Source organism: Prosthecomicrobium sp. N25 (assembly GCF_037203705.1).
Classification (GTDB): domain Bacteria; phylum Pseudomonadota; class Alphaproteobacteria; order Rhizobiales; family Ancalomicrobiaceae; genus Prosthecodimorpha.
The window spans coordinates 495,395-551,067 of sequence record NZ_JBBCAT010000003.1 but is presented as its reverse complement, the minus strand read 5'-3'; the positions used below and the strand labels follow the sequence as shown (position 1 = coordinate 551,067).

At 69.9% G+C, this 55,673-nt stretch carries 53 protein-coding genes (2 of these 53 running past the window's edge); 24 read left to right on the top strand and 29 right to left on the bottom strand.

The features are described from left to right. The 3 genes in view from kduI to WBG79_RS21795 are tightly spaced (at most 14 nt apart) and all read left to right on the top strand, a layout consistent with a single transcriptional unit that may run on beyond the window. On the top strand, positions 1-128 hold the 3' portion of the coding sequence (gene kduI, locus WBG79_RS21805) for a 5-dehydro-4-deoxy-D-glucuronate isomerase (RefSeq protein ID WP_337359328.1). The gene continues 703 nt to the left of window position 1, outside the view; the window shows 128 of its 831 coding nt (coding positions 704-831); the start codon falls outside the window, past its left edge; its stop codon occupies positions 126-128. Between the two features lie 14 nt (positions 129-142). Next, on the top strand, positions 143-898 hold the full coding sequence (gene kduD / locus WBG79_RS21800) for a 2-dehydro-3-deoxy-D-gluconate 5-dehydrogenase KduD (protein WP_337359395.1): 756 nt from the start codon (positions 143-145) through the stop codon (positions 896-898). An 11-nt stretch (positions 899-909) separates the two neighbouring features. Next, positions 910-1,251 (top strand): cupin domain-containing protein, encoded by a 342-nt coding sequence (locus WBG79_RS21795; RefSeq protein WP_337359327.1) that lies wholly within the window; start codon positions 910-912, stop codon positions 1,249-1,251. Between the two features lie 19 nt (positions 1,252-1,270). On the opposite strand, the gene otnK is transcribed toward WBG79_RS21795, so the two are convergent. The 7 genes from otnK to WBG79_RS21760 all read right to left on the bottom strand — a co-directional run bounded on the left by otnK (position 1,271) and on the right by WBG79_RS21760 (position 8,865). Then, complete coding sequence (otnK, locus tag WBG79_RS21790; RefSeq protein ID WP_337359326.1) at positions 1,271-2,542, bottom strand: 3-oxo-tetronate kinase; 1,272 nt, start codon at positions 2,540-2,542, stop codon at positions 1,271-1,273. Further along, the gene (otnI, locus tag WBG79_RS21785) at positions 2,539-3,321 is read right to left on the bottom strand and encodes a 2-oxo-tetronate isomerase (RefSeq protein WP_337359325.1); all 783 of its coding nucleotides are present in this window, start codon (positions 3,319-3,321) and stop codon (positions 2,539-2,541) included. Before otnI ends, otnK begins: the two co-directional genes overlap by 4 nt. 58 nt (positions 3,322-3,379) lie before the next feature. Next, positions 3,380-4,306: an L-threonate dehydrogenase gene (ltnD, locus tag WBG79_RS21780; protein WP_337359324.1), complete on the bottom strand. Its 927-nt coding sequence runs from the start codon at positions 4,304-4,306 to the stop codon at positions 3,380-3,382. A gap of 49 nt (positions 4,307-4,355) precedes the next feature. After that, positions 4,356-5,249 carry a carbohydrate ABC transporter permease gene (locus WBG79_RS21775; RefSeq protein WP_337359323.1) on the bottom strand — a complete coding sequence of 298 codons (894 nt, stop codon included), beginning with the start codon at positions 5,247-5,249 and terminating at the stop codon, positions 4,356-4,358. A gap of 11 nt (positions 5,250-5,260) precedes the next feature. After that, complete coding sequence (locus WBG79_RS21770; RefSeq protein ID WP_443147501.1) at positions 5,261-6,112, bottom strand: carbohydrate ABC transporter permease; 852 nt, start codon at positions 6,110-6,112, stop codon at positions 5,261-5,263. A 323-nt stretch (positions 6,113-6,435) separates the two neighbouring features. Continuing rightward, positions 6,436-7,743, bottom strand: a complete 1,308-nt coding sequence (locus tag WBG79_RS21765; RefSeq protein ID WP_337359321.1) for an ABC transporter substrate-binding protein — start codon at positions 7,741-7,743, stop codon at positions 6,436-6,438. 60 nt (positions 7,744-7,803) lie between these two features. Next, a complete protein-coding gene (locus WBG79_RS21760) occupies positions 7,804-8,865 on the bottom strand; it encodes an ABC transporter ATP-binding protein (RefSeq protein ID WP_337359320.1) in 1,062 nt (353 codons plus the stop codon). A 215-nt stretch (positions 8,866-9,080) separates the two neighbouring features. On the opposite strand from WBG79_RS21760, the gene WBG79_RS21755 reads away from it, so the two are divergent. The 5 genes from WBG79_RS21755 to WBG79_RS21735 all read left to right on the top strand — a co-directional run bounded on the left by WBG79_RS21755 (position 9,081) and on the right by WBG79_RS21735 (position 16,006). Continuing rightward, positions 9,081-10,091: a LacI family DNA-binding transcriptional regulator gene (locus WBG79_RS21755; protein WP_337359319.1), complete on the top strand. Its 1,011-nt coding sequence runs from the start codon at positions 9,081-9,083 to the stop codon at positions 10,089-10,091. A gap of 375 nt (positions 10,092-10,466) precedes the next feature. Beyond that, entirely contained in the window at positions 10,467-12,410 is a 1,944-nt protein-coding gene (locus WBG79_RS21750) for a PrkA family serine protein kinase (RefSeq protein ID WP_337359318.1), read from the top strand. Between the two features lie 22 nt (positions 12,411-12,432). Further along, entirely contained in the window at positions 12,433-13,749 is a 1,317-nt protein-coding gene (locus WBG79_RS21745) for a YeaH/YhbH family protein (protein ID WP_337359317.1), read from the top strand. Next, positions 13,746-15,299, top strand: coding sequence for a SpoVR family protein (locus WBG79_RS21740; RefSeq protein WP_337359316.1), 1,554 nt, complete (start codon positions 13,746-13,748; stop codon positions 15,297-15,299). The genes WBG79_RS21745 and WBG79_RS21740 overlap by 4 nt, the downstream gene beginning before the upstream one ends. A 479-nt stretch (positions 15,300-15,778) precedes the next feature. Beyond that, the gene (locus WBG79_RS21735) at positions 15,779-16,006 is read left to right on the top strand and encodes a hypothetical protein (protein ID WP_337359315.1); all 228 of its coding nucleotides are present in this window, start codon (positions 15,779-15,781) and stop codon (positions 16,004-16,006) included. A gap of 253 nt (positions 16,007-16,259) precedes the next feature. Here WBG79_RS21735 and WBG79_RS21730 read toward each other — a convergent pair whose 3' ends face one another. From WBG79_RS21730 to WBG79_RS21670, 13 genes are all read right to left on the bottom strand, one after another. After that, complete coding sequence (locus WBG79_RS21730) at positions 16,260-16,718, bottom strand: hypothetical protein (RefSeq protein ID WP_337359314.1); 459 nt, start codon at positions 16,716-16,718, stop codon at positions 16,260-16,262. 399 nt (positions 16,719-17,117) lie between these two features. Next, positions 17,118-18,560, bottom strand: coding sequence for a pyridoxal phosphate-dependent decarboxylase family protein (locus WBG79_RS21725; RefSeq protein ID WP_337359313.1), 1,443 nt, complete (start codon positions 18,558-18,560; stop codon positions 17,118-17,120). A gap of 84 nt (positions 18,561-18,644) precedes the next feature. Continuing rightward, positions 18,645-19,625 carry an ABC transporter ATP-binding protein gene (locus WBG79_RS21720; RefSeq protein ID WP_337359312.1) on the bottom strand — a complete coding sequence of 327 codons (981 nt, stop codon included), beginning with the start codon at positions 19,623-19,625 and terminating at the stop codon, positions 18,645-18,647. Beyond that, positions 19,622-20,647 (bottom strand): ABC transporter ATP-binding protein, encoded by a 1,026-nt coding sequence (locus WBG79_RS21715; protein WP_337359311.1) that lies wholly within the window; start codon positions 20,645-20,647, stop codon positions 19,622-19,624. Before WBG79_RS21715 ends, WBG79_RS21720 begins: the two co-directional genes overlap by 4 nt. Positions 20,648-20,654: 7 nt before the next feature. After that, positions 20,655-21,569, bottom strand: a complete 915-nt coding sequence (locus tag WBG79_RS21710; protein WP_337359310.1) for an ABC transporter permease subunit — start codon at positions 21,567-21,569, stop codon at positions 20,655-20,657. Next, positions 21,559-22,572, bottom strand: coding sequence for an ABC transporter permease subunit (locus tag WBG79_RS21705; protein ID WP_337359309.1), 1,014 nt, complete (start codon positions 22,570-22,572; stop codon positions 21,559-21,561). The genes WBG79_RS21710 and WBG79_RS21705 overlap by 11 nt, the downstream gene beginning before the upstream one ends. A gap of 78 nt (positions 22,573-22,650) precedes the next feature. Continuing rightward, positions 22,651-24,249: an ABC transporter substrate-binding protein gene (locus WBG79_RS21700; protein ID WP_337359308.1), complete on the bottom strand. Its 1,599-nt coding sequence runs from the start codon at positions 24,247-24,249 to the stop codon at positions 22,651-22,653. A gap of 305 nt (positions 24,250-24,554) precedes the next feature. Further along, positions 24,555-27,002 (bottom strand): GcvT family protein, encoded by a 2,448-nt coding sequence (locus tag WBG79_RS21695; RefSeq protein WP_337359307.1) that lies wholly within the window; start codon positions 27,000-27,002, stop codon positions 24,555-24,557. Position 27,003: 1 nt separating this feature from the next. Continuing rightward, positions 27,004-27,900 carry a phosphotransferase gene (locus WBG79_RS21690; protein WP_337359306.1) on the bottom strand — a complete coding sequence of 299 codons (897 nt, stop codon included), beginning with the start codon at positions 27,898-27,900 and terminating at the stop codon, positions 27,004-27,006. Positions 27,901-27,961: 61 nt separating this feature from the next. Continuing rightward, positions 27,962-29,122, bottom strand: coding sequence for an iron-containing alcohol dehydrogenase (locus WBG79_RS21685; RefSeq protein ID WP_337359305.1), 1,161 nt, complete (start codon positions 29,120-29,122; stop codon positions 27,962-27,964). A gap of 79 nt (positions 29,123-29,201) precedes the next feature. After that, positions 29,202-30,599: an aldehyde dehydrogenase family protein gene (locus tag WBG79_RS21680; protein ID WP_337359304.1), complete on the bottom strand. Its 1,398-nt coding sequence runs from the start codon at positions 30,597-30,599 to the stop codon at positions 29,202-29,204. A gap of 133 nt (positions 30,600-30,732) precedes the next feature. Then, a complete protein-coding gene (locus tag WBG79_RS21675) occupies positions 30,733-32,100 on the bottom strand; it encodes a glutamine synthetase family protein (protein WP_337359303.1) in 1,368 nt (455 codons plus the stop codon). A 308-nt stretch (positions 32,101-32,408) separates the two neighbouring features. Further along, a complete protein-coding gene (locus tag WBG79_RS21670) occupies positions 32,409-33,185 on the bottom strand; it encodes an N-formylglutamate amidohydrolase (RefSeq protein WP_337359302.1) in 777 nt (258 codons plus the stop codon). A gap of 157 nt (positions 33,186-33,342) precedes the next feature. On the opposite strand from WBG79_RS21670, the gene WBG79_RS21665 reads away from it, so the two are divergent. Next, on the top strand, positions 33,343-34,215 hold the full coding sequence (locus WBG79_RS21665) for a MurR/RpiR family transcriptional regulator (RefSeq protein WP_337359301.1): 873 nt from the start codon (positions 33,343-33,345) through the stop codon (positions 34,213-34,215). A 34-nt stretch (positions 34,216-34,249) separates the two neighbouring features. Here the strand turns inward: WBG79_RS21665 and WBG79_RS21660 are convergent, their stop codons facing one another. Further along, on the bottom strand, positions 34,250-35,449 hold the full coding sequence (locus tag WBG79_RS21660; protein ID WP_337359300.1) for a hypothetical protein: 1,200 nt from the start codon (positions 35,447-35,449) through the stop codon (positions 34,250-34,252). A gap of 151 nt (positions 35,450-35,600) precedes the next feature. After that, the gene (locus WBG79_RS21655; RefSeq protein ID WP_443147494.1) at positions 35,601-36,170 is read right to left on the bottom strand and encodes a DUF1134 domain-containing protein; all 570 of its coding nucleotides are present in this window, start codon (positions 36,168-36,170) and stop codon (positions 35,601-35,603) included. A gap of 113 nt (positions 36,171-36,283) precedes the next feature. Between WBG79_RS21655 and WBG79_RS21650 the strand changes: the two genes are divergently transcribed. The 8 genes from WBG79_RS21650 to WBG79_RS21615 all read left to right on the top strand — a co-directional run bounded on the left by WBG79_RS21650 (position 36,284) and on the right by WBG79_RS21615 (position 44,259). Continuing rightward, entirely contained in the window at positions 36,284-36,922 is a 639-nt protein-coding gene (locus tag WBG79_RS21650; RefSeq protein ID WP_337359299.1) for a YHS domain-containing (seleno)protein, read from the top strand. Between the two features lie 132 nt (positions 36,923-37,054). Beyond that, the gene (gene chpT, locus WBG79_RS21645; protein WP_337359298.1) at positions 37,055-37,717 is read left to right on the top strand and encodes a histidine phosphotransferase ChpT; all 663 of its coding nucleotides are present in this window, start codon (positions 37,055-37,057) and stop codon (positions 37,715-37,717) included. A gap of 129 nt (positions 37,718-37,846) precedes the next feature. After that, positions 37,847-40,597 carry a hybrid sensor histidine kinase/response regulator gene (locus tag WBG79_RS21640; protein ID WP_337359297.1) on the top strand — a complete coding sequence of 917 codons (2,751 nt, stop codon included), beginning with the start codon at positions 37,847-37,849 and terminating at the stop codon, positions 40,595-40,597. Continuing rightward, the gene (locus tag WBG79_RS21635) at positions 40,594-41,061 is read left to right on the top strand and encodes a chemotaxis protein CheW (RefSeq protein ID WP_337359296.1); all 468 of its coding nucleotides are present in this window, start codon (positions 40,594-40,596) and stop codon (positions 41,059-41,061) included. The genes WBG79_RS21640 and WBG79_RS21635 overlap by 4 nt, the downstream gene beginning before the upstream one ends. A 35-nt stretch (positions 41,062-41,096) precedes the next feature. Beyond that, complete coding sequence (locus WBG79_RS21630) at positions 41,097-41,462, top strand: response regulator (protein WP_337359393.1); 366 nt, start codon at positions 41,097-41,099, stop codon at positions 41,460-41,462. 10 nt (positions 41,463-41,472) lie between these two features. After that, entirely contained in the window at positions 41,473-42,702 is a 1,230-nt protein-coding gene (locus WBG79_RS21625; protein ID WP_337359295.1) for a protein-glutamate methylesterase/protein-glutamine glutaminase, read from the top strand. Continuing rightward, a complete protein-coding gene (locus WBG79_RS21620; protein ID WP_337359294.1) occupies positions 42,699-43,613 on the top strand; it encodes a CheR family methyltransferase in 915 nt (304 codons plus the stop codon). Before WBG79_RS21625 ends, WBG79_RS21620 begins: the two co-directional genes overlap by 4 nt. 22 nt (positions 43,614-43,635) lie before the next feature. Further along, a complete protein-coding gene (locus WBG79_RS21615) occupies positions 43,636-44,259 on the top strand; it encodes an AraC family transcriptional regulator (RefSeq protein WP_337359293.1) in 624 nt (207 codons plus the stop codon). A gap of 33 nt (positions 44,260-44,292) precedes the next feature. Here the strand turns inward: WBG79_RS21615 and WBG79_RS21610 are convergent, their stop codons facing one another. The 3 genes from WBG79_RS21610 to ctrA form a co-directional block, all read right to left on the bottom strand. Further along, positions 44,293-45,303, bottom strand: coding sequence for a hypothetical protein (locus WBG79_RS21610; RefSeq protein ID WP_337359292.1), 1,011 nt, complete (start codon positions 45,301-45,303; stop codon positions 44,293-44,295). A gap of 197 nt (positions 45,304-45,500) precedes the next feature. Next, positions 45,501-45,794, bottom strand: a complete 294-nt coding sequence (locus WBG79_RS21605) for a hypothetical protein (protein ID WP_337359291.1) — start codon at positions 45,792-45,794, stop codon at positions 45,501-45,503. A 157-nt stretch (positions 45,795-45,951) separates the two neighbouring features. Further along, positions 45,952-46,659 (bottom strand): response regulator transcription factor CtrA, encoded by a 708-nt coding sequence (gene ctrA, locus WBG79_RS21600; RefSeq protein ID WP_337359290.1) that lies wholly within the window; start codon positions 46,657-46,659, stop codon positions 45,952-45,954. Between the two features lie 383 nt (positions 46,660-47,042). Between ctrA and fliI the strand changes: the two genes are divergently transcribed. Both fliI and WBG79_RS21590 read left to right on the top strand, forming a co-directional pair. Beyond that, positions 47,043-48,356 carry a flagellar protein export ATPase FliI gene (gene fliI, locus WBG79_RS21595; RefSeq protein ID WP_337359289.1) on the top strand — a complete coding sequence of 438 codons (1,314 nt, stop codon included), beginning with the start codon at positions 47,043-47,045 and terminating at the stop codon, positions 48,354-48,356. Between the two features lie 105 nt (positions 48,357-48,461). Continuing rightward, positions 48,462-48,875 carry a flagellar FliJ family protein gene (locus tag WBG79_RS21590; protein ID WP_337359288.1) on the top strand — a complete coding sequence of 138 codons (414 nt, stop codon included), beginning with the start codon at positions 48,462-48,464 and terminating at the stop codon, positions 48,873-48,875. A 93-nt stretch (positions 48,876-48,968) separates the two neighbouring features. On the opposite strand, the gene WBG79_RS21585 is transcribed toward WBG79_RS21590, so the two are convergent. Beyond that, positions 48,969-49,370 (bottom strand): VOC family protein, encoded by a 402-nt coding sequence (locus WBG79_RS21585; RefSeq protein ID WP_337359287.1) that lies wholly within the window; start codon positions 49,368-49,370, stop codon positions 48,969-48,971. 208 nt (positions 49,371-49,578) lie between these two features. Here WBG79_RS21585 and WBG79_RS21580 point away from each other — a divergent pair, with 208 nt between their 5' ends. Next, the gene (locus WBG79_RS21580) at positions 49,579-50,412 is read left to right on the top strand and encodes a DMT family transporter (protein WP_337359392.1); all 834 of its coding nucleotides are present in this window, start codon (positions 49,579-49,581) and stop codon (positions 50,410-50,412) included. Between the two features lie 150 nt (positions 50,413-50,562). Then, entirely contained in the window at positions 50,563-51,801 is a 1,239-nt protein-coding gene (locus WBG79_RS21575; RefSeq protein ID WP_337359391.1) for an MFS transporter, read from the top strand. A gap of 7 nt (positions 51,802-51,808) precedes the next feature. On the opposite strand, the gene WBG79_RS21570 is transcribed toward WBG79_RS21575, so the two are convergent. Continuing rightward, positions 51,809-52,630, bottom strand: coding sequence for a hypothetical protein (locus tag WBG79_RS21570; RefSeq protein ID WP_337359286.1), 822 nt, complete (start codon positions 52,628-52,630; stop codon positions 51,809-51,811). Between the two features lie 66 nt (positions 52,631-52,696). Here WBG79_RS21570 and WBG79_RS21565 point away from each other — a divergent pair, with 66 nt between their 5' ends. The 3 genes from WBG79_RS21565 to WBG79_RS21555 are packed head-to-tail and all read left to right on the top strand — an operon-like array spanning position 52,697 to position 54,350. Continuing rightward, entirely contained in the window at positions 52,697-53,704 is a 1,008-nt protein-coding gene (locus WBG79_RS21565) for a proline racemase family protein (RefSeq protein WP_337359285.1), read from the top strand. Positions 53,705-53,754: 50 nt separating this feature from the next. Then, positions 53,755-53,985, top strand: coding sequence for a DUF433 domain-containing protein (locus tag WBG79_RS21560; RefSeq protein WP_337359284.1), 231 nt, complete (start codon positions 53,755-53,757; stop codon positions 53,983-53,985). A 2-nt stretch (positions 53,986-53,987) separates the two neighbouring features. Continuing rightward, on the top strand, positions 53,988-54,350 hold the full coding sequence (locus WBG79_RS21555) for a DUF5615 family PIN-like protein (RefSeq protein WP_337359390.1): 363 nt from the start codon (positions 53,988-53,990) through the stop codon (positions 54,348-54,350). Positions 54,351-54,377: 27 nt separating this feature from the next. On the opposite strand, the gene WBG79_RS21550 is transcribed toward WBG79_RS21555, so the two are convergent. Further along, positions 54,378-55,013, bottom strand: coding sequence for a GNAT family N-acetyltransferase (locus WBG79_RS21550; RefSeq protein ID WP_337359283.1), 636 nt, complete (start codon positions 55,011-55,013; stop codon positions 54,378-54,380). Next, positions 55,010-55,673: the 3' portion of a MipA/OmpV family protein gene (locus tag WBG79_RS21545; protein ID WP_337359282.1), read on the bottom strand. 107 nt of this gene lie beyond the right edge of the window; 664 of the gene's 771 nt are visible here — the last part of the coding sequence; its start codon lies off the right edge, out of view; it ends in the stop codon at positions 55,010-55,012. Before WBG79_RS21545 ends, WBG79_RS21550 begins: the two co-directional genes overlap by 4 nt.

Genomic DNA, 55,673 nt, shown 5'->3' with positions numbered 1-55,673 from the left:
TGATCTCGCCGTCTTGGTCGGTCCACATGGGGGCCGGGACCCGCAACTATGCCTTCATCTGGGCCATGGCCGGCGAGAACCAGGAGTTCACCGACATGGACATGGTCGCCCCGCAGGATCTCCGGTGAAACAGGGCAGCGCCATGTGGCATCTCTTCGACCTGACCGGGCGCGTCGCGATCGTGACCGGCGCCTCCACCGGGCTCGGGCGCGCGATGGCGGTCGCCCTCGCCGAGGCCGGGGCCGACGTGGCGGGCGTGGCCCGCTCCGACCAGTCCGAGACCGCCGCCGCGGTGGAGGCCGCCGGCTCGGGCTACCATGCGATCACGGCCGATCTCGCCGGCGCCGACAAGGCCGCCGTCCTGGCGGAGGCGGTCGAGGTGTTCGGGCGGGTGGACATCCTCGTCAACAACGCGGGCACGATCCGCCGCGCCGACGCGGTCGACTTCACCGAGGCCGACTGGGACGCCGTCATGGACCTCAACCTGAAGGCGGCCTTCTTCCTCTCGCAGGCCTTCGCGCGCAACCGCATCGCGGCGGGCGAGCCGGGCAAGATCGTCAACATCGCTTCCATGCTGTCCTTCCAGGGCGGCATCCGCGTGCCCTCCTACACGGCGTCCAAGCACGGCATCCTCGGGCTGACGCGGCTGATGGCCAACGAGTGGGCGAAGCACCGGATCGGCGTCAACGCCATCGCGCCGGGCTACATGGTGACGGACAACACCGCGGCGATCCGAGCCGACCCGGGCCGGCATGCCGAGATCACGGCGCGCATCCCCGCCGGGCGCTGGGGCGAGGCGGCCGACCTCGCCGGCGCCGTGGTGTTCCTGGCCTCCGGCGCATCCGATTATGTGCAAGGCGCGGTGCTGCCGGTCGACGGCGGCTGGCTCGCGCGCTGAGGAGAACGACGATGACGGTCGAGAGCGGACAGGCTTTCGCGCATGCCGGAGACATACCCTGGCAGGACCTCGGCGGCGGCGTGCGGCGGCGCATCCTCTGCTGGGACGACGCGCTGATGATGGTCGAGGTCGCCTTCGAGGCGGGGGCGGTCGGGGCGCTGCACAGCCACCCGCACCGGCAGGCGAGCCTGGTCCGCTCGGGCCGGTTCCGCTTGGTGATCGACGGGGCGACCCGGGATCTCGGGCCGGGGGACGTCTACTTCGTGCGGCCCGACCTGCCCCACGAGGCGCTGGCGCTGGAGGCGGGGGTGCTCCTCGACGTGTTCACGCCGGCCCGCCAGGACTTCCTCTGACGGCGGGCGTCTTGGCGGCTCACTGCACCAGCGCCAGGGCGTCGGCGAAGAAGGTCGGGGCGCCGAAGTTGCCGGACTTCAGCGCCAGCGTCATCGGGCCGCCCGGGATGCCGAGCGCCTGCAGGACCGGGACGCCCGGGGCGATCTCGGGGCCGATGCGGAAGGCCGGGATGCCGAGCCGTTCGACTACGGCCCCGGAGGTCTCGCCCCCGGCGACCACCAGCCGGCGGACCCCGCCCGCCACGAGGGCCTCGGCGATGCGCGCCATGGTGGCCTCGATGGCGCGCCCGGCCTCCTCGCGCCCGTAGCGGGCCTGGACGGCGGCGACCGCCTCCGGGCTCGCGCTGGAGGCGATGAGGACCGGCCCCGATCCGATCCGCGCGGCGGCCCAGGCGATGGCGGCGTCCGCCGCCTGGCCCGAGACGGCGGCCTCGGCATCGAGGCGCAGGACCGGCATGCGGGTCTCGGCCTCGGCGATCTGGCCGAGGGTCGCCTGCGAGCAACTGCCGGCGAGACAGAGCGCCGGCCCGCCCGCCGGCGATAGGGTGAGCGCGCCGGCTCCGCCGGCGACGCGGCCGGCGGCGACGAGAGCGCGCGCGATGCCGAGACCGAGCCCGGAGGCGCCGACGGAGAGCCGCTGGCGGATCGCCACGGCGCCGAGCGTGTCGAGGTCGGCGAGGTCGATGGAATCGGCGATCGCGGCGCCGACCCCCTGCGAGGCGAGTTCGGCGAGCCGGTCCGCGACGGCGTCCGGCCCGGCCGCAACCGTCTCGTGGTCGACGAGGCCGACGGGTGCGCGGCTCTGGCGGGCGAGGACGCGGACGAGGTTGGAATCCCGCATCGGGTTGAGCGGATGGTCCTTCAGCGGGCTCTCGTGGAGCGGCACGGCGCCGACGAAGAGGTGCCCGCGGTAGAGGGTTCGCCGCGTTTCCGGGAAGGCGGGCGTGACGATCACCACGGGTTCGCCGCAGTCGGCGCGGAGCGCGTCCGTGATCGGCCCGATGTTGCCGGCGTCGGTGGAATCGAAGGTGGAGCAGACCTTGTAGAGCACGTGGCCGGCGCCCTGGCCGCGCAGCCAGGCGTCCGCCGCCCGGGCCTGGGCGACCGCGTCGGCGGCCGCGACGGAGCGGATCTTCAGCGCCACCACGACGGCGTCGACCTCGGGCAGGGCCAGGCCGGCGTCCGGGACGCCGATGGTCTGGATGGTGCGGAGCCCCGCCTTGGCGAAGCTGTTGGCGAGATCCGAGGCGCCCGTATAGTCGTCGGCGACCGACCCGAGGACGAGGCTCATGGGCGGCTCCTCCGATAGGGGGCGAACCAGCCGAGGCCCGCGAGGGTGCCGGCGCGCGGACGGTACTCGCAGCCGACGTAGCCGCCGTAGCCGAGCCGGTCCAACTCCTCGAACAGGAACGGATAGTTCAGCTCCTCGCCGGCCGGCTCGTTGCGGGACGGCACGCTGGCGATCTGGACGTGCCCGACGATCGGCATCAGCCGGCGAAGCGCCATGGTGACGTCGCCGTGGATGATCTGGCGATGGTAGAGGTCGAACTGCAGCTTGAGGGTCGGCAGGGCGAGCCTGGCGATCAACGCCTCGGCGGCCGGGAAGCCGTCGAGGAAGTAGCCCGGCATGTCGCGGCCGTTGATCGGCTCCAGCACCAGGTCGAGGCCGCGCCCGGCCAGGGCCTCGGCGGCGTAGCGGACGGAGCGCTCGTAGGCGGCGGCCGCGGCGGGATCGCCGGCGGGCGCGAGGCCGGCCATGAGGTGGATGCGGCGGACGCCGGTCGCGGCGGCGTAGTCGAGCGCCCGGGCGACGCCGGCCTTGAGGTCGTCGAAGCGGTCGGGGAGGGCGGCGAGGCCGCGCTCGCCCGCCGCCCAGTCGCCGGGGGGCATGTTGAAGAGGGCGGGGGTCAGGCGATTGCGGGCGAGGCGGTCGGCGATCACCTCGGGCGGGTGGTCGTAGGGGAACAGGAACTCGACGGCCGCGAAGCCCGCCTCGGCGGCGGCGTCGAAGCGGTCGAGGAAGTCCCATTCGGTAAACATCATCGTCAGGTTGGCGGCGAAGTTCGGCATGGTGGTGCCCGTCCCCCTTGTCTCGACAGCCCGTCCGGCTGCGCATCCCCGCCCGGGATCACGTCCCCTTCGGCTCCGGCAGCGTCGCCCCGGACAGGAGCGCGTAGGTGCGCGCCACCGAGGCGTCGTCGTCGCGGCCGAAGCCCAGGCCGGCGCTGGCGAGGTACATCTGCAGGGCCGCGGCGGCGAGGGGGGCCGGAAAGCGCTCCGCCCGCGCCATGTCCTGGATGATGCCCAGGTCCTTGACGAAGATCTCGATGGCGGACAGCGGCCGATAGTCGCCCTCCAGGACGTGCGGCACGCGGTTCTCGAACATCCAGCTGTTGCCCGCCGAACCCGTGATCACCTCGTAGACCCGGCGCAGGTCGAGCCCGAGCTTGGCGGCGAGGGCGATCGCCTCTCCGGCGGCGGCGATGTGCACGCCGGCGAGGAGCTGGTTGATCATCTTGAAGGAGGCCCCGATGCCGGGCTCGTCGCCGAGCTCGTGCACCTTGACCGCCATGGCGTCGAGGGCCGCGTGGGCCTTCGCGAAGGCGGCCGGCGAACCGGAGGCCATGACGGTCAGCTCGCCCTTCATGGCGCGCGCCGCGCCGCCGCTGATCGGGGCGTCGAGGTAGAGCCGGCCCGTCGCCTCCAGCCGGGCGGCGAGACGGCGCGCGACCGCGGGGTCCATGGTCGCCGAGGAGACGAAGACCGAGCCCTCCGGCATGGCCTCGGCGACGCCGCCGGGGCCGAACAGCACGGCCTCGGTCTGGGCGGCGTTGACCACCACGGAAACGACCACGTCGGCCCCCGCGGCGGCCTCCGCGGGCAGCGCGGCGCCGCGGCCGCCCCCGGCGGCGAAGCGCTCGACCGCGGCCGGCACCACGTCGTAGCCCGCCACCGTGAAGCCGGCGCGGCGCAAGGAGAGCGCCATGCCTAGCCCCATCGAGCCGAGGCCTATGACGCCCGCCCGCGGCGGCCGCGTCTCTTCCGTGCTGTCCATCGTCAGAAGCCTCCCCGTGGCTCCCGCGCCGCCCGGCCGGGCTGGCGCGTCATTCCTTCACGGCGCCGGTCATCGAGGCGACGTAGTAGTCGACGAAGAAGGAGTAGAGGATCACGACCGGCAGCGAGCCGATCAGCGCGCCGGCCATCAGCGAGCCCCACTCGAAAACGTCGCCGCGCACCAGTTCGGTCAGGACGCCGACCGGCACGGTCTTGTTCTCCGAGGACTGGATGAAGGTCAGCGCGTAGATGAACTCGTTCCAGGAGAGCGTGAAGGCGAAGATGCCGGCCGAGATGAGGCCCGGCACCGCCAGAGGGAGCAGGACCTTGATCAGGATCTGCCAGCGCGAGGCGCCGTCGATCAGCGCGCATTCCTCGAGCTCGTAGGGGATCGACCGGAAGTAGCCCATCAGCAGCCAGGTGCAGAAGGGGATCAGGAAGGTCGGGTAGGTGAAGATCAGCGCCAGCTTGGTGTCGTAGATGCCGAAGCCGAAGATCAGCAGGGCGAGCGGAATGAAGAGGATCGAGGGCGGCACCAGGTAGGCGAGGAAGATGCAGAGACCGACGAAGCGGGAGCCGGCGAAGCGCAGGCGCTCGATCGCGTAGGCGGCGAACACGGAGGCGACCAGCGCCAACACGGTCGACGCGAAGGAGACCACGACCGTGTTCCAGAGCCAGCCCGGATAGGAGGTCTCGAACAGCAGGTACTTGATGTGCTCCAGGGTCGGCTCCACCACCCAGAAGGGCGAATAGTGCTCGTAGTCGGTCAACTGGTGGTTCGGCTTGATGGCCGTGATGGTCATCCAGTAGAACGGAAAGAGAAGCACGAAGACGAACAGGGCGAGCGGCAGGTAGACCACGAGGATCCGCCGCGGAAGGCTGTCGAGATACTCCATGCCGACGGAATCGTCGACAGGGGGAGCGGCTTGGGTCACGCTGGCCATGGGTCGTCTCCTCAGTCGGTTCCGCCCTGCTGCCACTTCCGGCGCTGCAGCCCGAAGTAGCTGAACATGATCGCCGCGAGCAGGAAGGGGATCATGGAAACCGCGATCGCCGCACCCTCGCCGAGCTGCCCGCCCGGGATCGCGCGCTGGAACGACAGGGTCGCCATCAGGTGGGTGGCGTTCACGGGGCCGCCCTTGGTGAGCACGTAGATCAGCTGGAAGTCCGTGAAGGTGAAGAGGACCGAGAAGGTCATCACCACCGAGATGATCGGCGACAGCATCGGCAGGGTGATGTGCCGGAAGCGCTGCCAGGGGGTCGCGCCGTCGAGCGTCGCGGCCTCGTGCAGGGAGGGTGAGATGGTCTGCAGGCCGGCGAGCAGCGAGATCGCCACGAACGGGATGCCGCGCCAGACGTTGGCGGCGATCACCGAGGCGCGCGCCAGGTTCGCCTCGCCGAGGAAATTGATCGGGTGGTCGATCACGCCGAGCTTGATGAGCGACCAGGAGATGATCGAGAACTGGCTGTCGTAGATCCACCAGAAGGCGATGCCCGAGAGCACGGTCGGCACCACCCAGGGCAGGAGCACGATCGCCCGGAAGAAGGCCTTGAAGGGCATGTGGTTGTTGAGGATCAGCGCGAGCCAGAGGCCGAGGGCGAATTTCAGGATCGACGCCGAGATCGTGTAGAGGAGCGTGTTGAAGACCGAGAGCCAGAAGACCGCGTCGATCCACAGGAACTGGTAGTTCTCGATGCCGATGAACTGGCCTGCCCGGCCGATCCTCGCGTCCGTGAAGCCGAGCCAGACGCCGAGGCCGAGCGGGTAGGTCAGGAAGCAGAGCAGGAAGACGGCCGCCGGCAGCATGAAGAGCAGGCCGAGGAAGTTCCGGCTCTGCCCGAGACGCGACAGGACGGTCGATTCCGGCGGGGCGCGACGGGCCGCGGCGATGTCGGTCATGGGGGCTCGCTCCGGGTATGCGCGGACGCGCAGGCGCGACGCCCGCGAGGCCGGACAGGATCAGTTCGACAGGCGGGCGGCATCGGGCCGAACGCAGGGCCGCGACGTCCGTCGGGATCGGATCGGCGGCCACCGGCCGGTATGCCGCAGGCGCAGGGCCGCGCGTTAGGGCGGCGCGAGCCGCCGGAGAGCCGCCCCGGCCTTCGACCGCGGCGGCTCGTGGCGTCGGGTCAGACCCGATAGTAGCGGTTGATGCGCGCCTCGGCCCGCTTCATGGCGTCCTCGGGCTTCTGGGCGCCCGTGACGGCTTCGGCGAACATGTCGACCAGCACGTAGTCGGCCATCACGCCCGCCGAGGCGTAGCCGAGCGGACCGGCGTAGCCGTTCGGGCGCAGCGTCGCGGAGGCCTTGGAGTAGGCCACGTGGTTCGGGTCCGAGCTCCAGATCGGATGCTTCTCGTAGGCCTTGAGCGGGGCGCAGCAGTAGGCCGAGGAGCCCGCGATCCAGGCGTTCATCTGGTCCGGCTCGTACATGAACTGCAGGTAGGCCTGGGCGGCCTGCGGGAACTTCGTGTGCTTAAAGATCACCGCCGTGGTGGTCTGGTGCAGTTCCACGGACTGGCCGACCGGGCCGATCGGCAGGTTCGTGGTGCGGATGTCGGCCGCCATGTCGGCGAGCTTCGGGTCGTTCTTGGCGGCGTAGTAGAGGGACACGCCGTTCGCCGTCAGCGACACCTGGCCGGCCAGGAAGGCGCGGTTGTTGTTGATGTCGAGCCAGCTCTCCGTGCCGGGGATGAAGGTATCGTACAGCGCCTTGGCGTAGTTCAGGGCTGCGAGTGTCTCGGGGCTGCTGATCGCAACCTTGCCGCTCTCGTCGACGGTCTTGCCGCCATGGCTCCAGAGCAGCCAGTGAACGTAGTTGTTGCCGTCGCCGACCGCCTTGCCGTGCGCGAAGCCGGCCGGGGTGCCCTTCGCCTTGAGGGCCTTGCAGAGCTCCAGGAAGCCCTTGGTGTCCTTCGGGAACTCGCTGAAGCCGGCCGCCTTCATGTGGGTGTCGCGGTAGCAGATGGCGTTGCCGATGGTGGCGAGCGGCAGGCCGATGAACTTGCCGTCGCGCGTGGCGTAGCCCTGGTTGCCGGCGTACCAGCCGCCGCCGGCCGCGCCGATGGCGTTGGCGAGGCCGGTCATGTCCATCAGCTTGTCCGGATACTGGTGGGCGTCGTCGAACCACACCCACATGATGTCCGGGCCGGCGCCCATGTTGGCGGCGACCGCCGCCTTCGGACGGATGTCCTCCCAGGACTCCTTGTCGATCTTCACCTCGACGCCGGTCTTGTCGGTGAACTTCTTGGTGTTGGCGATCCAGGCGTCCTCGTCGCCCTTCACGAACGGCGACCAGCGCAGCAGGCGCAGGCTCGCGCCCTTTTCGGGTGTGAAGGTCGGCGCGGCCTGGCCGAGGGCCGGCAAGCTGCCGAGGAGCGGCAGACCGGCGGCACCGGCGGCGGCGCCGGCGAGAAGGTCACGACGGGTAACGGACATGCATTCCTCCCGAGTTTGTTTTTCCAGGAAAAGCAGGCGGCCGTGCTGCCGCCCCGGATTTCAGATGCGGACGCCGGTCTCGGCGTCGAACATGTGCACGACACGGGGGTCGGCGGAGATCTTCAGCGTCTCCCCGTGGCGGGCCGAGACGCGCTCGCGGAACACGCAGGTGACCTCCTGGCCGGCGAACTCGACGACCACGTGGGTCTCCGCGCCGGTCGGCTCGACGACCACGACCCTGGCCTCGGTGCCGTCGGGATCGAGCCGGAAATGCTCCGGCCGGATGCCGTACACCACGGGCCGGCCGTCGCTACCCGCGGGGGCCGTCGCGGCGGGGAGCACCGTGCCGTTAGCGGAGACGAAGGTCGCCGGGGCGCCGCCCTTGATGCGGCCCTTCAGCATGTTCATCGCGGGCGAGCCGATGAAGCCGGCGACGAACAGGTTGGCGGGCCGGTCGTAGAGGTCGAGCGGGGCGCCGATCTGCTCGACGATGCCGTCGTGCATGACGACGATCTTGTCGGCCATGGTCATGGCCTCGATCTGGTCGTGCGTCACGTAGATCGTGGTCGTCTTGAGCCGCTGGTGCAGCTCCTTGATCTCGGTGCGCATCTGGACGCGCAGCTTGGCGTCGAGGTTCGACAAGGGCTCGTCGAACAGGAACACCTGCGGGTCGCGGACGATGGCGCGGCCCATGGCGACGCGCTGGCGCTGGCCGCCCGAGAGCTGGCGCGGGTAGCGATCGAGGAGGGGCGTGAGCGACAGGATCTCGGCGGCGCGGCCGACGCGCTTGTCGATCTCGTCCTTGGAGGCGCCCTTCAGCTTGAGCGAGAAGGCCATGTTGTCGGCGACCTTCATGTGCGGGTAGAGCGCGTAGTTCTGGAACACCATCGCGATGTCGCGTTCCTTCGGCGGAACGTTGTTGACGACGCGGTTGCCGATGGCGATCTCGCCCGAAGTGATGTGCTCGAGGCCGGCGATCATGCGGAGAAGCGTCGACTTTCCGCAGCCGGACGGCCCGACCAGGATGACGAACTCGCCCTCGCGGATGTCGACGTCCACGCCCTTGATGATGGAGACGGCGCCGAACGACTTTCGGACGTCGCGGATCTCGACGGAAGCCATGAGCGGTGATCCTCCCAGTCGCCTTCTCGTGAGGCGTTTCATCACACGGAACAGGTCGCGGCAGACCTTGGCAGCGCTGCCAAACCTGTTAACATGCCATGGCAGCGCTGCCAAGAGGGGTCTTCGACCTTTGTCGGAGGGCGGCGCTCGCACAAAAATTTCAGGGAGGGGCGCACCGGGCGACTGCTCTGTCCGGTTGCGCGGAAAGGCTAGCCTTGTCGGTCAACGAACGCGGCAGACCGATCGCGGCCGTTACGCTTTCCGACGTGGCCCGCGCGGCCGGCGTCGGGGAGAGCACGGTCTCGCGCGTCTTGCGCAACCACGGATCGTTCACCCCGGGGACGCGCGACCGCGTGCTGGCGGCGGTGGCGCGCCTCGGCTACGTGCCGAACCGGATCGCCGGTGCGCTCGCTTCGACGGACTCCAACCTGATCGCCCTCGTCATCCCGTCCCTCGCCAACATCGTGTTCCCGGACGTCCTGCGCGGGGCGAACGCCGCCCTGGCGGGGACCGGCTGCCAGACCGTCGTGGGCGTGACGGACTACGATCCCGGCGAGGAGGAGGCGATCGTCCGGGCGCTGCTCGCCTGGCGGCCGCGGGCGGTGCTGATCGCCGGCCTCGAGCACACGCCGGGGGCGCGTGCCATGCTGGAGGGCGCGGGCATCCGCGTGGCCGAGGTGCTCGACATCGACGGGGAGGGCATCGACATCGTGGTCGGCTTCTCGAACCGGGCCGCCGGGGCCGCCGCGGCCCGGCACCTGATCGGCCGCGGCTATCGGCGCCTCGGCTATGTCGGCCACGACCTCGAGCGCGACACCCGCGCCGCCAAGCGGCTCGCCGGCTTCCGGGAGGCCATCGGGGCCGCCGGGGTCGACTTCGCGGACCTGGAAATCACGCCGGTGTCGTCGGCCATGGAGGCGGGCCGGCGCGGGCTGGAGCGGCTGCTGGCGCGACGGCCCGACCTGGACGCCGTCTACTTCTCCAACGACGACATGGCGATCGGCGGCTATTTCCACTGCCTGGCGGCGGGCATCGACGTGCCGGGACGCCTCGCGCTGTTCGGGCACAACGGGCTCGACGCGGCGCGGGCGGCGCCGAAGCCGCTGACCACCATCCTGACGCCCCGTTTCGCGGCGGGCGAGACGGCGGTCCGCCTCGTCCTCGGCGACGGTCCGTCGACGGTGGTGGACCTGGGCTTCGAGCTCATCGAAGGGGCGACGGCCTGAGGCGGGTCGAGCCGCCGCGCACAGCGCAAAATTCACCACGCCCGAGAAATCTGCCTCGTAAACCGACAATTGATCGGTCTTTTGCCGAGTCCGGGTCGTCCGTTGTGCAGGTTTTCTCCTCGACTTGTCGTATAATGATCTCGACTCATCGGTTACGGCGCCCCTCGCCGAACGGCGCAGCGGCGCTATCTCTCCAGATCGGCGTGAGCGAGGACGCTTGAAGCCTCCGACGCCGGTTCGGACGAATGCGAGGCAGAGGGTACGGCAGCACACCATGACGTGATTGGGCTGCCCGAAGCGCAACAAAATCTGCCTCTAGTCAGTTCCTTACCCAAGCGCAGGCTTGGCCCGGCAACGACGCAGGCAGGATGAGCCATGACAGAAGGTGGTCTTTTCACCGACTTCGCCAATTCCTACCAGCATCGACGTATCGTCGAGATGTCGCTGGTCGAGTATCTCGAACAGTGCCGCGACGACCCGAAACTCTACGCGAGCGCGCCCGAGCGGATTCTCGACGCGATCGGCGAGCCGGACCTGATCGACACCTCCCGCGACAGCCGTCTCGGCCGCATCTTCATGAACCGGACCATCCGGATCTACCCGGCCTTCGCGGAATTCTACGGGATGGAGGAGACGATCGAGCGGATCGTCAGCTTCTTCCGGCATGCCGCGCAGGGGTTGGAGGAACGCAAGCAGGTGCTCTACCTGCTCGGCCCGGTGGGCGGCGGCAAGTCGTCGCTGGCGGAGCGCCTCAAGGCACTGATGGAGGTCAACCCGATCTACGTGCTGAAGGCCGGCGACCAGCTGAGCCCGGTCTTCGACAGCCCGCTCGGCCTGTTCGATCCGGAGCGCATGGGCCCCGTCCTGGAGGACAAATACGGCATCCCGCGCCGGCGGCTGACCGGCCTCATGAGCCCCTGGGTGCTGAAGCGCCTCGACGAGTTCGACGGCGACATCTCGCGCTTCAAGGTCGTCCGGGTGACGCCCTCGCGGCTGCGCCAGGTCGCCATCGCCAAGACCGAGCCGGGCGACGAGAACAACCAGGACATCTCCTCGCTGGTCGGCAAGGTCGACATCCGCAAGCTGGAGACGCTCTCGCAGAACGACCCGGACGCCTACAGCTACTCCGGCGGCCTCAACCGCGCCAACCAGGGCATGCTCGAGTTCGTCGAGATGTTCAAGGCGCCGATCAAGATGCTGCATCCGCTCCTGACCGCCACCCAGGAGGGGAACTACATGGGCACCGAGAATATCGGGGCGATCCCGTTCTCGGGCATCATCATGGCGCACTCGAACGAGGCCGAGTGGCAGTCGTTCCGGTCGAACCGCAACAACGAGGCGTTCCTCGACCGCATCTACGTGATCAAGGTGCCTTATTGCCTGCGGGTCACCGAGGAGCAGCGCATCTACGAGAAGCTGATCCGCACCTCCGAACTGGCCGAGGCGCCCTGCGCGCCGTCGACGCTCGAGATGCTCGCCCGTTTCTCGGTGCTGTCGCGCCTGAAGCCGCACGAGAATTCCAACGTCTTCTCCAAGATGCGGGTCTATGACGGCGAGAGCCTGCGGGAGGTCGACCCGCGCGCCCGCTCGCTGCAGGAGTACAAGGACGCGGCCGGCGTCGACGAGGGCATGGACGGGGTCTCGACCCGCTTCGCCTTCAAGGTGCTGGCGGCCACCTTCAACCACGACACCGTCGAAGTCGCCGCCGATCCGGTCCACCTGATGTACGTGCTCGAGCAGTCGATCCGCCGGGAGCAGCTGCCGGACGAGACGGAAAAGCGCTACGTCGAGTTCATCAAGGCGGAGCTTGCGCCGCGCTACGCCGAGTTCATCGGCAACGAGATCCAGAAGGCCTATCTGGAGTCCTACCACGACTACGGCCAGAACCTGTTCGACCGCTACATCGACCACGCGGACGCCTGGATCGAGGACCAGGATTTCAAGGACCCCGACACCGGGCAGCTCCTCAACCGCGAGCTCCTCAACCAGGAACTCACCAAGATCGAGAAGCCGGCCGGCATCGCCAACCCGAAGGACTTCCGCAACGAGGTCGTGAAGTTCGCCTTGCGCTGGCGCGCCGCCAACGGCGGCCGCAACCCGTCCTGGTCGAGCTATGAGAAGATCCGGGACGTGATCGAGCGGCGCATGTTCAGCCAGGTGGAGGAACTGCTGCCCGTGATAAGCTTCGGCTCGAAGAAGGATAGCGACACGGAGCGCAAGCACGCGGACTTCGTCCAGCGGATGCTGAGCCGGGGCTACACCGAGCGGCAGGTGCGGCGCCTCGTCGAGTGGTACATGCGCGTTAAACAGGCCGGTTGATCCGGCCGGGCTGGGAAGAAGGATGCACATCGTCGACCGACGCCTCAATCCTGGCGGAAAGAGCTTCGCCAACCGCCAGCGTTTTCTGCGCCGCGCCAAGGAAGTCGTCCAGCGGGCCGTCCGGGAGTCGTCCCGGGACCGCACCATCAAGGACCTGGAGCAGTCCGGCGAGGTCACCATCCCGGCGGACGACATCCGGGAGCCGAGCTTCCGCAGGGGATCCACCGGCGGGCACCGCGACTTCGTGCTGCCCGGCAACCGCGAATATGTGGAGGGGGACGAGATCGAGCGCCCCCAGGGCGGCGGTGGCGGCCGCGGCGGCGGCCAGGCCGGGCAGGGCGGGGAGGACTCCGAGGACGAGTTTCGATTCGTCCTGTCGCGCGAGGAGTTCCTCGACCTCTTCCTCGAAGACCTGGAACTGCCCGACCTCGCCAAGCGCAAGCTGGCCGTGACCGAGGTCAAGACCATGCGGCGGGCCGGCTACACCACGACCGGCTCGCCCGCCAACCTCGCTCTCGGGCGCACCCTCAAGGTGTCGCTCTCCCGGCGCATCGCGCTGAAGCGGCCGAGCACGGAGGCGGTCGGCGACCTGGCGGCCGCCATCGAGGCGCTGGAACGGGAGGGCGGCGACCCGGAGCGGCTCGCCGCGCTCAGGGCCGAACTGGAGACGGTCGAGCGCCGGCGCGCCCGCATCCCCTACCTCGACCCGCTCGACCTGCGGTACCGCCGCTACGAGCCGCATCCGAAGCCGATCGCCCAGGCGGTGATGTTCTGCCTGATGGACGTCTCCGGCTCGATGACCGAGCACATGAAGGATCTCGCCAAGCGCTTCTACATGCTGCTGCACATCTTCCTGGTGCGGCGCTACAAGCATGTCGAGATCGTCTTCATCCGCCATACCGACAAGGCCAAGGAGGTCGACGAGGAGACCTTCTTCCGCGGCCGGGAGACCGGCGGAACGCTCGTCTCCTCGGCGCTCGAGGAGATGATCCGCATCGTGCGCGACCGCTACAGCCCGAGCGAGTGGAACATCTATGCCGCCCAGGCTTCCGACGGCGACAATATGGCCACGGACTCGGAACTGACCGCGACGCTGCTGGCGCGGGGGATCCTGCCGGTCTGCCAGTACTTCGCCTATGTGGAGGTGAGCGAGCCGGAGGGCCATCCGCTCGGCTTCACGGCGCACGGGGTGACGAGCCTCTGGCGCACCTACGACATGGTCCGCAAGTCCGGCGGCCAGTTCGCCATGCGCAAGGTGGCGCGGCGGGAGGAGATCTACACGGTCTTCCGCCAGCTCTTCCAGAAGCGCGACGCCACCGTCGGGAGTTCGTCGCCATGAGCATCACCGACAAGGCGGCAGACGAGCGGCTTCTGTTCGCGGGGAGCGACTGGGACTTCTGGACGATCCGGCGGATCCACGACGCGGTCGCGGAGATCGCCGACAAGGATCTGAAGCTCTCCACCTTTCCCAACCAGATCGAGATCATCACGGCCGAGCAGATGCTCGACGCCTACGCGTCGACCGGCATGCCGCTCTTCTACAAGCATTGGAGCTTCGGCAAGCACTTCGCCCAGCACGAGATGGTGTACCGCAAGGGGCTGATGGGTCTCGCCTACGAGATCGTCATCAACTCGAACCCCTGCATCAGCTACATCATGGAAGAGAACAGCGCGACCATGCAGACGCTGGTGATCGCGCACGCGGCCTTCGGGCACAACCACTTCTTCAAGAACAACCACCTGTTCCGTCAGTGGACCGATCCGGACGGGATCCTCGACTATCTCTCCTTCGCCAAGACCTACATCGCCAACTGCGAGGAGCGGCACGGGCACCAGGCCGTGGAGCGCGTGCTCGACGCCGCCCACGCCCTGATGGACCAAGGGGTCCATCGCTCGCCGCGCAAGAAGACCCTCAACCTCCAGGACGAGGAGCGGCGGGAGCGCGATCGGCAGGCCCACCAGGAGCGGATCTACGACGACATCTGGCGGACCCTGCCGCGCAAGGGCGGGCCGAAGAAGGCCGGCCTCGGCGAGCGCCGCCAGGCGCTGCTCGGGCTGCCGGAGGAGAACGTCCTCTACTTCCTGGAGAAGACCGCGCCGCGCCTGAAGCCATGGCAGCGGGAGATCCTGCGCATCGTCCGGCACATCGCCCAGTACTTCTACCCGCAGCGCCAGACCAAGGTGATGAACGAGGGCTGCGCCTGCTGGGTCCACTACGAGATCATGACGCGGCTGCACGACCGCGGACGCATCTCGGACGGCAGCTTCCTGGAGTTCCTGACTTCGCACACCAACGTGGTGCGCCAGCCGATGTACACCGATCCCGGCTACAACGGCATCAACCCCTACGCGCTCGGCTTCGACATGATGCGCGACATCGCCCGCATCGCCACGGAGCCGACCGCGGAGGACCGCGCCTTCTTCCCCGACATCGCCGGCCGCGGCGACGCGGGCGAGCTCCTCAAGGACGTCTGGGCGAACTACCGGGACGAGAGCTTCATCGCCCAGTTCCTGAGCCCGGCGCTGATCCGCAAGTGGCGGCTCTTCCACGTCGCCGACGATCCCGACGAGCCGATGATGAAGGTCGCCTCCATCCACGACGACCGCGGCTACCGCAAGCTCCGCCGGATGCTGGCCCGCCAGTACGACATCGGCCGGCTGATGCCGGACATCCAGGTTGTTGAGGTCGACCTCGAGGACAGCCGCCGCATGACCCTCCAGCACAACGCCCTCGACGGCGTGCCGCTCGAGGCCGAGGACGCCGTCCGGGTGCTGCAGCACCTGGCGGACCTGTGGGGCTACGAGGTGGTGATGAAGGAGGTCGACGCGATGTCGGGCGCGCCCCTCAAGGAACACCGGGCGAAGGCGCGGCCGGGGATCGTTTTCTGAGACGCGGGCCTGCGATCGCGAGGTGCGCGGTCGCGCCGCTCCCGTCGGCCGACCAACCCCGCCTCGACGACCGCAGGGTGCCCGAGCCTGGACCGCTCCGCGACGCCAGTATCGGCTTTCTCGACCGTCATAGTCCTGGCAAACTGAAGCACGGCAGGACCGTGGGGTCCGCCTCGACCGAGGGAGAGCGGACCATGCAGAGCTGCCCTTCGTGTTCCGGCACGGGCGGGATCCACGGTGACTTCCCGGCCTGCTACTCATGCTCGGGCAGCGGCCGCGGCGGCTTCACGGACGTGGCCTGCATGGCCTGCGGCGGGTCCGGCCGGTCGAACGTCCGCGAATTCAAGACTTGTTGGAACTGCGGCGGAAGCGGCCGTGTCCCCGACGCCGTCGGGACGACCACCCGGTCCCCGGTCCCCGCACGTCCCGCTGCTACAGCCAAAACCCGACCCGGCAGGACCGAGGGCCGATCGGGCGCGGTGATCACCTCGAAGCCTTCGTTCACCTGGACGCGCGCCAACACCGTCGCGCTTGGCCTGGGCTACCTCGGCAGCTTCGCAGGCTTGCTCAATTACGGTTCGACGGTCGCATTCGCGGCCTTCGCGGCGGCCTTTCCCGCCATTGTGATCGCGCGATACTGGCAGGCTCTGACGCTCACGGCCGCTATCGTCGGCACGATCTGGTACCTGGGCGGAAGACCGGCCTGAGACCGGGGCCGAGCCCGGTCGTTTCACTTGCCTTCCCGGCGTCACCGGCCTGATGAGATCGAACCCGGTCGGCCGCACGACGCAGTGCGGTTTCTTGGCCCTCGGAGCTCTTGTCGTCGGCGGCTCCCGGTCCAGGCAACGCGGCTCGGTCGGGGGCCCGGCGAGACTATCGCGCGCGCAAAGCCACCGCCGGCACGCTCGTCCCCGCGCGCCGGCGATCGAAGTCTGCAGCCCCCTCCCCCGGACGGGACGGTCAGGCGTGGCGGTGGAAGAACCGGCCGAACAGGGCGTCGCGGGCCTTGTAGAAGAGCTCGGCCGCCGTTCCGCGGTTGGCCGCCGCGCGGATCCGGGCCGCCACGCGAGGGCCCGACATGCCGCCCGCGTAGTGGCAGTTGCACAGAATATGGTGGGCTTCGTTCTCGGAGAGTTCGAAGAAGCCCTTGCCGTCACCGTAGCGGTCGCTCGGCATCCCGGCGGCCCTGAGGACCGGATCCGAGAAGGCGATCGCGAGCGGCGTGTCGTCGCCCCGAAGCGTCTTTCGCTCGTCCGCGGGGACGAACTCGACGCGGCTCAGCGGCCTGACCGCGCCGTCGTGGTGTTCGAGCAGATCCGCCCAGCGCTCGAGACGCTCGCGGCGGGTCAACAGCTTGCCTTCGACGACCGGAACGACGTCCGCCGTCTGTCTCAAGGCATCCAGGCTCTCATGCTTCATGGGGAGTCCTCCAACCAAGGGCACTGCCTGCCGCAGAGCGACGGGCAGCGGGAGGCGCGCGGACCGACCCCTCGTGCGGGCCGGCAGACGTCGGGGCGGACGGTTGGATCCGGCCCGGTCGCGGAGGATCATCCGTGGCCGTCGACCGAACAGCGCATGTCGGAGACTTGTTCCGGTATGGGACACTCCGGACCGAGCGTCGGGGATCCGATGGGGAGGGGGCGGGGGCCGAGCGGTTCGTCGGTGGGGGAAGGGAGGGGACGAACGGTTCGTCGGCGGGGGGGCGAACGGTCGCTGATGCTGGGCACCCCCTCTCCCCCGCATCCCCGGCCGGAGCGAAGCGGAGAGCCGGGGGCCAGCGCGTTCCGCCGGCCGCAGTGTCGAGGCTTCCGCCCCGTTTCAGCGCGGCAGGCTCGCGGCAATCGTCCGGATGTCGTCCCAGGCGGCGAGGACGTCTTCGCGGGTGGTTTCGGTCTGGCCGACCTGGAAGCGGAGGACGAAGTGGCCCTTGTGGCGGGTCTGGGTGAGGTAGAGGCGGCCGCTGTCGTTGATGGCCTCGACGAGGCGGGCGTTGAGGTCGTCGAGGGCCGGGTCGTCCTCGGCCAGGCCGGCCGGGCGCCAGCGGAAGGTGAGGAGCGCCAGGACTGGGGTGGAGGTCAGCTCGAAATTCGGATCGGCGTCGATCAGGCCGGCGAGTTCGCGGGTCCAGGCGACATGGCCGCGGATCTTCTCGCGCAGGGCCTCGACGCCGTAGTGGCGGATGACGAACCACAGCTTCAGCGCCCGGAAGCGGCGGCCGAGGGGGACGGACCATTCGTTGTAGTCGGTGACGCCCGGGACTTCGTTGTCGCCGAGGCCGAGGGTGCGCAGATAGGCCGGCTTGAGGCCGAGCGTATAGGTGAGCGCCTTCGGGTCCTTCACGAAATGGGCCGAGCAGTCGAAGTTGGTGAAAAGCCACTTGTGCGGATTGAAGACGAAGCTGTCGGCCGCCTCGGCGCCGCGCATGAGGTGGCGGAACTCTGGGCAGATCATCGCCGAGCCCGCCCAGGCGGCGTCGACATGCAGGAAGATGCCGTGCCGGCGCGCCACGTCGGCGACCCGGGCGATGTCGTCGACAGCGCCGATCGACGTGCCGCCGAGGCAGGCGACGATCAGGAAGGGCGTCATGCCGGCCGACTTGTCCTCGCGAATCGCGTCGTCGAGGGCGGCGACGTCGATGCCCGCCATCGGGCCGAGGGTCGGCACCTTCACGAGGTTCTGGTGGCCGATGCCGGCCATCCGGATCGCCTTGTCGACCGAAGAATGCGCCTCGGCCGAGCAGTAGGCGCGCAGCGGCGTCGTGCCGAAGAGGCCGGCCGTGTTGCTCATGTAGGAGAGGGCCCGCTCTCGGGCGGTGAGCACGGCCGCGAAGGTCGCCGAGGTGGCGCTGTCCTGAATGACGCCGGCGAAGCTCGCGGGCAGGCCGATCATGGAGCGGAGCCACTCCATCATGCGGGCTTCCAGCTCGGTGGCGGCCGGCGAGGTCTGCCAGAGCATGCACTGGGCCGCCATGGCGGCGGTGACGAATTCGGCGACGACCGAGGGCGGGCTGGAATTGGCCGGGAAGTAGGCGAAGAAGCGCGGGTGCTGCCAGTGGGTCATGCCCGGCAGGATCAGGCGGTCGAGATCCTCGAAGATCGCCTCCATGCTCTCGCCCTCCTGCGGGGGCAGGGCCGGGAGGGCCGCGTGGATCGAGCCCGGGGCGGTCTGGGCGCGGACGGGCCGGCTGCGGACGGAGGCGAGGTAATCGACGGACCAGTCCGCCGCGCGGCGGGCCCAGGCGCGGAAATCGAAGGATGCCATGACGGTCCCGTGTTGCTCGTGCGGGCAGTTCGAGTTGGAGCAGGTCGTTGTCGCTCGGATGTATCCCTCCGAGCGGGACCTGTTCTAGCCTACAGGGGCGGGCTCGGTGGCGAAACAGGCGGCCTGGTGGCGGTCGCCGGTCAGCTCCGGGCGCTCGCGCGGGCAGCGGTCGAAGGCGAGCGGGCAGCGGGGATGGAAGACGCAGCCCGAGGGCGGGGCGAAGGGCGAGGGGAGCTCGCCGCGGAGGATGATGCGCTCCTTCCGGGCGGCCGGGTCGGCGACCGGGGTCGCGGACAGCAGGGCGCGGGTGTAGGGGTGGCGCGGGTTCCGGAAGATGTCGTCGCGCGGGCCGATCTCGGCGACCCGGCCGAGATACATCACGAGCACGTCGTCGGCGATGTGCTTCACGACCGAGAGGTCGTGGCTGATGAACACGTAGGCGAGGCCGAACTCCGCCTGCAGCTCGGCGATCAGGTTCAGCACCTGCGCGCGGACCGAGACGTCGAGGGCGGAGACCGGCTCGTCCAGGACCAGGATCTTGGGGTTCAGCATCAGGGCGCGCGCGATGGCGATGCGCTGGCGCTGGCCGCCGGAGAACATGTGCGGGTAGCGGCCGGCATGCTCGCGGCGCAGGCCGACCCGCTCCAGCATGGCGAGGGCGGCCTCGCGCCGCTCGGCGGCGGGCCTGTCGGTGTTGACGAGGAGGGGCTCCTCGAGCGCGGCGCCGATGGTCTGGCGGGGGTTCAGGGAGCCGTAGGGGTTCTGGAAGACCATCTGCACCTTGCGGCGCAGCACGCGGAGGGTCTCGCCCGAGGCGCCGGTCACGTCGACGCCGTCGATGGCGAGGCGGCCGGCGGTCGGCTCCTCGATGAGGGTCAGCATGCGGCCGAGGGTCGACTTGCCCGAGCCGGATTCGCCGACGATCGCCAGGGTCTTGCCCGGGGCGACCGAGAAGGAGATGCCGGCGACCGCCTTCACGTCGGCCATGGGCGCGAACATGCCGCGGCTGACCCGGTAGGTCCGGTGCAGGTCGCGGGCTTCGAGGACGGGGGGCGGGGCGGTCATGCGGGCTCCGTCAGGCCGGCCGGGGCGGGAACGCCCGGGGGCAGGTTCCGAGGGGTCGGCCGGCCGGCCACGAGCGGGATGTGGCAGAGCGCGCGGCCGAGCTCCGCCCCCGCCTTGGCGGGCGGCACCGTCCGGCAGGCGTCGAACGCGAAGGCGCAGCGGGGCGAGAAGAGGCAGCCGGCGGGCCGGTCGAACTGGCCGGGGACCATGCCGGGGATGGAGGGGAGGCGCCGGGCGGTCGCGCGCTCGGGGAGCGCGGCGAGGAGGGCGGAGGTGTAGGGGTGGTGGGGGTCGGCGAAGAGCGCCGGGGTCGTCGCCTCCTCGACCTGCTGGCCGGCATACTGGACGATCACGCGCTCGGAGGTCTCGGCGACCACGCCCATGTCGTGGGTGATGAGGACGAGACCCATGCCGGTGTCGTTGCGGAGCTTGACCAGGAGGTCGAGGATCTGGGCCTGGATGGTCACGTCGAGCGCGGTGGTCGGCTCGTCGGCGATGAGCAGCTTCGGCCGGCACGCGATCGCGATGGCGATCATCACGCGCTGGCTCATGCCGCCGGAGAGCTGGTGCGGGAAGGCCGAGAGGCGGCGCTCCGGCTCGGGGATGCCGACCTGGGTGAGGAGATCGATGGCGCGGGCCCGGCGGGCGGCGCGGTCGAGGCCGAGATGCTCCTTCAGGGACTCGCCGAGCTGGAAGCCGACCGTGAAGCACGGGTTCAGCGAGGTCATCGGCTCCTGGAAGATCATCGCCACGTCCTTGCCGATCAGCCGGCGGCGCTCCCGGGGCGTGATGCGGAGGAGGTCGCGGCCCTCGAAGGCGAGGCGGTCGGCGGTCACACGGGCGGTCCTGGGCAGGAGACCCATGACGGCCAGCATGGCTACCGACTTGCCCGAGCCGGATTCGCCGACGATCGCGACGATCTCCCGCGGGTCGACGGCGAGCGACACCCGGTCGACGGCCCTGAAGAGGCCGGCGCGGGTCTCGAACTCGACGGTCAGGTTGCGGATGTCGAGGAGGGGCATGGGGGCCTCAGCTCTTCTTCAGCTTCGGGTCGAGCGCGTCGCGCAGGCCGTCGCCCATCAGGTTGATGGAGACGACCGTGACCAGGATGGCGAGGCCGGGCAGCGTGACGATCCAGGGGTCGGAGCGGATGAACTCGCGGCTGTCGGCCAGCATGGAGCCCCACTCCGGCGTCGGCGGCTGGGCGCCGAGGCCGAGGAAGCCGAGGGCGGCGGCCTCCAGGATGGCGTCGGAGACGCCGAGGGCGGCCTGCACGATGAGCGGCGCAAGACAGTTGGGCAGCACCGTCACGAACATCAGGCGCAGGCGGCCGACGCCGACCACCCGGGCGGCGGTGACGTAGTCCTTGCCGATCTCGGAGAGCGCGGAGGCGCGCACCAGGCGGACATAGCGCGGCAGGTACACGATGGTGACGGCCCAGATGGTGTTGGTCAGGCTGGGGCCGAGGACCGCGACCACGAGGATGCAGAGGACGAGGCTCGGGATGGCGATGATCAGGTCCATCACGCGCATGATGGCGGTGTCGACGAGCCCGCCCGCGAAGGCGGCGACGAGGCCGAGGCTGACGCCGACCAGGACGGAGACGACCATCACGGAGAGGCCGATGAAGAGGGAGATGCGCGCGCCGTGGATCAGGCGGGAGAGCGTGTCGCGCCCGAGCGCGTCGGTGCCGAGGACGAAACGCCAGGTGCCGCCGTCCTCCCAGACCGGCGGGGCCTTGGAGAATTCGCGAAACTGCTCGATCGGCGAGTAGGGCGCGATCCAGTCGGCGAAGACGGCCATCAGGGCGATGATCGTCAGCACCACGAGGCCCGCCACCGCGCCCCGGTTCTCGCGGAAGGACGACCAGAAGGCGCCGAAGGGGGTCTGTGCCGCCGGTCCGGCAGTCAGCGCCGGGGCGGGTGCGGTCGCGTCAGCGGGCATGGCGGAGCCTCGGGTTGATGGCGCCGTAGAGAAGGTCGACCAGGAGATTGACCATGATCACGATCGAGGAGATCAGCATGATGCCGCCCTGCAGGGCCGGATAGTCGCGCCGGGCGATCGATTCGATCAGCCACTTGCCGATGCCGGGCCAGGAGAAGATCGTCTCGGTCAGCACCGCGCCGGCGAGCAGCGTGCCGATCTGCAGGCCGATGGAGGTCACGACCGGGATCATGGCGTTGCGCAGCGCATGCAGGCCGATGACGCGGAAGGGGGAGAGGCCCTTGGCGCGGGCCGTGCGGACGTAGTCCTCCGAGAGGACCTCGAGCATGGACGAGCGGGTGATGCGGGCGATGACGGCGAGCGGGATGGTGCCGAGCACGATGGTCGGCAGGATCAGGTGGTGAAGTGTATCCAGGAAGGCGCCCTCCTGGTCGGAGAGCAGGCTGTCGATCAGCATAAAGCCGGTGACGGGCTCGAAATAGAACTTGATCGGGTCGATGCGGCCGGAGACGGGGGTGAGGCCCCAGCGCTCGGAGACGAGCATGATGAGCAGGAGGCCCCACCAGAAGATCGGCATCGAGAAGCCGACCACCGAGGCGCCCATGACGGTGTGGTCGAAGGGCTTGCCGCGCTTCACCGCCGCGGTGACGCCGGCCGGCACGCCGAGGAGCACGGCGAACAGCATGGCGCAGAGGCTGAGCTCGACGGTCGCCGGGAAGAGGGTCGCGAACTCGGTCAGGACCTTCTCGGAGGTGACGAGCGAGGTGCCGAAGTCGCCGTGGACGAGCCCCCAGACATAGTCGCCGAACTGCTTCCAGACCGGCTGGTCGAGGCCCATCTCGTGGCGGAGCTGTGCGAGCCGCTCGGGCGAGATGCCGCGCTCGCCGCGCCTGACCTCGACCGGGTCGCCGGGCACGAGCCGGATCATCACGAAGGTGACGAACATCAGCGCCAGGAAGGTCGGCAGGGTCAGCGCCAGTCGGCGCAGGAGGTACTTGATCATGGGCGGGATCTTACCGTCTAGCAGAAAGGCCGGCGGAGTCGCCCCCGCCGGCCGAAGTCCGTCAGGTCGCGGGATGCGTCACTGCATCTCGACGCCGTAGAACTCGTGGCGGCCGAAGGGCGAGATCTTCCAGCCCTTCACCTCCTTGCGGACCGGCTCGTAGACGACCGAGTGCGCAATGGTGAACTGGGGCGCCTCCTCCTTGGCGATGACCTGCATCTCCTCGTAGAGCTTCGTCCGCTCCTTGACGTCGCTGAGTGCGCGCGCCTTGATCAGGCGATCCTCGAAGTCCTTGTTGCACCACTTGGAGAGGTTCTGGCCGCCCGGACGGGCACCGGTGCAGCCGAGCAGGAAGAAGAAGTTGTCCGGGTCGCCGTTGTCGCCGGTCCAGCCGAGCTGGCCGGTCATGTGCTCACCCTGCTGCAGGCGCTTGCGGTACTCGCCCCACTCGTAGGAGACGAGCTTGGCGTTCACCCCGACCTTGGCGAGGTCGGCCTGCATCATCTCGGCGATGCGCTTGGCGTTCGGGTTGTAGGGACGCTGGACCGGCATCCACCACAGGTCGATCTCGAGCGGCGCCTTGACGCCGGCGGCGGCCAGCATGGCCTTGGCCTTCTCGGGATCGTAGGGGTAGTCCTTCACGGCGTCGTTGTAGGACCAGATGGTCGGCGGGATCAGGTTCTTGGCGGCCTGGCCGGCGCCCTGGTAGACGTCGCGGATGATCGCCGCCTTGTCGATCGCCATGTTGAAGGCCTGGCGGACCTCCTTCTTATCGAAGGGCGGCTTCTGCACGTTGAAAGCCCAGTAGGCGATGTTGAGGCCGGGCTGGTTCAGGAGCTGGATGTTCGCGTCCTTCTTGATCTCCTCGAGATCGGCCGGGCGCGGGGCGATCATGACGTGGCACTCGCCCTTCTTCAGCTTGGCGAGGCGGGCGGTCGGATCCGGCGTGATGGCGTAGACGAGGTCGTCGATCTTGGCCTTGCCGCCGAAGTAGCCGTCGAAGGCCTTGTAGCGGATGACCGCGTCCTTCTGGTAGTTGACGAACTGGAAGGGGCCGGTGCCGACCGGGAACTGGTCGATCTGCTCGAGCTTGCCGGCCTTCTGCAGCATGTCGGCGTATTCGGCCGAATGGATCGTGGCGAAGTCCATGGCGAGATTCGCCATGATGGACGCGTTCGGCTCCTTGAGCTTCATGACGACGGTGTAGTCGTCCTTCTTCTCGATCGCCTCGAGCGAGGTCGGCATGTCCATGTCGCCGAAGTAGTCGTACTTGCCGCCCGAGATCTTGTGGTAGGGGTGATCCTCCTTCCATTGGCGATTGAACGACCACAGGACGTCGTCGGCGTTGAAGTCGCGGGTCGGCTTGAAGCCGTTGACGCCCGTATGGAATTTGACGCCCTTGCGGAGGTTGAAGGTGATGATCTTGCCGTCCTCCGAGACGGACCATTTCTCGGCGAGCCCGGGGACGACGGTGGTCGTGCCGCGCTCGAACTCGACGAGTTGGTTGTAGACGGGGCGAGCCGCGTCGAAGGAGGTGCCCGTGGTGTTCAGGGCCGGGGTGAAGTTCTCCGGGCTGCCTTCCGAGCAATAGACCAGCGTCTTGGCGCCGGCTGCGGTGGCGCCGAGGGCGGCGGCCGCGAAGAGCGCGAGCACACCTGCTTTACCGACGAAATTCATGGAACGACTCTCCCTGTTCTTCTGGGCCGTCCGGGACCGGGCCGGGCCCCGCCGGACGAGCGTCCGCAACGGCCCGCCGCGGGATCTGTGCGCGTCCCGCGGGCGATCCGGCGATCAAAGCCGAAGAGGGCAAGCGAAGCAATGGGGACTCGCGCAAAAACGCCTGGAAAGATGCCGATCAGGGGCGGTCGTCATTTCACCAAGGCCCGAATATCAGGATTCCAGTTCCGCTGAGGGCAATCATCGGAGAAAATGGTTCTGTCTGGGCCGGCACTGCTTTCGGCTCGAAACAGGCGTCCGGGCGTTCAGGCGCGGATGCGGGCGCCCGAGGGGTCCCAGGGCGGGTCCAGGAACACGGTGGCGGGGACGCGGTCGCCGGCGACCTCCAGCTCGTAGGCGCCGGACAGGACGAAGTCGCGGTCGACCCCGGCCTCCCGGCGGACGTAGCCGTAGCCGAGCGCGCGGCCGACCGTGTGGCCGTGGCCGCCGCTCGCCAGCCAGCCGACGCGCTCGCCGTTCCGGTAGATGGTCTCGCGCCCCAGGAGGGTGACGGCGGGGTCGGCCGAGAAGCCGGCAAGGAGCCGCGGCAGGGGGGCGGCGGCCTGGTGCTCCAGGGCCTCCCGACCGAGGAAGGGCAGGCCGGTCTTCAGCTTCACGAAGGCGGCGAGCCCGGCGACGAGCGGCGAGTGGTCCGGCCCGATCTCCGCTCCCCAGGCGCGGTAGCCCTTCTCCAGGCGCAGGGTCTCGATGGCGCGGTAGCCGGCGTTGCGGAGGCCCTGCGGCGCGCCGGCGGCCATGAGGGCATCGTAGAGGGTCGCGGCGAACTCGACCGGCACGTGCAGTTCCCAGCCGAGCTCGCCCACATACGTGACCCTGAGGGCGAGGACCGGGCAGCCGGCCACGGAGATCGGGCGGGCGGCGGCGAAGGGGAAGGCGGCGTTGGAGACGTCGTCGCGGGTGAGGGCTTGCAGGATCGCGCGGGCCCTCGGTCCCATCAACACCAGCACGGCGGTTGCCGAAGTCGTGTCGACCAGCCGGGCGTCCAGGCCAGGCGGGATGTTGGTCGCGATCCAGTGGGCGTCGTGGGTGGCGAAGCCGGTGCCGGTGACGATCAGGGTGCGGTCCGGGGCGAGGCGGGTGACGGTGAGGTCCGCCTCGATGCCGCCGCGCGCGTTGAGGAGCTGGGTGTAGACGATGCGGCCCGGCGGCTTGCGGACGTCGTTGGCGCAGATCCACGAGAGCGCGGCCTCGGCGTCGCGGCCGACGAGCTCGAACTTGGCGAAGGAGGTCTGGTCGAAGAGGACGGCGGCCTCGCGGGCGGCCCGGTGCTCGCGGGCGACGGCCGCGAACCAGTTCGGACGATCGAAGGCGTAGACGTCGCGCGGGCTCTCGCCGGCGGCGGGGTCGGCGAACCAGTTGGGGCGCTCCCAGCCGAGCTTCTCGCCGAAGCAGGCGCCGGCGGAGCGGAGCCGGTCGTAGAGCGGCGAGCGGCGGAGCGGGCGGCCGGCCTCGGGCTCCTCGGAGGGCCAGGCCATGGTGTAGTGGCGGGCGTAGGCCTCCATGGTCCGGGTCCGGAGCCAGCCGAGGTCATGGTGGTTGCGCCCGAAGCGCCGGATGTCGACGGGCCAGAGGTCGAATGGCGGGGCGCCGGTCGCGATCCATTCGGCGAGCGCCATGCCGGCACCGCCGCCCGAGGCGATGCCGAAGGCATTGAAGCCGGCGCCGACGAAGACGCCGCGCACCTCCGGGGCCTCGCCGAGGATGAAGTTGCCGTCCGGTGTGAAGCTCTCCGGGCCGTTGATCATTTCCTTGATGCCGGCCCCGGCGAGCGCCGGGACGCGGCCGAGGGCGAGCTCCATGGTCGGCTCGAAATGGTCCCAGTCGGGCTGAAGGAGCTGGAACTCGAAGGGAGACGGCGGCGGGTCGACGTCCCAGAGCCTCGGGTTCGGCTCGTAGCCGCCCATGACGAGGCCGCCGACCTCCTCCTTCCAGTAGGTGAGACGGTCCGGGTCGCGCAGCGTGGGCAGGTCCGGGGTGACGCCGTCGATGCGGTCCGTGATCACGTACTGGTGCTGGATGGAGACGAGGGGCACGTTGACCCCCGCCATCCGGCCGACCGCGCGCGACCACTGGCCCGCGCAGATCACCACCTTCTCGCAGGCGATGCGGCCTTGGTCGGTCTCGACGGCGCGGACGCGGCCGTCCTCGACCGCGATGCCGGTCACGGCGACGCCCTCCCGGATGGCGACGCCGGTCCTGCGGGCGCCCTTGGCGAGCGCCGCGGCGATGTCGGAGGGGGAGGCCTGGCCGTCGGTCGGCAGGAAGGCGGCGCCGACCACGTCGTCGACCTGCATGAGCGGCCAGAGGTCCTTCGCCTCCCGGGGAGACAGCACGTGCATCTCGAGGCCGAAGGAGCGGGCGGTGGTCGCCTGGCGCTTCACTTCGATCATCCGCTCCGGGCGGCAGGCGAGGCGGAGGCCGCCGTTGCGCTTCCAGCCGGTCGCCTGGCCGGTCTCGGCCTCCAGGCGGTCGTAGAGGTCGACCGAGTAGCCGAGCAGGCGTGTGATGTTGGCCGATGTCCGGAGCTGGCCGACGAGACCGGCGGCGTGCCAGGTCGAGCCCGAGGTGAGCCGGCCGCGCTCCAGAAGGACGACGTCGGTGAGGCCCATGCGGCCGAGGTGGAGCGCGGTCGAGCAACCGACGATGCCGCCGCCGACGATGACGATGCGGGCGCTCGCGGGCAGGTCGGTCATCTCAGCGCTCCGTGGCTTCGAAGTCGGCGAGGGCAGCCTCGAAGCGGGCGAGGTTCTCGGCCGTGTAGGCGGCGTAGTCGAAGGCGATCCGGCTGTGGATCTCCGAGACCATGCTCCACAGCGTCTCCCTGAGCAGCGAGGCGGCCGTCATGGCGAGGAAGCGCCGGCGGAGCTCGTCGACGAGGGGGCGTTCGAAATAGGCCTCGACGAGGGCGTCCCGCAGCGCGGGCGGCATCCCGGCGTTGGAGGCCAGGCCGCCGAGGTCGAAGAGGGGGGAATTGAACCCGGCATAGTCCCAGTCGACCAGCCAGAGGCGGCGGCCGTCGTCGATCAGGTTGGCGGGCAGCAGGTCGTTGTGGCCGAAGACGAGGTCGATGGGCCCGACGCCCTTGTGCAGGCGGCGGGCGGCCTCGGCGAGGCGGGGCAGGGCGGGAGCGTGCGGCGACCCGGCCTCGTTCAGCGTGTGCACGTAGTCGCTGACCACGTGGAAGACCCAGAAGAGCGGCGCCGGGCCGCGCAGGTGGCGCGGGATCTCCTGGTGGGCGCGGCGGACGAGGTCGACGAGGCGGTCGAGATAGGCCGGATCGGCGACGTCGGCGGCCGTCAGGGTGCGGCCCTCGACGAAGTCGATGACGAGGGCGCCCGGCCGGGCGTGGACGACGCGCGGCGAGACGCCGGCGGCGTGGGCGGCGCGGCTCGCTGCCCGCTCGTTGGAACGCAGGATGCCGTGGACCGGGATGTCGCCGCCGATGCGGACGACGTAGCGCCGGCCGGCGTCCTCGACGACGAAATTGGTGTTGGTGATGCCGCCCTCGAGCGGCCGCGGATCGACCGGTCCCGACCAGCAGGGCAGCGCGGCGGCCTCGGCGGCCGCGGTGTCGGCCGGGGCCGGGCTCATGGGGGCGGCCTCCCCGCCCGGGCCGGCGGACGGCCGGTCGGCGCGGGGAGGGCGGCCGGCATCAGACCTTGCCCTCCAGGGCGTGGCGGAAGATCTTCTTGGCGCCGCCCTTGGTCAGCTTGACCGGGTTGCCGCCGGCGGTCGGGTCGACCACCGCCATGCGGGCGATCTGGTCGAGCCTGCCGTCGTCGACCTTGAAGGCTTCGAGCGTGTGCGGCACGCCGATCTCCTCGCGGAGCTCCAGGACCCAGTGGAGCACGCCCTTGTAGTTGCGCTTCTTCAGGCCGAGCCAGGCGGCCAGCCGCTCCATCTTGTCCGAGATCGCCTTCCTGTTGAAGGCCATCACGTAGGGCATGAAGACCGCGTTGGTCATGCCGTGGTGGGTGTCGTAGAGGGCGCCGACCGGGTGCGACATGGCGTGGATGGCGCCGAGGCCCTTCTGGAAGGCGGTCGCGCCCATGGCGGCGGCGGACATCATGTGGGCGCGGGCCTCGATGTCGGAGCCGTCCCGGACGGCGCGCGGCAGGAAGTCCTTGACGAGCCGCATGCCCTCCACCGCGATGCCCTCGGCCATGGGGTGGTAGCCGGGCGCGCAGTAGGCCTCGAAGCAGTGGGCGAGCGCGTCCATGCCGGTGCCGGCGGTCAGGAAGGGGGGCAGGCCGAGGGTCAGTTCCGGGTCGCAGATCGTCACCACGGGCATCATCTTCGGGTGGAAGATGACCTTCTTGGTGTGGGTCTTCTCGTTCGTGATCACGCCCGCGCGGCCGACCTCCGAGCCGGTGCCGGCGGTGGTCGGCACCGCGATTACGGGGGCGATGCCGGCCGGGTCGGCGCGGGTCCACCAGTCGCCGATGTCCTCGAAGTCCCACATCGGGCGCTTCTGGCCGGTCATGAAGGCGACCACCTTGCCGGCGTCGAGGGCCGAGCCGCCGCCGAGCGCGACCACGCCGTCGTGGCCGCCGGCCTTGTAGGCGGCGACGCCGGCGGCGACGTTCGATTCGATCGGGTTCGGCTTGACGTCCGAGAAGACGGCGGCGGGCTTGCCGGCCTCCTTCAGGATGGTCAGCACCGCGTCGAGCATCGGCAGCTTCGTGATCCCCGGGTCGGTCACCAGCAGGGGGCGCTCGATGCCGGCGATCGCGAGGGCGTCGGGAAGCTCGGCGACGCGGCCGGCGCCGAAGCGGACGGCGGTGGGGTAGTTCCAGTTGGCGCGCAGGGTCATCGATCGGTCCGGGGTCTTGGGGTCGGCGGTCCGGCCTGGGGCGGCCGGGGTGATCGGGCGGCGTCTCGGCCGCCCGGCCTCAGGTGGTGGAGAGGCGCAGGTGGTAGCTCTTCGGCCGCGTCAGGGCTTCGTAGCCGATGGCCGAGAGGGCGGCGCCGCGGCCGGTGTCCTTGACGCCGGTCCAGACGAGGCCGGGGTCGAGATAGTCGCAGCGGTTCATGTAGACGGTGCCGGTCTCCACGGCGTCGCCGACCCGCTTCGCGGCGGCGACGTCCTCGGTCCAGATCGAGGCGGTCAGGCCGTAGGGGCTGTCGTTCATCAGGCGGATCGCCTCGTCGTCGTCCTTCACCTTCATGATGCCGACCACGGGCCCAAAGCTCTCCTCGGTCATGACCGTCATGCCGTGGGTCACGCCGGTCAGGATCTGCGGGGCGAGGTAGGGAGAGCCGTCGCGGTTCTCCGGGAAGGCCTTCGGGTCGAGATGCGGCTTCGCGCCGGCCGCGATCGCCTCGGCGGTCTGGCGGCGGACCACGTCAGCGAGGTTGGTGCGGGCCATGGGGCCGAGGGTCGTGTCGCCGGACAGCGGGCTTCCGAGGACGTATTTCGCGGTGAGGTCGACGGCGTCCTTCACGAAGCGGTCGTAGAGGCTCTCGTGCACGTAGATGCGTTCGATGCCGCAGCAGCACTGGCCGGAGTTGAAGAAGGCGCCGTCCACCAGGTTCTCGACTGCGAAGGGCAGGTTGGCGTCGGCCATCACGTAGGCCGGGTCCTTGCCGCCGAGCTCCAGGCCGCAGGTCGTGAAGGTGCCCGCGCAGGCGCGCTCGATGGCGCGGCCGCCGGCGACCGAACCCGTGAAGGCCACGTGGTTCACGTGGCCACCCGCGATGATGCGGGTCGACTGGTCGTGGGAGAGGACGAGGTGCTGGAACAGGCCCTCCGGCAGGCCGATGCGGTCGAAGGCGTCCTGGAAGCGGTCGCCGACGAGGAGCGTCTGGGCGGCATGCTTCAGGATCACGGCGTTGCCGGCGATGAGCGCGGGGACGACCGAGTTGACCGTCGTCAGGTAGGGGTAGTTCCAGGGCGCGATGGTGAAGACGATGCCGACCGGCTCGCGCAGCACGTAGCGCTCGAAGCCGGGGCGGACGTCCTTCGGGACCACGGGGGCGAGCGCCTCCTCGGCGATCCCGGCCATGTAGCGGGTGCGCTCCTCCAAGCCGCGCAGCTCGCCCTGGCCGTAGCGGATGGGCCGGCCCATCTGCCAGGCGAGTTCCTCGCCGATGCGGTTCCCCTGCGCCTTCATGGCATCGACGAGGCCGAGCACACGCTTCGCGCGCTCGGCGACCGGCACCTTGCGCCAGGCCTTCTGGGCGGCGCGGGCGCGGGCGAGGGCGGCCTCGATCTCGGCCTCGGTGGCGGTCGGGCGGTCGACGTAGACGCTGCCGTCGACGGGGGAGATGCACTGGATGGTGGCGGACATGGCGGGACTCCGATGCGGGGGCCCTTCCGCGCCGTCCGATGGCGGCGGCCGGGGCCGGGCGCGGCCGGCGGGACGGGCCGTGAGGCGAAGCGGGGACGGCTCGGCAAGGCCGGGATTTGTGATCACAATTTCCTTAGATGATCTCGAAGTACCTTTCCATCTCCCAGTCGGTGATGGCCTTGCGGAATTCGCGCTCTTCCCATTCGCGGGTGGCGGCGTAGTGCTCCACGAAGGCGTCGCCGAAGAGGGCGCGGGCGGGCTTCGAGGCCTTCAGGCGCTGCGCCGCATCCCAGAGGGTGCGCGGCAGCTGGCGCTTGGCGGCGTGCTTCTTCTCGTAGGAATTGCCCTGGATGGCCGGGTCGGGCTCGATGCGGTTCTCCACCCCCCAGAGGCCCGAGCCGATCGCGGCGGCGAGCGCGATGTAGGGGTTGATGTCGGCGGCGGCGATCCGGTACTCGACCCGCTGGGACTTCTCCGAGCCCGGGATGGCGCGCAGGGCGCAGGTTCGGTTCTCGATGCCCCAGGTGGCGTCGGTCGGGGCCCAGAAGCCGGGGATCAGGCGCGTGTAGCTGTTGACCGTGCAGGCCACCATGGCGAGCAGCTCGGGCATCAGCGCCTGCTGGCCGCCGATCCACCAGCGCATGATGTCCGAGATGCCATGCGGCTTGGACGGATCGTGGAAGACGCCCTTGCCGTCCTGCGTCAGCGAGCAGTGGATGTGGCCGGACTGGCCGGGCCAGTCGCGCGACCATTTGGCCATGAAGGTCGCCATCCAGCCGCGCTGCTGGGCGAGCACCTTGGTGAAGGTCTTGAAGAGCGCCGCCTTGTCGGCCGCCGCCAGGGCGTCGTCGACGCGGATGGCGGCCTCGAGCACGCCCGGGCCGGTCTCGGTGTGCAGGCCTTCGAGCTCGAAGTCCATGTCCCGGGCCGTGCCGAGGAGCTCGTGGTAGAAATCGGCGTGCACGGTGGAGCGGAGCATCGAGTAGCCGTAGAAGCCCGGCGTGATGTTCCTGAGGTCCTTGTAGCGCTTCTCCCGGACGGAATGCGGGGTCTCCTCGAAGAGGAAGAACTCGAACTCCACGGCGCTCTTCACGGCGAAGCCCTGGTCGGCGGCGCGGGCCAGCACCCGCTTCAGGGTGGAGCGCGGGCAGGCCGCCTCGTGGGGGCCCGCGAACTCGCCGAGGAAGAGCGGCAGGTCGTCCTCGAAGGGGATGAGGCGCATGGAGGAGGGGACGACCCGGATCTCCGCGTCCGGGTAGGCGGTGTGCCAGCCGGTCAGGGCGACGTTGTCGTAGAGCTGGTCGTTGGAGTCCCAGCCCAGCACCACGTCGCAGAAGCCGAAGCCCTTCTCCAGCGAGGAAAGGAACTTGTCGCGGGCCATGTACTTGCCGCGCATGACGCCGTCCACGTCGAAGACGCCGACCTTCACGAAGGGCAGGTCGCGGTCTGCGATGTAGCGGGCGGCGTCCTCGGCGGTCTCGATCTTCGGGATTTCGGTCATCGGCGGGCCTCGGCTGGGCGGAACGGGGGAACGGGAGCGGGCCGGAGTGGCGACCCGCTCCCGAGGCGAGGCTACCGGATCGCTCCGACGGCCCTGGCGGCTTCCAGATCGGCCTTCTGCCTGGAGGCGATCATGTCGCCGATCGGCGGTCCCTGGAAGCGCTTGTTCTCTGGGGGGAAAGGGACAACAACGGGGGAGGCGCGGCGGGCGGGCGCCGCGACGGCGGCTGGGTCCGGCGGCCGATGGCGGAGCCCGGTCCCCTCGCCCCGATCCTCGCTATCCCTGGCGGGCCTCCCGACCATCGCGTCTCAGGCTCCCCGGATGATGGGCGCGAGCGCGGCCTCGCGGAGCACGCCGGCGAGCCGGTCGCCCCAGGCCCGCGCCGCCGCCTCGTCGCCGACGAGGTCGTTGCGCAGTTCGATCATGACGGTCGGCAGGCCGCGGCGGAGACCATGCCGCTCGAGCGTGTGGTAGACCCGGTCGGCGGGACTGTAGGGCTCGTTGAGGCCGACGTGGAGGTCCGGATCGGCGGCGAGCCGGGCCGCGACCGCCCGCGCGAGGGTGGCATCGCGGTCGTCGAAGATCACCCCCACGTGCCAGGGTCGCGGACGGCCGTGCATGGCGGGGGTGAAGGTGTGGATCGCGACCAGCGCGGGCTCGACGCCGCCGGCGAGCCGGGCCGCGATCGTCTCCTCGACGGCGGCATGATAGGGCGCGTAGGCCTCGGCGACGCGGCGGGCGCGCTCTGCGGGTGTGAGCTCCCGGTTGCCGGGGATCGGCGTCGCCTCGCCGACCTCGACGATGGAATCGGGCGCGGACGGCTCGCGGTTGCAATCGATCACCAGCCTCGACACGGTCGAGCGGACGAGCGGCGCGTCGAGGGCGGCCGACAGGGCGCGCGCGACGGGCAGGGCGCCGGGATCCCAGGCGAAGTGGGCGGTCAGGTCCGCCGGCGCGAGGCCGAGCGTGCCGAAGCGGGAGGGAAGGCGATTGTCGGCGTGGTCGCACAGGACCACCCAGGCGCCGCTGCCCTCCGTCCGCTCCACCACGGCCGCGGGCTCCATCCCCGCTGCGTCACCCGCCATCGCGATTGCCTCGATCCCTGTCCCGGCCAATCGAAGCCGAGCTGTAATCATCATTCCAACTGAGATGGAAAAGTCAAACTCGAAATGGGAGTTTCAATGCCCGCCTGCGGCGGATTCGGCTAGTCTCACCGGGAACGGAGACCAGGGGGAAGGGGCGATGCCGGCAATCAGGGACGAGGACGCCTCGGTTGCGGAAGTGGTGCGCGGGAGCCTGACGAGCCTGACGGCGACCGAACGGAAGGCCGCGCATGCGCTGCTCGCCAACTACCCGGCCGCCGGTCTCGCGCCGGTGGCGGAGTTCGCGGAGCGCGCGGGCGTGAGCGCGCCGTCGGTCCTGCGATTCGTCGCCAAGCTCGGATGCCAGGGCTATCCGGACCTGCAGCGCCGGCTTCGCGCCGAGCTGGAGGCGCAAGCGGCTTCCCCGCTGGTCAAGACGAAGGGCGCCGCGCTCGCGGCCGAGACGCCGCACTCGCTGGCCGACCGGTTCGCGGCGGCCGCCGCCGACAATCTGGCGCAGACCTTCCGGCATCTTCCTCCGGCGGAGTTCGAGGCGGTGGTGGAGCTCCTGGCCGATCGCCGCCGGGGCGTGTTCCTGATCGGGGGACGGTTCACGGACTCGCTGGCGCGCTATGCGGCTGCGCATCTCGGGCTGATCCGGCCCCGGGTCGTGCACGTGGCGAGCCAGGTCGGGGTCTGGCGCGACCATCTCGTCGACATCGCGCGGCGCGACGTGATGATCGTCTTCGACATCCGCCGCTACCAGCCGGACGTGGTCGAGTTCGCGCGGGCTGCCGCGCGGCGGGGGGCTGTGGTGGTGCTGGTCACCGACCAGTGGCTCTCGCCGGTGGCGCGCCATGCCGAACACGTGCTCTCCGGCCGCATCGCCGTCCCGTCGCGGTGGGATTCCACCGTGGCGCTGCTGGCGCTGGTGGAGGCGCTGATGGCCGCCACCACGGAGCGGCTCGGCGACGCCGCCCGGGCGCGGATCGAGGAGCTCGAACGCCTGCGCCAGGATCCGGAGGCCCGCTGAGGGCCGGGGGCGTGGCCGATGCCGGGCGCGCGGCCTAGCCGGCCGTCGTCGCGTCCGGGGGGCGCTTGTCCTGCTGCAAGGCCCTGATGCGGTCCGCGAGGCTCGGCGCGCGCGCGGGGCCGGGCACGAAGACGGTCGCGTCCTCGTCCGCCGCAGGCCTCGCCGACGGGACGGCGCCAGCGGGGGCGGCAGCCCCGTTCTCGACAGGGGGGGCGGCGAGCTCTCCGCGATCCTTGTCGCCGGTGAGCACGACCAGTTGGGCGGCGAGGTCGGCGAGACGCTCGCGCAGGAGACCGATCTCGCCGGGTGCCGCGGCCGGCTCGGCGGGCCCGGTCGCCGGGGCCGGTGCCCGACCCTCCCGGCCGGCTTGCGCGGCGAGCGCGTCGCGCTCGGCGGCCAGCCGGCGGACGGTCGCCTCGAGCTCGGCATTGGACCGCTCGAGCTCCTCGACCGAGCGCCTCACGTTGTCGCCGACCGGCACCGCCTCGGCGGCGGCGAGCCGGGCCTCCGCGGCGGCGAGCTTCTCGGCCGTGGCACGGAGCTGCTCGGTCTTCAGCGTGAATTCGCGGGCCCGGTCGGCGAGGGCGGCCTCGGCGCGCTGCAGGCGCTCGCGGGTGTCGGCGAGAAGGCTCTCGCGCTTGTCCAGCTCGGTCTCGGCGAGTTCGGCGCGCGTCACGGTGCGGCGCTGCTCGTCGGTGATGTTGACCACGCGGGCCTCGAGGGACTGGATGGAGGTCCTGAGCGTGGCGATCTCGAGCTTGCGGGCGTCGAGGTCGGCCAGCATGTCGGCGAGGCGCACCTTGAGGTCGTTGAACTCGGCCGCCTGGGCCTCGTTGGCCTGCAGGGCGGCGGTGCGCTCCTCCGTCACCTTCGCCAGGGCGCCGGCCACGGCCGTGCGCTCGGCCTCGGTGGTCTCCAGCTTGCGCCGCGTCTCGTCGCGCTCGGCCGAGACCGCGTCGAGCCGGTCGCGGCTTCGGCTCGCCTCGATCTGGCGCTCGGCGGCGCGGCGCCGGAGTTCGCCGGCGGCGAGTTCGAGGCGCCGCGTCTCGCGGGCGAACTCGGCACGGAGCTGGTCGCGGCTGGCCTTGATCTCGGCGAGGCTGAGCGGTGTCGAGGCCTCGATGCGGCGCTTGGTCAGGCGGACGGCCCGCCGCCAGATCGCCGGCAGGACCATGAGGGCGAGAAGGCCCGCCAGCAAGAAGCCGAGCGCGAAGTAGAGGGCCAGTTCGATCAAGTCGCGTCACTCCGCCGGCGAGATCTCGGTCCGGCACGAGATTGCTTAGCACGACTGAACCCGGCCTCGCATCGGCCAATCCACAGGCAATGCGCGCCGCGGCGGGGCCGTGGCGCGCTCGCGACAGGTCCGGGCGGACGTCAGGGAAGCCTCAGAAAGGATTCCAGGTCGCGTTGGGGGTGAACTTGAGATAGCCGAGGTTGACGCCGAGCCGGGCCCCGACGCCGGCGCGGACCGGAACGACGTAGATGTTGCCGCTGGCGAGCGCCGTCATGCCGAAGCCGCCGATGAAGTAGACCGAGCCGTCGACGCCGCCGAAGCGCTGGTAGATGGCGTCCACCGCGGGCAGATTGTAGACGAGCATCATGGTCCGCGCGCCCTCGCCGCCGAAGTCCCAGCCGATCGACGGGCCCTGCCAGAAGATCCGGTGCTGGCCCTGGTCGCGCGTGTGGAGCGTGCCTTCGCCGTAACGCAGGCCGGCCGCGATCGCCCCGGCGCCCTCCTCGCCGAGGATATAGCCGTTCGGCTGGCCGTACTGGGACACCGCCTTCTCGAGGACGGTCGCGAGCCCGCCCGAGACGTTGCCGAAGAACTTGTGGCCGGTCGAGACCAGTTCGTTGACCGTGTAGGTGCTGTTGGTCTGCGCGCCGGCGGGGGCCGCGGCGAGCGCCAGGGCGGCCATGGCCGCGAGCATGAACTTCGTGAACCAGTGCCGAAGCATGGACTTTGACCCTCGTGTCGGACGCCTTGGCCCTGTCGGTCGGGCTCGCCTTTAACGGGAGCTCCAGGTCTTGCCGGTATCGTCGCACCGGTCGAGCGGCGGACGAATCATTCATGGACGAGTTTAGCGGAAATCGGGCGAAGCCAGGGCGACGGCCGCCCCAGGTGTTGAGAGGGGGCCGGCGGGCCGCCGCCGTCGCGCTCCTGGCGATCGTCCCGCTGGCGCCGGCGCTGGCGGCCGGCGGGGGCGGGCACGGGTCGGAACCGGCCGCGGCCGCGGGGCCGCCGCCGCCCGGACCGCCCCGGCCGAAACCCGCCTATGCCCCGCCGCCGAAGCTCGAGGCCGTGGTCGTCGCCCCGCGGCTGCCGCGCATGACCGCCGATCCGCGGACCGGCATTGCCATCGGGGGCATCGATCCGGTCAGCTATTTCGTGGAGCCGGAGCCGCGGGAGGGCGCCCCCCGCTTCGAACTGGAGTGGCGGGGGGCGACCTGGCGTTTCCTGAACGAGGGCAACCTGATGGCCTTCCGGGCCGACCCGGAGGTCTACGCGCCCCGCTTCTCGGGCCTCTGCGTGTTCCAGCTCGCCGCCGGCCTGATCGCCGAGGCGGAGCCCGGGCACTGGGTGATCCACCGGGACCGGCTCTATCTCTTCGCCACCGCGGCCCATCGGGTCGGGTTCCTGTCCGACCCGGACGCCATGGTGGCGAGCGCGGAGGCGAACTGGCCGGACATCGCCGGGGAGCTGCCGTAAGCGGGCGCGGCGAGGCTTTCCGATGCTATGAAACGGGGGGGCGGGCGTGTATCGGTGGCAGATCCCCCGGAAGGTGATTCGGACCGCCACGGCCGAGGACCGTTCCGGAGCCACAGCCGGAGTCCAGTCCCGATGGCCGACGCCGCCGACATCGCCGCCCTCGACCTCGCCGCCCTCCTCGCCAGCCGCGTCTGCCACGACATCATCTCGCCGGTCGGGGCGATCACCAACGGCCTGGAGGTGCTCGACGAGGACGCGAGCGAGGAGATGCGGTCCTTCGCGATGGACCTCATCAAGAAGAGCGCCCGGCAGGCCTCCGCCAAGCTGCAGTTCGCGCGGCTCGCCTTCGGGGCGGCCGGGTCGGCGGGGGCCGAGATCGACCTCGGCGACGCCGAGCAGGTCACCCGCGGCTTCATGGCGGGCGAGAAGGCCTCGATCGAGTGGCATGCCGCGCGCGTCCTGATGCCGAAGAACAAGGTGAAGCTGCTGCTGAACCTCGTCCTGATCGCCACCCATGCGATCCCGCGCGGAGGCGTCATCAAGGTGACGGTGGAAGGCGAGCCGGCCCGGCCGAGCTTCCGGCTGGTCGCCACCGGCACGAACGCCCGCATCCCGCCAGGCGTCGACGGCATCCTGGTCGGACGTCTGCCCGAGCAGGCGCCCGACGCCCACATGATCCAGCCGATCTACGCCGGACTGCTCGCCCGTGCGGCGGACATGAACGTCTCGGTCGAGAAGGTCGATGACTCGGTCGTCTTCAGCGCGGTCATGGCCGAATCCTCTCCTACGTATTAACCGCCTGGTGCAATTTCTAGATTTCCGTTGGGGCAGCAAGCGTCTCTTAACGTATCGCCCGGATACTGGACCTCGACATGCGGAAAGGGCATCGGCCCGACACCGCAGACAGAGGGCAGGTAGCGGGCCATGGACGATCTGCTTCGCGAATTTCTGACGGAGACCAACGAGAGCCTCGACGTGGTCGACGTCGAACTCGTCAAATTCGAGCAGGACCCCAACAACGCCAAGATCCTGGCGAACATCTTCCGCCTCGTGCACACCATCAAGGGCACGTGCGGTTTCCTCGGCCTGCCCCGCCTCGAGGCGATCGCGCATGCGGCCGAGACGCTGATGGGCAAGTTCCGGGACGGCGTCCCGGTGACGCCGCAGGCGGTCAGCCTGGTGCTGAACTCGCTGGACCGGATCAAGTCGCTCGTCGGCGAGCTGGAGGCGACCGAGCAGGAGCCGGCCGGCTCGGACGAGGACCTGATCTCCCTGCTCGAGCAGATGGCCGAGGGCAAGATGCCGGCCGCCGCGGCGCCGCCGCCCCCGGTCGCCGAAGCCCCTCCCGCGCCGAAGCTCGTCCAGGCCGACGGGCCCAAGCACACCGAGGGAGAACTCGTCTACCAGGTCCTGGAGCGCCCCCTGCGTCCGGGCGAGGTCTCGCTCGACGAGCTGGAGCGCGCGTTCCGGGAGACGGACGCCGACGTTCCGCTCGCCCGTCAGGCCGAGGCCAAGATCGAGGCTCAGCACAAGAAGGAAGCCGCCGCCGCTAAGGACCCCGAAAAGCGCGACGGCAAGGACGGCGACGGCGAAGCCGGCGGCAAGGCCGGGTCCGTGGCCCAGCAGAGCATCCGCGTCTCGGTCGACACGCTCGAGCACCTGATGACCATGGTCTCGGAGCTCGTGCTGACGCGCAACCAGCTCCTCGAGATCGTGCGGCGCCATGAGGACTCCGAGTTCAAGGTCCCGCTGCAGCGGCTCTCCAACGTCACGGCCGAGCTGCAGGAAGGGGTCATGAAGACCCGCATGCAGCCGATCGGAAACGCCTGGCAGAAGCTGCCGCGGGTCGTGCGCGACCTGGCCCAGGAGCTCGGCAAGCAGATCGAGCTCGAGATGATCGGGCAGGACACCGAGCTCGACCGGCAGGTGCTGGAGCTGATCAAGGACCCGCTCACCCACATGGTGCGCAACTCGGCCGATCACGGCCTGGAGACGCCCGAGCAGCGCAAGGCGGCGGGCAAGCCGGAGAAGGGCACCATCAAGCTCTCGGCCTACCACGAGGGCGGCCACATCATCATCGAGATCGCCGACGACGGCCGCGGCCTGAACGTCGACAAGATCAGGCAGAAGGTCGTCGAGAACGGGCTCGCCACCGAGGCCGAGCTCGAGAAGATGACCGAGCAGCAGATCAACAAGTTCATCTTCGCGCCGGGCTTCTCGACGGCCTCGAAGGTCACCAACGTGTCCGGTCGCGGCGTGGGGATGGACGTCGTCAAGACGAACATCGATGCGATCGGCGGCACGGTCGACCTGAGGAGCGCCCAGGGCCAGGGCACCAACTTCACGATCAAGATCCCGCTGACGCTCGCCATCGTGTCGACGCTGATCGTGGAATCGGCCGGCGACCGTTTCGCGATCCCGCAGCTCTCCGTCGTCGAGCTGGTGCGGGCGCAGTCGAATACCGAACACCGCATCGAGCGCATCCGCGACACGCCGGTGCTGCGCCTGCGCAACAAGCTCCTGCCGCTGGTGCACCTCTCCAGGCTCCTCGGCATCTCGAGCCTCGATCCGGCCAAGCAGGAGAAGTCCGAGGACGACGGCTTCATCGTCGTCATGCTGGTCGGCAACCAGACCTTCGGCCTCGTGGTCGACGCGGTGTTCCACACCGAGGAAATCGTCGTGAAGCCGATGTCGACGATGCTGCGGCACATCACGATGTTCTCGGGCAACACGATCCTGGGCGACGGCTCGGTGATCATGATTATCGACCCGAACGGCATCGCGCAGGCGCTCGGCGGGGTCGCCGGTACGCAGGTCAACGACGAGCGCGGGTCGGAGGAGGAGAGGGCGCGCGAGGACGCGCAGACCATCTCCATGCTGCTCTTCCGGGCCGGGTCGATGGAACCCAAGGCGGTCCCGCTCTCGCTGGTCACGCGCCTCGAGGAGTTCTCGGTCGACAAGGTCGAGCACTCGAACGGACGCGACCTGGTGCAGTATCGCGGCTCGCTGATGCCGCTCGTCTACTTCGACGAGATGATGCAGCGCAAGTCGGAGGGCAGCCTGCCGATGCTCGTCTTCTCGGATGCCGGCCGGTCCATGGGGCTGGTGGTGGACGAGATCATCGACATCGTCGAGGACCGGCTCGACATCCAGGTCGGTTCTGAGCGTCCGGGCGTGCTGGGCTCGGCCGTCATCAAGGGCAAGGCGACGGAGGTGGTCGACATCGGCTACTACCTGCCGCAGGCCTTCGAGGACTGGTTCCGCCGCAAGGAGCTGAAGCAGGAGGCGCTCACCCGCACGCTGCTGTTCGTCGACGACGCGGCCTTCTTCCGCAACATGCTCGGGCCCGTGCTGAAGGCGGCCGGCTTCAACGTGACGAGCGTCGAGTCCGCCGTCGACGCCCTCAAGCTCTTCGACGAGGGCCGCCGCTACGACGTGGTCGTCTCCGACATCGAGATGCCGGACATGAACGGCTACGAGTTCGCCGAGACGCTGAAGCGGCATCCCAAGTTCCGCGCGATCCCGATCCTCGCCCTGTCGGCGATCTGCACGCCGGCTTCGATCGAGCGCGGCCGGCAGGCCGGCTTCGACGACTACATCGCCAAGTTCGACCGGGCCGGCCTGATCGCCGCGCTGAAAGAGGTCACCACCTACGACTACGGAGTCGCGGCATGAGCGAGGACATCTCCAGCCTCACGGATTCGGTGCAGTACGTCACCGTCGTGATCGGGGGGCAGCTGTTCGGGCTGCCGATCGAGCGCGTCCACGACGTCTTCATGCCGGAATCGATCACCCGGGTGCCGCTGTCGCGGCCCGAAATCGCGGGCGTCCTCAACCTGCGCGGCCGGATCGTCACGTCGATCGACATGCGCAAGCGCCTGCACCTGCCGCCGCGTGCGGAAGGGGGCCACGCCATGGCGGTGGGCATCGAGCACAAGGGCGAATCCTACGGGCTCCTGATCGACAACGTCGGGGAGGTCCTGACGCTGCCGACGGCGGGGCGCGAGCCGAACCCGGTCAACCTGGACTCGCGCTGGGCGTCGATCTCGGGCGGCGTCCATCGCCTGAACGGGCAGCTGATGGTCATCCTCGACGTCGACCGCGTGCTCGGCGGGATGGCCGAGAGCCTGGCCGCATGACGGCGATCCGAAGCGGGGACATGGAGAGGGCTTCGATGAAGTACTGCCTGGTGGTCGACGATTCGAGCGTGATCCGGAAGGTCGCGCGGCGGATCCTCGAGGATCTGTCCTTCGAGATCATGGAGGCCGAGGACGGCAAGCAGGCCCTCGATCTCTGCCGCAAGCAGATGCCGGACGCCATCCTGCTCGACTGGAACATGCCCGTCATGGACGGCATGGAATTCCTCAGCACGCTCCGGCGCGAGCCGGGCGGAACGGACCCGAAGGTCGTGTTCTGCACCACCGAGAACGACGTGGCGCACATCGCCAAGGCCATGCGGGCCGGCGCCAACGAATACATCATGAAGCCCTTCGATCGCGAGATCGTCGAGGCCAAATTCGCCGAAGTCGGCCTGATCTGAGCGGGGTTCCATGTCCTTGACCGCAAGTGCCGTCACCCCGGGCGCCGGCACCGTCACCGATCCCGTCCGCGTGATGATCGTCGACGACGCCGTCGTGGTGCGGGGTCTGATCGGGCGTTGGATCGACGAGGACCCGGCGCTTGCCGTGGTCGCCAGCCACCGCAACGGCAAGCTCGCCGTGGACGACGTGCTCCGCTCCAATCCGGACGTGGTCGTGCTCGACGTCGAGATGCCGGAGATGGACGGCCTCACGGCCCTGCCGCTGCTCTTGAAGGCCAAGCCTGGGCTGGTCGTCGTGATGGCGTCCACCCTGACCCGCCGCAATGCCGAGATCAGCCTGAAATGCCTGGCGCTCGGGGCGGCCGACTACGTGCCGAAGCCGGAATCCAACAGCTCGGTCTCGACGTCCCCGGAGTTCAAGACGGAGATCCTCTCCAAGGTGAAGGCCCTGGGCATGCGGGCCCGGCAGAGGGCCGGACGGCCGGTGGGCGGTGCCGCCCCGGCGCGCCCGGGCCCGCCGATGGCGCATGCGCCCTCGCCCGCCCGCACGCCCTTCTCGCAGGCCGCCGCCCCGCAACGGGTCTCCGCGACCGCCGCCCCGTCGGCGATGACGCGGCAGGGCGCCTCGATCGTGACGCGGTCCTATTCGACCGTCTCGCCGCGGGTGGTCCTGATCGGTTCGTCGACCGGCGGGCCGCAGGCGCTCACCCGCCTCTTCGGCGAGATCGGCAAGTCGATCGCCAACCTGCCCGTGCTCGTCACCCAGCACATGCCGCCGACGTTCACGGCCATCCTGGCCGAGCACCTGACGAAGGCCTCCGGGCGCCGCGCGGCGGAAGGCGTGCACGGCGAGCCGCTGATGCCCGGACGGATCTACGTCGCTCCCGGCGGCAAGCACATGGTGATCGGCAAGGACGGCGGCGACACCGTCGTCCAGCTCAACGACCTGCCGCCGGTCAACTTCTGCAAGCCTGCGGTCGACCCGCTCTTCCAGAGCGCCGTGCCGATCTACGGGGCCGCGATCCTGTCGGTCGTGCTTACAGGCATGGGCCACGACGGTGCGGCCGGCGCCAAGACGATCGCGCAGGCCGGTGGCAGCGTGATCGCCCAGGACGAGGAGACCAGCGTGGTGTGGGGCATGCCGGGGGCGGTCGCTCAGGCCGGCGCCGCGTCGGAGATCCTGGCCCTCGACCAGATCGGCCCCAAGATCGTGCGGATCCTGAGCGGAGGCCGGGCGTGACACCTTCCGACTACGACTACCTGCGCGCCTTCCTGAAGAGCCGCTCCGGGCTGGTCCTCACCAACGAAAAGCAGTACCTCATCGAGAGCCGCCTGCAGCCGGTGGCCCGCAAGGTCGGCCTTGCGTCGATCTCGGCGCTGGTGATGCGCCTCAAGGAGCCCGGCTCGGCCCAGCTCCAGGAGGCGGTCGTCGAGGCGATGACCACCAACGAGTCGTTCTTCTTCCGCGACAAGGTGCCGTTCGAGCACTTCACCCAGGTGATGCTGCCCCACATGCTGCAGGCGCGGGCCAAGGACCGCCGCCTGCGGATCTGGTGCGCGGCGGCTTCGACGGGACAGGAGCCCTACAGCCTCGCCATGTGCCTCAAGGAGGCGGAGGCGCGGCTGGCGGGCTGGCGGATCGAGATCATCGGCACCGACATCTCCAACGAGGTGCTCGAGAAGGCCAAGGCCGGGATCTACAGCCAGTTCGAGGTGCAGCGCGGGCTGCCGATCGCCAATCTCCTTAAGTTCTTCAAGCAGACCGGGGAGATGTGGCAAGTCTCCTCCGAGCTCCGCTCGATGATCCAGTACCGGCGGTTGAACCTTCTGGAGAATTTCTCCAGCCTCGGCCAGTTCGACATCGTCTTCTGCCGCAACGTGCTGATCTACTTCGACAACGAGACCAAGATCGATATCCTCACCCGGATCCGCCGTCAGATGACCGAGGACGCCTTCCTGGTCCTTGGGGCGGCCGAGACGGTGGTCGGGCTGACCGACGCGTTCAAGCCCATGCAGGACAGGCGCGGCCTCTACGTCATCAACAGGCCCATGGAGCGGCCGCAACTGGCGGCGACCGGCACGTCGGGTGCCCCGGGACCCGGGCCCGCGGGCAGCCAGAGGCTCGGGAGCTTCGGCTTCGGGGTCCGCTGAAGAACGCCGCCCGGAGACCCTCTTGGCTGTCGACCTCACGCTCCTGGAAAGGATCGACGCCCAGCGCCGACGCGACGGCCTCCTTACGGTGGCGGAGATCGTGGATCGCGTCGGGGCGACGAACCGGGTCTACGATCCGTTCTCCCTCATCGTCTCCCGCGGCGTCACGATCGGACGGGGGAACGTCTTCCATCCGGCCGTCTCGCTGATGGCGTCCGCCGATGCGGAGCTGACCATCGGCGACGAGAACATCTTCCATCCGCTGACCGCCATGTCGGCCGAGAGCGGACCGCTGGCGGTCGGGTCGGGCAACCAGTTCGGGGAGGGCGGCTTCACGGCCCGGACGAACCGGGCGGGCGCCTCGATCGCGATCGGGGACGGAGGCCGGTACCTCGGCGGGGCGGCCGTCTACGGCGCGAGCCGGCTCGGCAGCGGCAGCCAGATCCTGGGGGCCGTCACCGCGGAGAGCGTGGTGCTGGAGGCCGGCGGCGACTTCCGGTCGCCGGACCCCGACGAGCGGGCGGGGCTTCTCAAGGGCTTCGGGCCGGCGCGCCGGCTGACCGTGCCGCGCGGGCGCGTGATCGCGGGGGCCGGCGGCTTCTCGGCGGACCGCCTGCAGCTCCAGTCCGATTTCCATCCCGCCTGAGCGGCGCTGCCGCCCTGCCTCGGCCGGCGCGTCCTAGAGCTTCGGCCGGTAGCCGGTCCGCCGCATCTCGGCCTCCAGGGTCTCCCGGGTGGCGGCCGCCATACCGCTCTTCCGGCGCTCGACTTCCTGGCGCAGGTCCTCGAAGCGGGCGGCGAGCCGGCCGATGAGGTGGCGGTGGAACCTGATCTTGTCGATCAGCTTGTCCTGCTCGGCCTTGACCTGCTTCATGAGTGCGCCGATGTCGTCGACATTGTTGTAGCCGAGGCGGATCTCGTTGGCGTCGAAGACGAAGCCGACCACGATCAAGACCTTGCCGGCGGGCTTGGCGATGCGCCGAACGCGGCTCGCCTCGGTCATGTAGCGTTCGGCCGCCGAGGCGCCCGCTCCGAGCGAGGTGTTGCCGCGGCTCCCCCAGGTGAGGGCATCCGACGTGGAGGGGCCGAGGTAGGTGTCGGCGACCATCTGGCCGAGGCCCATGGCGCCGATCGCCAGCCAGCCGAGCGGCCCCGAGCAGAGCCCGATGGCGACCACGGCGGCGTCGATGCCGAGTTGGACATAGGCCTCCTTGACCTCGCGCTTGGCCTGCTCGAGGCGGAGTCTCAGGCGCTTCAGGAGGCCCTCGAGCGCGCGGGCCTCCGCGTCGATCCTGGCGCCCGCGAGCGCCGTCAGGAGCGCCGCGATGCCGAGGCCCCACATGTCGTCCAGGAGGTCGTTGACGGCGGCCAGGATCGAGATGGCGAGGACCGCGATGTCGAAGATGCGCTCGCCGTCCGCCGCGACGGCGGCGCCGGTGCGCGTGGCGGACTCGAGGAAGACCAGGTAGTCGTCGATCACCGCCTCCGCGAAGGCCAGGTCGGCGTCCAGCCGGGCCTTGAGGGCGGCGGCCCAGGGATCCTTGTAGCGCTGCTCGTTCGTGTAGGCGCGGGTCTGCTCCTCAATGAAGGCGTCCTGGACGCTTTTCCAGTTCGCATAGGTTCCCGGCCCGAGAACCTTGTCGACCACATCAGGCTTGATGGCATAGAAGCGGGCGGTCGGCACCGTCATGTGTGATCTCCTCGGGGTATACCTTGGCGCACCCCGGGAACAGCGACCCAGACCAAAGCAACGTCTCTGGAGATCTTGATATCAAATCCGTCCCGGCTCGGCACTTCAATCGAAGTCACGTCCGGGTGACAAACAATGCAGGCCGGAAACGTTTCGTCTTCCGGCATTTCAGGCGGGTTTCCTGCGGCCCCCGCGGTCTAGCCCGCGCCAGCGAGGAGCGCCGGCACGAGGCCCGCGACGGCGCCACCGGCGACCACCATGCCGGTTTGCTGGGCGGAGAGGCCGAGGGCCTGGCCCGCCGCCCCGGCCCCCACGAGGCCGGCGAGGAGCGGCAGGGACTGGTCGGCGACGCCCAGGTAGCGGAGCGCGGCGAGGCCGGCGAGCCCGGCGATCGCGACCGCCGCGCCCTTCCACCAGGGGGCGCCGGACAGGTGGGCGGCGAGGGTCGCGCCGATCAGGGCGACAGGGACGAGAAGGCCGAGATTGCCCATGGGCGCTCCTTGGTTGGCGCCACCTTGGCGGAGAGGACGGGGCGGGCGCAAGAGCGTCGGCGTCGCCGTGGAGCGGTCCCGGCGGGCCGTGCCTGAAACGAAAAGACCCCGCGCCGGGGGCGCGGGGTCCTGGTCTCGCGGGCAGGGGCGCGTGCCGTCAGGCGACGCTCTCGGAGTAGACGTCGTTCTCGTCCGGCTCACGCAGGACGTAGCCGCGGCCCCAGACGGTCTCGATGTAGTTCTTGCCGCCGGTCGCGCTGGCGAGCTTCTTGCGAAGCTTGCAGATGAAAACGTCGATGATCTTCAGCTCGGGCTCGTCCATGCCGCCGTAGAGATGATTGAGGAACATCTCCTTGGTGAGGGTGGTGCCCTTGCGGAGCGAGAGCAGCTCCAGCATCTGGTATTCCTTGCCGGTCAGGTGCACCCGCTGGCTGTTTACCTCGACGGTCTTGGTGTCGAGGTTCACGGTCAGCTCACCGGTCTGGATGACCGACTGGGCGTGGCCCTTGGAGCGACGGACGATGGCGTGGATGCGGGCGACCAGCTCGTCCTTATGGAACGGCTTGGTCATGTAGTCGTCCGCGCCGAAGCCGAGGCCGCGGACCTTGTCCTCGATGCCGGCGAGGCCGGACAGGATCAGGATCGGGGTCTTGACCTTGGAAACACGCAGCGTCCGGAGAACCTCGTAACCGGACATGTCCGGGAGGTTCAGATCCAGAAGTATGATGTCGTAATCGTAGAGCTTGCCGAGGTCGATCCCTTCCTCGCCCAGGTCCGTCGTGTAGACGTTGAAGTTCTCGGACTTCAGCATCAGTTCGATGCTCTGAGCGGTCGCGCTGTCGTCCTCAATCAGCAGTACGCGCATGCCAATCCCCTTGTGTCGCCTCATCTGGGCTTGGCGCATCGGCCCCCAAGCGGCCGCTGCGAACGCACACCGTCAACCCGACTCAGGTGTCCCGAGAAATGGTTAACAGATGCCGATTCGCGGCGGCAAGCGCCCAGCAGGGAAAAGTCAGCGAATTTCTGCAGTGTCCTGAAAAAGCATCAGTTTCGCGGCCGGCGATGGCTCACTCGTCACATTAACGGATGCGCCTAACCGACTCGCTGGACTCAGCTCTCCCGAAGACGGACCACGGAATTTCGCGCACGACCCCACATCGTTCGCTTGGCCATATTGTTTGACGAAGGGTGTTAACAAGCCGTTACTGGGGGACCGCCGTTCAGGGGATTCGGCAAGGATTATCCTTCGTGGAAGCACTGATCCGGGAAATCGGCGAAATTCGTGACCTTGAGACCTTCGGGCGGGTCACTGGCGTGCGCGGCCTGATGATCGAGGTGGCGGGCCCGCTGCATGCGATGAGCGTCGGGTCGCGGCTGGTCATCGAGGGCGGCGGTGGCCGTCCGGTGCCCGCCGAGGTCGTCGGTTTCGAGGGGGAGCGGGCGCTGCTCCTGCCGTTCGGGTCCGTCGAGGGCGTGCGGATGGGCTGCCGCGCCCTGGTGGAGGCGGCGGACGCCTCGGTGCGGCCGTCGGACGCATGGCTCGGGCGGGTGATCGACGCCATGGGCAACCCGATCGACCGCAAGGGGCCGCTCGCCGCCGGGCCGGAGTCGCGGCACCTGCGCGCGGCCCCGCCGCCGGCGGCCGACCGGATGCGGGTCGGCGAGCCGATCGACCTCGGGGTTCGGGCGCTCAACACCTTCGTGACCTGCTGCCGCGGCCAGCGCATGGGCATCTTCGCCGGCTCCGGCGTGGGCAAGTCGGTGCTCCTCTCCATGCTGGCGCGCTACACCGCCGCAGACGTGGCGGTGATCGGGCTCGTGGGCGAGCGCGGGCGCGAGGTCCAGGAGTTCATCGAGGACGATCTCGGCGAGGCGGGGCTCGCCCGCTCGGTGGTGGTGGTGGCGACGTCGGATGAACCGGCGCTGATGCGGCGGCAGGCGGCCTACATGACGCTGACGGTCGCCGAGTATTTCCGTGACCAGGGCGCGGAGGTCCTCTGCCTGATGGACTCCGTCACCCGCTTCGCCATGGCGCAGCGCGAGATCGGGCTCGCGGCGGGCGAACCGCCGACCTCGAAGGGATACACGCCGACCGTTTTCACCGAACTCCCGAAGCTTCTCGAGCGCGCCGGCCCGGGCATGGCCGGCCAGGGGTCGATCACCGGCCTCTTCACCGTCCTGGTGGAAGGCGACAACCACAACGAACCGGTCGCCGACGCGGTGCGCGGCATCCTGGACGGCCACGTGGTGATGGAACGGGCGATCGCGGAGCGAGGCCGCTACCCGGCCATCAACGTGCTCAAATCCGTGTCCCGGACCATGCCGCGGTCCGTGCCGCCTGAGCACAGGCCGATGATCCTGGAGGCCAAGCGGCTGATGGCCACCTATGCGGACATGGAGGAGCTGATCCGGCTGGGCGCCTACCGGAAAGGGTCGAATCCAGAGGTCGACCGGGCCATCGCCCTCAACGGTCCGTTCGAAGCCTTCCTGGGCCAGGGCAAGGAGGAGTCCACCTCGTTGCACGATTGCTACAGGCGCGTCGCCGAAATCCTGAGTTCTTGATCGATTGCGAAGATGGCTTCGCTTTAGCCGCAGGGCGTAGACCGGACTCACGATTTGGCAACCCCTGTCGGCTATGGTCCTCTCCGACGAAGGGAGTTGGGCGTCATGAAATCTCGGGAAAGTCTCATTCGCCTGAAGCGGTTCCAGGTCGACGAGAAGCGTCGCCAGGCGAGTCAGATCGAACTGATGATCGCGGAATTCACCCGCATGATCGGCGACCTCGACGAGCAGATCCTGGCCGAGCAGAACCGCGTCGGCATCCACGACGTGACCCACTTCGCCTACCCGACCTTCGCGCGTGCCGCCATCCAGCGGCGCGACAACCTCAGGGCCTCCGTGCGCGAGCTCGAGGAGAAGCTCGATCGCGCCCAGGCCGAGCTCGCCGAGGCGGTCGAGGACATGAAGAAGATCGAGCAGATCGAGGAGCGGGACCAGCACCGCGACCGAGACGCCCGGGACGCGGCCGAGCAGGCCGCCCTCGACGAACTCGCCGGCCAGCGGCACGCCATGGCGCGCTGACGGGCCGCCGGCTCCGGCCGGCCGCCGTCACCACGGTATCAGGAGGCCCCGCCGGCGACCGTGCCGGCGGGGCCTCTGCATTTCGGCGCCGCGTCAGCCCTTGGCGGCGGCCGGATCCATCCACATCAGTTCCCAGACGTGACCGTCCAGGTCCTGGAAGCTCGCGCCGTACATGGAGCCGTAGTCCGTCACGGGCTTCCAGGGCCGGGCGCCGGCGGCCAGCGCGCGCTTCAGGAGATTGTCCACCTCGGCCCGGCTCGAGGCGGACAGGCAAGTCAGGACCTCGGTCGCGCGGTGCGCGTCGGCGATCTCGCCGTTGATGAAGTCGCGGAAGCGTGGCTCGGTCAGCAGCATCACGAAGATGTTGCCGTCGACCACCATGCAGGCGGCTTCGTCGTTGGTAAAGCGCGGCTCGAAGGCGAAGCCGAGTTCGCCGAAGAAGGCCTTGGACGCGGGCAGGTCCTTGACCGGCAGGTTCACGAAGATCATGCGCATGGGTTTTCCTCCTCTGCCTCGAACGCAAGGACGGTCCCGCAGGTGCGGCGCCGACAGCCGCGCCGCTCTTTTTTGAGCCAGGGTAGCGGCGCCGGCCGGGTGGTCCACCCGAAAATCAACGGGCGGGCGTTGCGGATCGGCGGCCAAGGGCGATAGACCTTTGCCGGCTCATCCCCGAGCGGCCATTGCGGAGGCCGGCTTGTCCACCGTGGTCCTGTCCGCCGTGCTCTTCTCGGCGCTCCTCCATGCCGCCTGGAACCTGATGGTCAAGGCGAGCCCGGACAAGGGGCTCGACCTCGCCCTGGTGGCGGCCGCGGGCGCGCTGCCGGCGCTGGTCGTGCTGCCGGTCCTGGGCGTTCCGGCGCCGGAAAGCTGGCCCTACGCGGTCGCCTCGGGCACGATCCACGTCGGCTACTACGCGCTCGTCGGCGCGGCGTACCGGGCGGGCGACATGAGCTACGTCTACCCGCTCATGCGCGGGACGCCGCCGCTCCTGATCGCGCTTGCCGGCGGGCCGCTGATCGGCGAGCACCTGTCGGCCGCCGGCTGGGCGGGGGTGCTGGTGATCAGCGGCGGAATCCTGACGCTCGGCCTCTCGGGCCGAGGCCTCGGCGCGGCGACGGGCCGGGCGACCGCCTTCGCGCTCGCCAACGCGGTCGTGATCGCCGTCTATTCCTTCGTGGACGGGACGGGCGCGCGGCTCTCCGGCAATCCGGTCGCGTATACCCAGACGGTCTTCCTGCTGACCGCGATCCCCGTGGTCGGGGGCGCGCTGGTGCGGCGGCCGGCGGCCTTCGCGAGCCACGCGGCGGCGCGTTGGCGGCTCGGCATGACGGGCGGCCTCTGCTCGGTGGCGGCCTACGCGATCGCGCTCTGGGCGATGACGATGGCGCCCATCGCCCTCGTCTCGGCGCTGCGGGAGACCTCCATCGTGTTCGCGACCGCGCTCTCGGCTTTGGTGCTCAAGGAGAAGTTCGGCGTCCTCCGGCACGTGGCGGCGGGCCTCATCATGGGCGGCGCCGTGGTGCTGCGGCTCGCCTGAGCAGGGTCGACCCGGGCCCCGTCCGGTGGGGGACAGCCATGCGTTGCCTTCCCGGGCGCTCTCATGGGAACGTTCCCTGTCGGGACATTTCCTGACCCGAGGGCCCGCGTCGTTCACGCCGGCCGAGGACGCACGCTCCCCGTGAAAACCATGGCCCTCAGGACCGATCGGCTCGCCGCCGCGCCCGCGTGCTGGCTGGCGGCCGGCTTCCTGCTGACCTTCTCGTCGGCCTTCGGGCAGACCTTCTTCATCGCGGTCTTCGCCGAGGATTTGAAGCGCGCCTTCGCGATCGGCGACGGGGTGCTGGGCGCCTCCTACACGGTCGCCACCCTGGCGAGCTCGGCGATCCTGATGACCTACGGCCGGGTGGCGGACCGGGAGCGTCTGCGCTGGGTGGCGGTGGCGACCCTCGGCGGGCTCGCGGCGACGACGCTGGCGCTCGCGGCGGCGCCGGTCTGGTGGCTGCTGCCGGTCCTCTTCCTCGGCCTGCGCTTCTTCGGCCAGGCGATGCTCGGCCACGTGGCGCTGACCGCCATGGCCCGGTGGTTCTCGGTCGGCCGCGGCAAGGCGATCGCGGTCGCGGCGATGGGCAACCCGGCGGCGCAGGCGGTCTTCCCGGTGCTCGGCGTGGCGCTCGCCAGCAGCATCGGCTGGCGCTGGACCTGGGCGGCGGCCGCGGCCTTCCTGGTCGCCGTCGCGGTGCCGCTGGTGGTGCTGCTCCTGCGCGACGAGCCGGGCGGGGACACGAGCATCGTGCGCGGGACGCCAACGGGCACGGCAACCGTGCCCGACCGGGTCCGGCACTGGACGCGAGGCGAGGTGCTGCGCGATCCGCTCTTCTATTTCCTCATGCCCGGCGTCCTGGCGCCGCCCTTCGTGGTCACCGGCATCTTCTTTCACCAGGTCTCGCTGGTGCACGCCAAAGGCCTGGAGCTGACCTGGTTCACGGGGTGGTTCGCGGCCCATGCGGGCTCGTCGATCGCCACCACGTTCCTGACCGGCTGGGCCGTCGACCGCTTCGGCTCGGCCGGGGTGCTACCTTTCTTTCTGGTGCCCCTGGCGCTCGGGACCGGGCTCCTGGGCCTCACGGACCACCCGATGGTGGTGCCGGCCTTCATGGTCCTGGCGGGGATGTCGTCCGGGGCCGGGCAGACGCTCCTCGGCGCGCTGTGGGCCGACCTTTACGGCACGCGCCACATCGGGGCGATCCGGGCGCTCGCCTCGTCCGGCGGCGTCTTCGCCTCCGCCATCGCGCCGGGGCTGATGGGCGTGCTGATCGACTGGCGGGTGGCTCTCGACAGCCAGCTCCTGGCGCTGTGCGGCTACACGGTGGCGTCGATCCTGCTCCTCGGCCTGGCGGTGCCGCGCGTCAGGGCCCGGAACGGCTGAACCGGGGTCAGTTGCCGGTCCGGCCGGCCCGCAGGGCATGGGAGGCCAGGCGTTCGTAGAGCGGACGGGCCGCCTCGGCGATGGGCTTCAGCCGGTCGTCGAGCGCCTCGAAGGCGATCTCGGCACGCGGCGGAGAGAAGCCCGTCGACGTCTCCACGGCGCCGTACCAGACCGGCGCCCAGACCCCGTCCTCGGGGCGGCGTCCGGGCGGCCAGGAGAGCATGCTGCGGCGGAACGGGATCGCCAGGGCGTCGCAGAGGGCCGCCAGGGTCCCGGCCGGGTCGGCGAGGACGTCTGCGGCGTCGATCACCGGCGGGGCCTCGCCGAGGCGCTCGGCCACCATGTCGAAGATCTGCGCCTGCTCGACGAAGCCGATGTCGGCGAGGGTGACGTCGGCGCGCTTGTCGGCGTAGGAGGCGAGCACGCTCTCCGGGCGGCGGATCAGGAAGGCGCTCCGCACCTGGTCGATCCAGTCGCGGCCGAATTCCGGCAGCATGTGGTGGGTCATGTGCTTCTGGTAGAAGATCGGCTTCTCGCCGGGGATCGGGCCGATGAGCGTCATCACCACCTCGCGCCAGTCCCTGGGCTGGGAGGCGAGCACCTCCTCGCGCATCGGGTGGTCGAGCCCGGTATGGGCGAGGTAGGCGGCGTAGAAGGGCTCGTCGATGACCGCCGCGTCGGGGCGGTTGCCGAAGGACCGCATCATGGCCGTCGAGATGTTCCGCGGCCCGGACCACATGGCGATGCGGACCGGGTCCTCGAAGGGCGCCAGCATCTCGGGCGGCGGCTCGTGCGCCTCGGGCAGGACGATCGGGTTCGGATCGGGCATGGGCGGGCCTCGAAGAACGGGTCCCTCTTCCTCTATCCTCGGATCCGGCAAATCGGAAGGTGGCGCATGGACGAGCGGGCGGTCGCGATCGAGACGGTGGAGATGCACACGGGCGGGGAGGCGGTGCGCATCGTGACGGGCGGCTGGCCGGCGATCCGGGGAGAGACGATCCTGGACAAGCGCCGCGACGCGCGGGAACGGCTCGACCGCTGGCGCCGGCTCGTGATGCACGAGCCGCGCGGCCACTACGACATGTACGGGGTCCTGCCGGTCGAGCCGGACCTGCCGGGGGCCGACATGGCCGTGCTCTTCATCCACAACGAGGGCTACTCGACCATGTGTGGGCACGCCGTGATCGCGCTCGGCCGGTTCGCGGTCGACACCGGGATCGTGCCGGCGGTCGAACCGGTGACCCGGGTCGCGATCCAGTGTCCCTGCGGGCTCGTCGAGGCCGAGGTCGCGGTGCGCGACGGGCGGGCCGGGGCGGCAAGCTTCGTCAGCGTGCCGGCCTTCGCGGCGCATCTCGACCGGACCGTGGAGGTGCCGGGCTACGGCGCCGTGACGCTCGACGTCGGCTACGGCGGCGCCTTCTACGCCATCCTGCCGGCGGCGCGGCTGGGCCTGAGCCTGACGGCGCCGGCCGCGCGGCTGGTGGAGGCGGCGGATGCGGTCAGCCGGGCGGTCAGGGCGGCGCTGCCGATCGAGCATCCGGTCGAGGCCGACCTCGGCTTCCTTTACGGGACGATCCTGACCGACGGCGGCGACGGGCGGGAGGCGCCCACGGTCAACGTCTGCGTCTTCGCCGACCGTGAGGTCGACCGGTCGCCGACCGGATCCGGCGTGACGGCCCGGGTGGCGCTGATGCGCGCCCGGGGCGAGATCGCGCCGGGGGAGACGCGGCGCTTCCGCTCGATCGTGGGCTCGGAGTTCACCGGGGCCGTGGAGGCCGACACCACGCTCGCGGGCCGCCCGGCGGTCCGCGTCCGCGTCGCCGGCAAGGCGCACTACGCGGGGCGGGCGACGTTCACCATCGAGCCGGACGACCCGTTCCCGGAGGGGTTCCTGGTCCGGTGAGGACAAACCCGGCCAAGGCGGATATCCTGTTCCCGTCAGGAGAGCGTTCCATGGATCATCGCGATCGCATCAGCATCGACCCCGACGTGATGCAAGGCCGGCCCGTGATCCGGGGCTCGAGGCTAACCGTGGAGTTCGTCCTCGGCCTCATGGCGGACGGCTGGACCTTGGAGCAGATCACCGACAGCTACCCGGGAATAACGCGCGACGACCTGCTTGCCTGTCTGAGCTTCGCCCGGGAGCTCGTCAGCGGGGCGAAGCCCATTCCAGATGCTGCGTGACCATGATCCTGGTCACGGACGAGAACATTCCGCGGCAGCTCGTCGAGGCGTTGACGGAAGCCGGAGAAGTCGTGATCTGGATCCGTCGGGTCTGCCCGGGGATCTCGGACGAGGCCGTTCTGGACATGGTCGCGGAGAGGCGGGCCGTCCTGGTCACTCAGGACAAGGGCTTCGGCCGCAGAGCCGAGCGAGGAGAGTTTCCTCCTGACTGCGGGCTCGTCCTGATCCGGCTGCCTATCGGCCCGGACACGGAGTCCTGCGCCACGGTGGCCCGCATCATCGCGACGGTGCCGGATCGGCGCGGCGGCCTGATCGTCGTCGATGACGGCGGAACGCGTCGCCGAGAGTTCGGGCGACCGCGATGAGGACTTTCTTCGTGACGTGCCGAAGTGTCAGCCGATCAGGGGCACCTGCGGGGCGGCCGTGCGGGGAAGGATGCCAGTGAGGCGGGGGTCGGGGCCGATCTCCAGGGCGAACTTCACGGGCACGAAGCCGGAGCGGCGGTAGAAGGCGAGGGCGTCCGGGTGGTCGAAGGCGCAGGTGTGCAGCCAGACGCGCGCCACCCCTTGCCTGGCCCAGGCTCGGCGCAGGGCCTCGTTCATCAGGTGGCGGCCGACGCCCGAGCCGATCGCCTCCGGGACGAGGCCGAAGAAGGCGATCTCGATCTCGCCGGGCACCCGGCCGTCGAGTTCCAGGAGGCCGATCTCCTCGCGACCGTGGCGGAGCACGAAGACCTCCACGGACGGATCGGTCAGGATCGACCGCAGGTCCGCGTCAGGGAGCGCGCGTCGGGAGAACCAGAGCCAGGGTTCGCCGATTAGGGCATAGAGGCGGCGGTACCAGCCGAGGTCGGGGTCGCGGACCGGGTCGATCCGGAGGTCGGCGATCGCCCGCGCGGACCGCGGCGCCACCGGGGCCGTCATCTCCAGGTAGGTGACCAGGGTGGCGAGGATGCCCGGGGGGAGATCGGTATAGCCGTCGGCCGCCACCGTCAGGGTCGCGGCCGCGTCCGGCGGGGAACCCGTCACTTCCCGTCGATCCCGAAGCGGTAGGCGGCGCCGAGGCCGAGGGTGAACTGGTCGCGGTCGCCGGCCCGGCGCACGATCGGGCTCTTGGCGGCGTCGCCGGTCAGCCGGTTCCAGGTCCCGTCGAGGCGGACCAGCCAGTGCGGGTTGAAGTCCCAGTCGATCCGCGCGCCGGCGCCGTAGGACTTGATGCCGGCATCCGCCTCGTAGCGGGAGAAGTTGGTCCGGCCGGCGACCTTCGGCGACACCGAGAAGTAGGTGTCCATGTAGTCGTCGTCGGCAAAGGAGAGGCGCGGGCCGACCGAGACCTTGACGCCGGGCGCGGGCCGCAGGATGCCCTCGACGCCCAGGTCGCCGACGATGCCGTCATGGCCGCCGAAGCCCTGGCGGAGTTCAACGAAAGCACGCGCATAGGGCAGCGTGTAGTCGACCACGGCGCCGACTTCGAGCGCCGCGTCCACGCGCTCGGTCCCGCGCAGCCGCTTGTCGACGCCGCCGGAGCGGGAATCGAGATAGCGGAAGGCCGGGGCCACGCCGAAGCCCAGGTCGCTGGTCGGCTCGCCCGTGAAGGGGTTCACGCTGAAGCGGAGGGAGACGATCGGGAAGGGCGCGATCAGGTAGTTCTTCGAGCCTTCCCACTCCGGCTGCAGCTTAGGGCCGCCG

What these genes read in the sequence shown, in the direction of transcription:
- WBG79_RS21610 (WP_337359292.1), bottom strand. Translation starts at nt 45,303, where the DNA reads ATGACGGTGCCGACCGCCCGCTTCTATGCCATCAAGCCTGATGTGGTC.
- WBG79_RS21740 (WP_337359316.1), top strand. Translation starts at nt 13,746, where the DNA reads ATGAGCATCACCGACAAGGCGGCAGACGAGCGGCTTCTGTTCGCGGGG.
- WBG79_RS21565 (WP_337359285.1), top strand. Translation starts at nt 52,697, where the DNA reads ATGGACGAGCGGGCGGTCGCGATCGAGACGGTGGAGATGCACACGGGC.
- WBG79_RS21665 (WP_337359301.1), top strand. Translation starts at nt 33,343, where the DNA reads ATGCCGGCAATCAGGGACGAGGACGCCTCGGTTGCGGAAGTGGTGCGC.
- WBG79_RS21585 (WP_337359287.1), bottom strand. Translation starts at nt 49,370, where the DNA reads ATGCGCATGATCTTCGTGAACCTGCCGGTCAAGGACCTGCCCGCGTCC.
- WBG79_RS21655 (WP_443147494.1), bottom strand. Translation starts at nt 36,170, where the DNA reads ATGCTTCGGCACTGGTTCACGAAGTTCATGCTCGCGGCCATGGCCGCC.
- WBG79_RS21730 (WP_337359314.1), bottom strand. Translation starts at nt 16,718, where the DNA reads ATGAAGCATGAGAGCCTGGATGCCTTGAGACAGACGGCGGACGTCGTT.
- WBG79_RS21680 (WP_337359304.1), bottom strand. Translation starts at nt 30,599, where the DNA reads ATGTCCGCCACCATCCAGTGCATCTCCCCCGTCGACGGCAGCGTCTAC.
- WBG79_RS21630 (WP_337359393.1), top strand. Translation starts at nt 41,097, where the DNA reads ATGAAGTACTGCCTGGTGGTCGACGATTCGAGCGTGATCCGGAAGGTC.
- otnI (WP_337359325.1), bottom strand. Translation starts at nt 3,321, where the DNA reads ATGCCGAACTTCGCCGCCAACCTGACGATGATGTTTACCGAATGGGAC.
- WBG79_RS21705 (WP_337359309.1), bottom strand. Translation starts at nt 22,572, where the DNA reads ATGATCAAGTACCTCCTGCGCCGACTGGCGCTGACCCTGCCGACCTTC.
- WBG79_RS21725 (WP_337359313.1), bottom strand. Translation starts at nt 18,560, where the DNA reads ATGGCATCCTTCGATTTCCGCGCCTGGGCCCGCCGCGCGGCGGACTGG.
- chpT (WP_337359298.1), top strand. Translation starts at nt 37,055, where the DNA reads ATGGCCGACGCCGCCGACATCGCCGCCCTCGACCTCGCCGCCCTCCTC.
- WBG79_RS21605 (WP_337359291.1), bottom strand. Translation starts at nt 45,794, where the DNA reads ATGGGCAATCTCGGCCTTCTCGTCCCTGTCGCCCTGATCGGCGCGACC.
- WBG79_RS21555 (WP_337359390.1), top strand. Translation starts at nt 53,988, where the DNA reads ATGATCCTGGTCACGGACGAGAACATTCCGCGGCAGCTCGTCGAGGCG.
- WBG79_RS21640 (WP_337359297.1), top strand. Translation starts at nt 37,847, where the DNA reads ATGGACGATCTGCTTCGCGAATTTCTGACGGAGACCAACGAGAGCCTC.
- WBG79_RS21700 (WP_337359308.1), bottom strand. Translation starts at nt 24,249, where the DNA reads ATGAATTTCGTCGGTAAAGCAGGTGTGCTCGCGCTCTTCGCGGCCGCC.
- WBG79_RS21670 (WP_337359302.1), bottom strand. Translation starts at nt 33,185, where the DNA reads ATGGCGGGTGACGCAGCGGGGATGGAGCCCGCGGCCGTGGTGGAGCGG.
- WBG79_RS21695 (WP_337359307.1), bottom strand. Translation starts at nt 27,002, where the DNA reads ATGACCGACCTGCCCGCGAGCGCCCGCATCGTCATCGTCGGCGGCGGC.
- WBG79_RS21635 (WP_337359296.1), top strand. Translation starts at nt 40,594, where the DNA reads ATGAGCGAGGACATCTCCAGCCTCACGGATTCGGTGCAGTACGTCACC.
- WBG79_RS21560 (WP_337359284.1), top strand. Translation starts at nt 53,755, where the DNA reads ATGGATCATCGCGATCGCATCAGCATCGACCCCGACGTGATGCAAGGC.
- WBG79_RS21690 (WP_337359306.1), bottom strand. Translation starts at nt 27,900, where the DNA reads ATGAGCCCGGCCCCGGCCGACACCGCGGCCGCCGAGGCCGCCGCGCTG.
- WBG79_RS21775 (WP_337359323.1), bottom strand. Translation starts at nt 5,249, where the DNA reads ATGGCCAGCGTGACCCAAGCCGCTCCCCCTGTCGACGATTCCGTCGGC.
- WBG79_RS21575 (WP_337359391.1), top strand. Translation starts at nt 50,563, where the DNA reads ATGGCCCTCAGGACCGATCGGCTCGCCGCCGCGCCCGCGTGCTGGCTG.
- ltnD (WP_337359324.1), bottom strand. Translation starts at nt 4,306, where the DNA reads ATGGACAGCACGGAAGAGACGCGGCCGCCGCGGGCGGGCGTCATAGGC.
- WBG79_RS21710 (WP_337359310.1), bottom strand. Translation starts at nt 21,569, where the DNA reads ATGCCCGCTGACGCGACCGCACCCGCCCCGGCGCTGACTGCCGGACCG.
- kduD (WP_337359395.1), top strand. Translation starts at nt 143, where the DNA reads ATGTGGCATCTCTTCGACCTGACCGGGCGCGTCGCGATCGTGACCGGC.
- ctrA (WP_337359290.1), bottom strand. Translation starts at nt 46,659, where the DNA reads ATGCGCGTACTGCTGATTGAGGACGACAGCGCGACCGCTCAGAGCATC.
- WBG79_RS21675 (WP_337359303.1), bottom strand. Translation starts at nt 32,100, where the DNA reads ATGACCGAAATCCCGAAGATCGAGACCGCCGAGGACGCCGCCCGCTAC.
- WBG79_RS21650 (WP_337359299.1), top strand. Translation starts at nt 36,284, where the DNA reads ATGGACGAGTTTAGCGGAAATCGGGCGAAGCCAGGGCGACGGCCGCCC.
- otnK (WP_337359326.1), bottom strand. Translation starts at nt 2,542, where the DNA reads ATGAGCCTCGTCCTCGGGTCGGTCGCCGACGACTATACGGGCGCCTCG.
- WBG79_RS21570 (WP_337359286.1), bottom strand. Translation starts at nt 52,630, where the DNA reads ATGCCCGATCCGAACCCGATCGTCCTGCCCGAGGCGCACGAGCCGCCG.
- WBG79_RS21745 (WP_337359317.1), top strand. Translation starts at nt 12,433, where the DNA reads ATGCACATCGTCGACCGACGCCTCAATCCTGGCGGAAAGAGCTTCGCC.
- WBG79_RS21720 (WP_337359312.1), bottom strand. Translation starts at nt 19,625, where the DNA reads ATGACCGCCCCGCCCCCCGTCCTCGAAGCCCGCGACCTGCACCGGACC.
- WBG79_RS21795 (WP_337359327.1), top strand. Translation starts at nt 910, where the DNA reads ATGACGGTCGAGAGCGGACAGGCTTTCGCGCATGCCGGAGACATACCC.
- WBG79_RS21765 (WP_337359321.1), bottom strand. Translation starts at nt 7,743, where the DNA reads ATGTCCGTTACCCGTCGTGACCTTCTCGCCGGCGCCGCCGCCGGTGCC.
- WBG79_RS21590 (WP_337359288.1), top strand. Translation starts at nt 48,462, where the DNA reads ATGAAATCTCGGGAAAGTCTCATTCGCCTGAAGCGGTTCCAGGTCGAC.
- WBG79_RS21760 (WP_337359320.1), bottom strand. Translation starts at nt 8,865, where the DNA reads ATGGCTTCCGTCGAGATCCGCGACGTCCGAAAGTCGTTCGGCGCCGTC.
- WBG79_RS21715 (WP_337359311.1), bottom strand. Translation starts at nt 20,647, where the DNA reads ATGCCCCTCCTCGACATCCGCAACCTGACCGTCGAGTTCGAGACCCGC.
- WBG79_RS21770 (WP_443147501.1), bottom strand. Translation starts at nt 6,112, where the DNA reads ATGCTGCCGGCGGCCGTCTTCCTGCTCTGCTTCCTGACCTACCCGCTC.
- WBG79_RS21625 (WP_337359295.1), top strand. Translation starts at nt 41,473, where the DNA reads ATGTCCTTGACCGCAAGTGCCGTCACCCCGGGCGCCGGCACCGTCACC.
- WBG79_RS21750 (WP_337359318.1), top strand. Translation starts at nt 10,467, where the DNA reads ATGACAGAAGGTGGTCTTTTCACCGACTTCGCCAATTCCTACCAGCAT.
- WBG79_RS21685 (WP_337359305.1), bottom strand. Translation starts at nt 29,122, where the DNA reads ATGACCCTGCGCGCCAACTGGAACTACCCCACCGCCGTCCGCTTCGGC.